Source organism: Novipirellula caenicola, from assembly GCF_039545035.1.
Classification (GTDB): Bacteria; Planctomycetota; Planctomycetia; order Pirellulales; family Pirellulaceae; genus Novipirellula; species Novipirellula caenicola.
Window position 1 is genome coordinate 519,045 of sequence record NZ_BAABRO010000001.1, and the last position, 57,671, is coordinate 576,715.

The following is a 57,671-nucleotide window of genomic DNA, read 5'->3' on the forward strand; positions in this document are numbered from 1 at the left end:
TTCGCTTTCGAGTGTGGATCTCCGTCAGGATCTTTCCAAACGCTCCCGATGTAAAAACAATACCACTTGCGGCATTTCCTTTGTCCAAAGTGATTATCTGCGTTCATCTGTGTTCATCTGCGGTTTCATCTTTCAACAGAAAACGGAGAATCGGCAACCGAACACCTCGTTTTTTTGAACCGCAGATGGACGCAGATGAACGCAGATTGTTGTAGTGACATCCATGACGCCGTTATCGATGTTGGATTTGTGTCGATGGTAGAGAGGAATGGGGATCAGGAATGTTGTTTTACGATGGCGGAAATTTGTCGCGACCGACGAACCTCGATGTGCACGTGACTCGGCAAAAGACAAGACGAATCGAGTTTCATTCGTATTCGATCGAGCATCTCCTCTAGGATCTAATTAAACGCTTCCCTCGCCAAAACAACAGCACTTGCCGACTTTTTTTGTCCAAACTGATGATCTGCGTTCATCTGTGTTCATCTGCGGTTTCATCTTTCAACAGAAAACGGAGAATCGGAAACGGAACACCTCGTTTTGTTGAACCGCAGATGGACGCAGATGAACGCAGATTTTTGCAGTCACATCCACGCCGCCGTTATCGATGTTGGATTCGTGCCTATGGTAGAAAAGAAAGAGGATCAGGAACGTTGTTGTACGATGAGTGAAGTCAGCAGAGAAAGCCTGCGAAGGGGGGCGTGGAAGCCATATTTTGGCGGCCCCATTCTGAACCGTCAACCGTTATCAAAGACTGACTCCGGAGACGATTTCGGAAGCCCGCGGTCGAGGGATTTTTAGCAAAATCCACTACGGGGGTTCTGGTTGGCCGGGGCTAGCGGAGCCACATATCAATGTGCTCGGCGACGAATGCATCGTCGTTTAGGTGGGGATACGCTCGATAGACTCGGTCGATCTCGGCGACTTGTCCGGGACTGAGGGTTTCGTTGGGATTAAGACACCAAGTCCCTTCGAGCAGCCCTTGTCGCCGCAGCACCTCGTGAATCCCGGCGATGCAGCCTCGGAATCCATTGGCGGCGTCAAAAAATGCTGCATTGCAATCGGTAACTTGAGCTGCCGTGGTCATCATTTCGTTGGGAATGGATCCCGAGCGGCGGATCTGTTTGCAACGCTCTAACAGCATGACCGCCGTCTGGGTCCAACATGCCCAATGACCAAGCAACCCGCCAGAGAATCCGATCCGCTTGTCTCCTTGCTGCGTCGGCAACACATATTCGGTCAACAAGTCGCAAACGATGTTGTCATCGTTACCGGTGTACAACGCGATATCGTCGCGTCCGGAATCGATGACCGCGCGGACCACCTCCAGCGTTTGATAACGGTTGAAGGGAGCAATCTTGATTGCAACCACGTTTTCGATTTCAGCGAAGCGTCGCCAGAACGTGTATGGCAAATCGACACCACCGACGGCAGGCTGCAAATAGAACCCCATCAACGGGATGACCTCGGCCACTCGCTGGCAATGCGAAATCAATTCGTCGAGACTGCGACCGGCATGCCCCGCCAAACTGAGCAACCCCACATGGTATCGCAAATCATGCAGCAACTGAGCCTCCGCGATCGCTTGCTCGGTTTGCCCGACGATGCCTCCGATCCGCACGATGTCACGACCGTGACGCTGCTGAGAGTTTTGCAATTCTTCGGCGGTCAATTCGAGCACCGGTCGCAGCAATCCGTGTTGCGAATCGCGAATTTCAAACTGAGTCGTATGCACTGCGACGGCAACGCCGCCCGCTCCCGCGCCGGCGTAGTAGCGGAGCAGTGCTCGTTGACGACGGGGATCAAAACGCCGCTCCGACGTCAACGCCAGCGGACAAGCGGGAATCGCGATGCCATCAAGAAGCAATTGGTGGATCGCAGACGTCAGTGATGCAGCCATCGTTTCGATCGGTGTTGTAGAAGGGGTGGGGCGAGGCGGTCGGATGGGCGTTTGCTTCGCAAATCAGTATCGGCCGTCAAGTACTTGAAAACCTGTCGGTTTGTTATGCGTGGGTTCACCTCTGAATAACCAATCCGCAGTCCACTGGATCAACGTCTGCACTGGCACCTGGGGATATCCAAAAATCTCGTGACAGCGCTGCCCATTGGTGAGCAGACAAACGGAGGACTCGGTCCCCACAAAACGCACTTCTTTGCCAAACAGTCGCCCGAATGACTCGGCGATCCCGCGGACACTCAGCAGTTCGGGGCCGACGACGTTCACCACAAACGGTGGGCTGCTGACATTTGCCAACGATGACAACGCCATCGCGTTGGCGTCACCCTGCCAGATCACATTGCAATGCCCCATGGTCACATCGATCGGCTGTTCAGCCAGCACCATCTTGGCGATATCGACCAGCACGCCATAACGGGGCTCTACCGCATAATTCAGCCGCAAGATCGACGTGGGCGTGCTGTTTGTCCTGCTGTAATACTCGATGATCCGTTCGCGTCCGACACAGCTCATACTGTACTCGTCGGTTGGATTCAGAGGATCGGTTTCGACCGCGCCACCGCGAACCAAATCAGACAGACCGTAAACGCAACCGGTCGAGTAGGCGACGACACGGCTTTCGCGATAACGCTGCATCACGGTTCCTGGCAAATAGCTATTCATCGCCCAGGTGAGTGACGGATTGTCGGTCACTCCGAACTTGTGCCCCGCCAAGTACAGGATGTTTTCTGCGTCCGGTAAACTATTCAACTGATCCGCATCGAGCAAATCTGCCTGGACCGTTTCGACGCCAAATTCTTCCAGTCGTTTGCGGCTCGCTGAATCCGAGAAGCGAGAGACCGCAATGACGCGTCGTGCCGTCTCGGCTTGATCCGAAGCCCGCTTGGCCATGCGGGCCAGCGAGGGTCCGATTTTTCCCCCGGCACCGAGCACGATCAGATCGCCTGACAAATGCAACATCGTCGCAATCACCGGCTCCGTGGGACGGCTGATCAGTTCTTCGAGTTGGTCGATGTCGGTCGGGGGAACATGGTGCTTCGAGCTCATCGCCGATTCCGTTTCGCGTTTGCAAAGATTCTTGAATGAGCAATAGGATAGCCTATTGGCCAGTGCCGATGCGTCATTCGGCAAACTGGTTGTTCGACGGATGCCTACTTCGCACCGCAGAGACACCTTCGCATCATTGAATTCGCCGTGGCAGATAGAAAAGATAGGTGCCTGGCACCAACTTTGGCGGGTACCTGGCTTCCTGATTTTGCTTCCTGATTTTAGAGAGAACAGGAAGCGTTGCCCTACAGAAGGATTTCGCTTGCGGTCGCGAGCATGGCTACGCATCGGCTGCATAAACGTCTCGGGCAAAAACATGCTGCCGTGAAGTTCGCTGGCTTTCACTTGCCGAGCGCCGATTCAAAGGCGAGTCCGCCGAGCGGTGGCATATTCTTGCCGCCACCGCTTGGCGTGCCTCGCGTTAAAAACTATCGATAGCGGTCTTCGTAGTTCTGCTGTTGCTCATTGACCTGCTTTTCGTAGTCCTCGAGCTCTTGTTCGGTCATCGGACCATCTTCGGCGACGACCACGGAATTGCCCGACGAGTCGCAGCCCGCCAGCGATACGACCGAGAACATCAAAAGCAAAGCGAGAGGAATTTGACGTAACAGGTTATTCAAATGTTTCATCATGGTTACCCATTTATAAGAAGTAGAAAAACATAGAAGGATTTCCCAAAAATCGAAGGGCCGCGTTGACTTGTGTTGTGGAGACAAGCCAACCCGCCGATCGCGCCCAAAAGAGATGCGTTTGGTGCGCGATCGGCATCGGCTGATATCGAAAGCGAGTCCAACGGATTAGAAATCCATTTCGACGCTTTCTTTTCCATTTCGAGTGCCCAACGCTCCCCAAAGTCCATAAGGTGATTTTTCACCGGGTTTGTTGTTCGACCAGATCACCTCGGCGTGAGAATCACCGGCTTCGATGCTATCGGTAATGAACTTGACCGAACCGTCTCCCATCACCACATGCACGCCGCCTTGATGGTTGCTGCTTGGGGGAGCGAGAGCCCAGGCCGAGTCGGATCGATTAGGCATCACCATTTCGCGGTTGGGTGGCAGAATCGTATTGAAGGCCGTATAGACCGTTGCGGCGTCTGCCCAGCGGAACCCTCGGCCATAACTTGAACTTAGCACTTGAACAATGGTGTCCGTACCTGAACCCCAGAACATCGGCCGCTCGGGGTCTTTCGCACCCGTGGTATCTGCCCAGCCGGGATCTTCACCCAACGGGCGAAACCCAGGTCCGACGGCCGCGTCGGTCGAAACCCTTTTGGGATCCGTATGCGTGGCGATTTCGCCCAGCATGATGGTGTTGCTTAGACCATCGGTGATATCACGAAACTTCATCGAACCACGAGATCGACCGTCGCCAAGCCCGCGAATTCCGTTGACCGTCCAGCGAAACACAAACGCGCCTCGCAGCGATTGATTCACCTGGTTGGCGCGCCCACCATCTTCGTAATAAAAGCCGCCGGATGAGTTCAAAGGTCCGACATCGGCATAGTGCATCCCGTCGCCATAACAGCAGGCGTAATTGGTGCGTCCCATCGCTGGCGCCCCGGTGCCAGGGTCACTCGGACAACGATACGAACCCACGTTTGTCATCCATGGAGTGTAGTTCCGGTCCCAAGCACGCGGTCCCATCGCAGGGTAATTGATCGTGCCGTCGCCATCCGAATCCATTGGATTCGAGATCTGTTCCCACAGCGACTGCTGTTCAATGTAAGGCAGAATCGGAATCAACCAGCTAATCCGGCGACCATTTCCCGCATTGCCGTTCTGGGTCGGGCTGCTGCCCGCCGTGTTGTCCGTCCCGCCACCATTGACTGGCAACCCATTGAACGCACTGTGGTAATTGTGGATGGCCAAACCAAGCTGTTTCATGTTGTTGCTACAACTCATGCGACGCGCCGCCTCGCGAGCCGCTTGCACGGCGGGCAACAACAGCCCCACCAATACACCAATAATCGCAATGACAACGAGCAGCTCGACGAGCGTAAAACCGCGTCGCCGCACAACTCCTTCTGCTTCCAAACGCTTCATACGAAGTCTCCAACAAAAAACGAAAAGGGAAAAAGCGAGTGTGACAAGGAAAGACAAAAATCCTTAACCCTGAGCACGACAAACTATATATAGTCCATCAAAACGGGGGGCCACAACACCATTGCATGCCTGCAACGTGAAAGTTTCCCCCTTCCGAAACGCAAATCGCCAATCAGCAGCAGACAGCGGAGACTCGCAACAACCCATCACGCTGGTCTGGCCAATTTGTATTGGCAAGTCACTTTTGCGGCTCCGCGTGCAACGTGTGACGCTCAGGCCGAATTCGTTTCTATAGACTGATCACATTGGGGGTCGATCATCCCAGCCAAATGAACGTGAAACTCACTGTTTGGTGGATTTGCCCGAAATGCGGACGGCGACAAAATCCACGGCAAAACACGCATTTTTCGCGCAAAACAAGACGTCCTTTGGGCATCAGTCGCATCCGCTTGCCAAGCAACTTTGTTGACTGCACCCCTTAGAACCGATAACCCCTTTGCGCCTACTGATACACTCATTGCCTGCCACCCCCACCGCCAGCAGAGTCGGGTGCAATCACGTGCGACGATTCAGTCGGCAAAAAAAAAGATGCGGTTCGTCGAGTCATGAGCCACAGCACCGCCGCTCGCAGTGACATGCCAAGGTCTATTGAGTTCCGTATTTGGACCCGACGCATGGCCGGATTGCGCGGTTGCGGCAAACCCGCCAAAACGCACCGCAAATAATCTCATCTTTCGTTCGCAATTACCGACGCCCGCTCGGTGACAGCATGCAGGGCCAGGCAGCTGCCTGCCGCCACATCAGCCCCCCGATCTAGCGAGAACGGAGGCCGATGCAGGCACGCTGCGATTTTCTTTCCCCCCTATGTCTCGGTCTAAATCGAGGACGGGAATCAATTGGCTGAGAATTTAGGTGGATGAGAATTAGATGGCTGGCACCTAATTGAGATGAGCCTTGAACGATCGCTGCGAGAAGAGACCAGCGGCGAGGGAGGCACTAGTGGGCTTGATCAGATCGGACGCCACGCTGCCACCCTGATGCGACGCGGCCAATGCCATCTACTTTGGGTTGCGCTCGCGGCGCGGGGTCTCGCACGGTTGCGGCGAGTAAAGTTCGATTTTGACCGGGCGGCTTGCGCCGCTCCGCTACAAGAACCACCTGTAGATGGCGCTGGACACACGCCTCTGTGCTGTCAGTGCGAGACGGCCAGTTGCGCTAGCGCTGCGGGGTGGGGATTCGCTCCCAACATTCCGCGTCACTTCGCAGTGCGACCAATTGCGGCAACCCCGCTTGGATCGTCGATGCAATCTCGGCAGGAAATTCGCCGGCAATCACTTCGATCTCCTTTGCGTCGTTGACGTCAAAGTTTTTCGGGACACGGAGGTACACCACTGGCGGATTCATCATCCACTGGACAAAGTGCTCGGCCAGCCGCGGCGTCACGCTTTCGTCGGCTTCGGGAAAGTCACCGTCGGCGATCAAAACAAAATAGCTCGCCTTCATTTGTCGTGGAAACAACCGATCGCATCCACGTTGCAGCACTCCGGCGATGCGATGTCGTAAAAACGAGACCTGTTCGTCCAGCGGTTGCCCCAGGTACGAATCCAAATTTCCTTCGTCACTACGCAGCAACGCAATGGAACTGTTCGAAGCGTCAAAGGCGCCCACATGCCAACAACATGAAGCCGTATCAATCAACACGACCAACGGAACAGCTTGCCGATCACTCATCGCCAACCTTTGCACGTTGCAGGGATTGACGCAACTGCGTCGTTTGCTCCTTGAAACGCTGGAGCGTGCCGTCGTCACATTTCGCGTTATCAACAGCATTAGCGACGGTTTCGGCATCGTCAAAGTAGCTGCTCAAGCGGTGCATCAACTCCACTTGGGCATCGATGACATCGTACCGCTCGGCGGCTTCTTTGAGCATGTCGAGCAAATCGTCGGGGTCCCACGGTTTGGTGATGTAGCGATACAGTTCACCTTGATTGATCGCATCGACCACGGCTCGAGTATCCGCATACCCTGTAAAGATGATGCGAACAGCTTCGGGGTGTGTGTTGCGAACTTTCTGCATCAGCTCGCTGCCCGTCATCGACGGCATCCGTTGGTCGGTCATGATCACGTGCACCGGGTGCTCTTCCATGATCTGCAGCGCCTCGCTGCCGCTGGTGGCCGTATACACCGTGAAATCACGACGCAGTAACCCCGTCAATGAAAACAGGACATCGGGTTCATCGTCGACGATCAATATCGAATGCGACTTCGTCATGAGTTGCTCCGCCTAGTTCTACGTTGGTCGTTAACCGGTACCTTGATCCGCTCGCGGCAATTTGATGTGGACCGTCGTCCCTTGCCCTAATTCACTCTCAATCGTGATCGATCCGCCGTGGTCGCGAACGACCGCGTAGCTGACCGCCATCCCCAGTCCTGTGCCTGTCCCCACAGGTTTGGTTGTAAAGAACGGCTCGAATACCGAATTTTTGGTTTGCGTATCCATGCCGCATCCGTAATCTTGCACCTCGATATAGATCCAATCGGGTTGACGGGTCAGGCGGACGTTTACCACCGCTCCCTGCTCGCTGGCCTGAATCGCATTGAGGACAATATTGTAAATGACTTGATGAATCTTATCAGGTCGACACTGCAGCGTGGCATCCGAATCGAGCTGCGTGTGAATCTGAATCTGCTTTTCTTGGATCGGCAAATTCAGTACTTGCAGCGTCGATTCGATGGCCGCGCGAAGATTCAATTGGTCTTCTGACGCCTGATCCAACCTCGCGAAATCACGCAAATTCATGATGATATCGCGAACGCGAGACAAACCTTCGGTAGAGGATTGTAGCAGCTGCGGCAAATGCTCTCTCAACCACGCGATGTCACAGTCCTGTTGCAGTTCCCCCAGCTGTTGAATTAATTCAGGGGGCGCCCCCTGAATGAACGGGCGAATCTCTTCGTACTTGTCAACCAGCCGCACCATGTCACTGAGATCGCGACGAAGCACCGCCAAGTTGTTCGTGACAAAGGCGATCGGATTGTTGATTTCGTGAGCCATTCCGGCAGCAAGCTGACCAAGGCTGGCTAATTTTTCGCTCTCGACCAACGCCGCTTGAGTCTCTCGCAATTGACGGTTCTGCTCGGCCAACTCTTGTTCCAAGCGGATGATCCGCTCGCCTTCGCGAAGCCGAACTCGCAACTCTTCCTGATCGCAAGGCTTGACCAGAAAATCATCCGCTCCCGACTCCATCGCGGTGACCAGGTCCTCTTTTTCCGACTTGGACGTTAACAGGATCAGGTAGCAGTACCCCGCGTGTTTCGAACTGCGGATACGACGAATCAGATCAAGCCCGTCCATGTTTGGCATGATCCAATCGGTCAACACCAATGAAAAGGATTGCTCTTGGAACAGATGCCATGCCTGCTCGCCGTCCACGGCCTCGACGACCGTGTAGTCCCATCGCCGCAGGTGATTGACCAACAGCATCCGGGATACCGAACTGTCTTCCGCAACAAGAACCTTCATGCTGAAATTGATCCCATCGACCGAACGCCACGCAATAGCAATGCTGCTAAACTCGATTCCGCCAAACTCGACTTCCATTTTTCACGCGTCGGTTCCTCCGCATTATAGTTGATCGCCAGGCAGCCGTTGGGGCGAGGGAACGGGATTCATCAAGGGAAAAACGCATCGGCGGCCCGTGTCTCCCCAGGTCGCCAATTCGTCCAAGGATGAGTGGTAGCCGACGGCCAATGCTGTCGCTAGCGGCCGACGAGAAAAGCTTCTTGTGGTTTCCGATTTCCGTCATCAGGAACGTGATTTGCACCATCTAGATCCTCTGCGGTTGTTGCAAACTCAATCCTTCATTACGGATTTCCAAACGATGAAAACCTACCACAAATCAACACTGGCGTGGTTGATCGCCGGTGCAGTGACAGTCCCGCTGTCCGGCTTGCTGTCGGGAACGGTTGCGTTTTCGCAAGAGACGGCGGAAACTCAATCCAACCCCACCTCGGGAACCACCGATGCGGCGTCACAAACCGATACGGCGGCATCTGCACAAGCAGCATCACCAGCTGATACGTCGACTCCAGCTGATACAGCGATACCTAACAAAACGGCGTCGCAAACGGATACAACGCAGTCCAGCGAATCGGCGTCGCAGCCGGATACGGCATCGCAGCCGCAGACCGGCGGGGACGAGCACCTTGACCGCGACTCGCCAGCACTGGGCGTGTTTGTCGGATCGTGCCCGGGCCAGGGAGTGTGTGTTCACGATGTTGTCATGGGCAGTCCTGCCCAGCGAGTCGGGATCGAGCGAGGCGATTACATCTTGGCCATCAATGACAAAACGGTATCGACCCCGAAAGAATTAAAAGAGGTCATCGAGGGATTGACGTCGGTCGACACCGTCAATGTCAGCGTATGGCGGCGCGGTCAAAAAATGACCAAGCAGGTCACGTTAGCAGCGGAGGCGAAGACGTTACCCAACAGTCGCCAAGCATGGTTAGGCGTGGCGTTGGCCGATCGCGACAACGGTGAACCTGGGGTGGTGATCGACCAAGTTCATCCCAACAGCCCCGCTGAAAAATCGGGTTTGAATTCGGGGGACGTGGTAGTCCAAATTGGGAACGAAGAAGTCACGTCGATTGACAAATTTGTTGAAACGGTTCGTGACCTCGAGCCCGGTGCCCAGGTCAATCTGACGGTTCAACGCGACGACGAAGAGCAGCAAATCACCGTGACGTTGGGCCAAGTCGGCAATGCCCCGCTGCGTTGGTTCCGCCGCCCCTTCGGCGGGCCAATTCCCGCGTCACCCTTCAATGCACCGCCGTTTGACCGCCAATCGCTCGATCAAAGCATGCGTCCTCTGATGCCTCAAGCTGCTCCGGACGTGATGGAAGAAATGATCGACGACATGCGGGCGCAAATTCGTTCGCTGCAGAACGAAGTGGACCAGCTGAAACGGCAGCTGCCATCGAATTCCAGCAGTGTTCCCAATTCCAATAACGTCCCCAGTTCCGACAATCCCTCGTCGCAAAACAGCGATCTGCCTGAGGCCGATCAACCCAGCGCCGATTTGTCAAGCAACGAGTTCAATCCGGCGGACTATGTGCAATTGGTGGTTCAGCGAGATGGGCGTGGACGAGGTAACCACGGCGACCATGATCATGGTGGCCACAATCACGGCGACCATGGACGCGGAAACCAAGGCAACTTTCAACGTCCTTACAACTTGCCGCACTTGAGCAACGATTGGACGGGCGAACGCTATCGCTATCAAGACAACCGCACCTATCGTTACCGAGTGCCCTACGGCCCGGTGTATCGTTACCCCACTTATTATCCCTATCAATACTACCAATACCGTGGCCGTCCCTACTACTACGGCGGAGCCTATCCCTACGGCTACCGAGGTGGAGTCCAGATCGGCCCGAACTTTGGTATTTATTGGTAAGGCAATCGGCTGCCGTCGTCAAAAGCCGACATCTATGATTTGGAACGACGCTCGCGTTCGAGCGTCGTTGGCTGCTAAATTTGGCGTTTTAGCGTAGCGGAAGTCGTTGACGGCTTGTTGATTTAGCGAAGGTTCCTGCGGCAGGGGGTGTAGGATGGACTTCCTAGTCCGTCAATGGTGGATTCGACGGACTAGGAAGTCCATCGTACGACTAAAACAACAAGCCGTTGACGAGTTCCGCTACGTGACGCTTTACAGCGTTCGACGTCATACCAGGTCGGGCTTGCCGTGCCCTGTTTTTATCGCTCTTTCAGCTTTAGTGGAATGTAGCGTCCGACGACCTGACGCATTTGATCGGTGGCCACTGGTTTGGCGACGAAATCGTCTGCTCCCGGCTGCATCTGCTGGCACCGGATATCGTGCGTGTCAGACTCGCTCGAGGCGACAATCACGGGGATCGAACGCAGCGCCGCATTGTCTTGCAACCACTGGACAAGATTCTGGCCGTCGCCATACAGCGTTTGTGTGTCGCTGATGATCAAGTCGGGTTTTTCCGTCGCAATCCGCCAAGAAGCCTGTTTGCTGTTAAAGGCGGCTAGAAAATCGACGTCGTAGGGACGAAAGACTCGCCGCTGCGACTCGACAAAATTCACATCGAGATCAACGACCATCAAACGCGGCGTCTTCGTTTTATTCCGATCAACCGTTGCTAACGGAACCGGACTTAAAACAGCAAAAGAATGCCCCATCAAACCGAACCCCATATCGCGAGAAAATACTGACGTCATGTTCGTTGCGTCAGCCGGATCCGCTGCGACGAAATCGAATTGAGCATGGCCTAGCCATCCAAACGATCCAGTCGCGGACCATTGCAAACATAGGTCACATAACGAGCGGGGGGAGCGAAATCGCCAAAGTCATGGCAAAATCGGCTCCGAAAATGCCGCCAGCTGCCGCGCTGACGATGTCAGCTTGCATCACCCGTCACGACGATTCAGCCTGACGTCTCGCGATCAGGTCACCCCAGCCATATTGGCCATTACCCCATCCAGTAGTGGCGGCTCACCGAGGCCACGACGATGACGGTGACGACAACACCCACCGCCACCCAATTTCGACGGACACGGGGTTGTGGCAATTCGAGTTCCCGCGAAACAGGGGCCTGACCCGATTCGGGTGACGATGTGATCGGTGGTATCGAATCGGCAAGGGGTTCCAAATGCTCGAACCCTTGCCGTCTTAAATCGATTCTCAATTCGACGGCAGACTCATAACGGTCTGTCTCATCTCGAGAAACCAGCCGTCTAAAAATGGGATTCGCGGCCCCCAAATCTGCGGTATCGCGATTGGCAACCGACTCCGCCTCGGCCTCGATAGGATCGGCTGAAGCAGTGGGATCATCTCCGCTCAGCATGTAATGAAGCGTCCAGCCGAGCCCACGAAGGTCGCGACCGACATCAGCGACGAGATCAAATTCTTGAGCTGCAGTGACTGGTTCGACATCGCCGCCCCCAATCCGAGCGAATCCATCGTCGGTCAAGACAATGCTGGACGGCGAAATCGCCCGGTGAACTTTTCCACCGCGATGCAAACGGTCCAATTCGGCGGCGATTTGATCGACGACGATGATTGCGTCGTCGATTGCCAAAGTGCCTGCATTGGCGATGCAGTCTCGCAAACTCTCTGGTTCCGAATTTTGGGCGGTAGTGGGCGGCGGGCGGTTATCGTGGGACTCGTGCTCTGAATCCAGATCACGCCGTCGCAGTGCCGCCGAGGGCAGGTCCCCCGTCTGCACGGCATCACAGTCGTCATTCATGCGTGATTCCTTTGTCGATCCGAATCGGGGGCAGGGAATTTCATTGTCATTGTCAATCGTGTGACCACGCCGATGTAACCGCGATTTTGCTCGACCCGCTCGCGAGAAACCGCTGAAAAAACGAACTCAGCAATCCGCAACTTGTCTTTATCATGCTTTCGATCGTCTGGAAAAGCGAGCGATCGGCCCCACGTTCATGATTTCCTGGCAAACCCGCCCTTTTCGAGGACGCTGCATCGCACTATAAAACTGCAAATCGGAAGTGAATTTTTCCGGAAACTTTGGTGAGAAACAAGGATCCGCTGCGAACTAAGAGATCTAGTCCGCATCACCCGCCCCACGGCGTTTCAGCGCGATCCTAAATGCGAAAAAAGGTGTCATGACATCGGCTTTTTCAACCGAAGCAAATCCGGTACACTTTTGACCCACACGGCGATGTAGCTCAGTCGGTTAGAGCGGAGTCTTCATAAGGCTTAGGTCAGCGGTTCGAGTCCGCTCATCGCTATTTTCTATTTTTCCCCGATCGCGTTAGCGAACTCTGCTGGGGGAAATGCAACTGGGGCAACGCGAACGGCGATTTTGCCCCCACGCTTGCGCAGCCCTATTTCGCTGGTTCGCGACGTGCTCGTGCAATCAGCTCTTGGACCGTTTTTCCTAGATCGGAAACGGCAATCGGTTTGGTCAGAAACCCGTCTGCTCCGGCGGCCGTCGCGGCGGCGCGTTCGGAATCATTGCCACTCATGATGGCGACGGGAACATCGCAATTCGGCCCCTCGAGTTGACGGATTTTTGCAAGCGCATCGATGCCGTTGATGCCGGGCATCTGCACATCCATCAGCACGAAACGGTAGGGCGTCTGCTGCAGCATTGCGAGTGCTTGCTCGCCATCGGACGCAAACTTTGCCGGAAACCCGATGACCTCCAATGCATGCACCAGCGACTGCTGGACCAGCACATTGTCTTCGACAAGCAAACCAGGTTCGCTCGCGTAGGCGTCGACGGACGTCGCCGCGGACTGCTCACATGAAGAATGAGACGCCATAACCAAAGAGGCTCCTGTCCTGCAAAAAAAAGGCATTGCAAACTTAAATCAAAAAGGGAACTCCGCTACGCACTCGGTTCCCCACAAACCGTTTTTGCGATTAGGCGAACTGTACCGTATCGCACTTTAAAGTCTAGCAGACGCGATCATGTCACGTGGTCACGTCGTGAGACTTGTCAAAACACCAGCAAACTCTTTGCCGACCGCGGTCGATAAGTGGTGGACACAACCTGTACGTTCGCCCTCGATCGACGAGGGATTCCCTCAATTGATAACGGGATCGTCTATGCCATTCCTCGGCGGCAGCCTTGCATTCGAGAGATTTAGTGTCAGTGGTTTCGAAGTTACCGAGTTCGGTGACGAACAAATCGAACTTCTTGCCCAAAACGTTGCTGGCAATAACCAGACTGCGTCGGCAGAAAACGTTCATATCGGTTTTCTCGGCGGCGCCCACCTGTTTGACCAAGAGTTCGAGCTCAGCAAAAACGTGCTCGACGAAGCGGTCCATTTCAGCATCCGCATCGATACCAACCAAATTCCCTCGGCCATCCGCAAAGCATGGCTACAGATGGAATTATTAGCACTGGCCAAAGATAGTCCAAGCGGTGTGGTGTCCAAGGCCGGCCGCAAGGAAGCCAAAGAAGCGGTCGAACAACGCTGCGAAGTCGAAGCGGCATCGGGCAAGTATCGCAAAATGCAGCAGTTCCCATTGCTTTGGGACCACACCCGCGAAACGCTGTACTTTGGCGGCACCGCCGGTACCGCCAGCGGTCACTGTGCGGACCTGCTTGAACGCGTCTTTAACGTCGAACTGCGTCATATCAGTGCGGGTTCGATCGCGCAGGCGTGGGCAATCGAAAATGATTTGTATGGCGAAGTCGACGATCTCGTCCCAGCGAACTTCGTTCCGGCGGTCCCCCACGGCGATCTCGCCTGGACCAACCAACACTCCAAGGCCCCGGACTTTCTCGGCAACGAATTTTTGTTGTGGTTGTGGTGGAAGCTTGAAAATGATTCGGACACTTTCACGCTGCCCGACAATTCCGAAGTCACGGTGATGCTGACCAAGACACTGTCGCTGGAATGCCCGCTGGGCGAATCAGGAAAAGAAACGATCTCGCACGAGAGTCCGATCAAGCTGCCCGAAGCGATGCACGCGATTCGCTCAGGAAAATTGCCTCGGAAATCGGGCATGACCGTGATTCGCGATGGCCAGCAATTTGATCTTGTCTTGCAAGCCGAAACGTTTGGCATCAGCGGTGCAAAAATTCACGTCGACGAGGACGCCGATTTCGAAGTCGACGAGCGAATTGATGCCATCCGGACGCTCAGCGAAACCATCGATCTGATGTTCCACAGCTTCTGTGCCAAACGTGTCAGCGACACGTGGAACAAGGACCTGAAGAGCATCATTCACTGGCTCGAGAACGCCGGCGCCAAGGCGGAACGCTCCGCCGCGTAAGCGATCCGAATCCGATTCGCTAACCCCGCCGGGATGAGCCCGTAGCGGAAGCGGGGACATCCTTCCGTCGGGCTTGCCCCGGCGGAACAGACAAGCGGCAGCTACATTTGTTAAATTGAACGTGTTCTCCTGCTGGTGCTTCCCGATCCATGGGGAGCTGACACGAATCAAGTGGTCGCTGAGAGTGACTGAGTTGCCGAATCCCTACCAGCCTCCTCCGTCGGTCGATGAAGCGCCGCCATCGTGGTGGCAGCGGATTCGCAATTGGTTCCAGCCTGGCACGGCGGCTCGTTACGAAGTCGGATACGAAGCCAGCCTGCTCGAATTCCTGCGTGGCCGATGTCTGTTTTTCGAAGGCGTCGTCTTTTTCGTCGACCGCGAGGACCGCAGCATCTTGCATGCAGCGATCGCACTTCGCGTCGATGATCCCGGCTTGGTTGACCGCAGCTGCGATGAAGTCATTCGTGTCCTCGAGATCTTTTTTCGCTACTATCCCGATATTGAAAAAGGGGTCGCGGGGCGTCAGCTGTGCATTCGATTCCTGCGTCTGTACACCGATTTTGACGATGAGGTCCGCGAACGAACGATCATCGGCACCCTTCCGCTGGCCCGTGCAACGCATGCTGTCCACGATTCAGCGAACGCGGTAGCCGATTGATTTGAGTTTCTCTTGCACACGGGCAAGATGATCGCCTTGGATTTCAATTTGATTTTCTTGTAGCGATCCGCCCGCACCGATGGCCGATTTCAGTTCGGACAACAACTTTGGCAAGTCGGTTTCGTCCGGCTTCAAATCCTTGACGATCGTCATCACGCGTTTGTTCTTGCGTCGCTCCGTGAACACCTTGGCCGTCTGCTTTTCCGCCGGCAGATACTCGTGAGCCGGCGGCGGACATTTACATGCTTCTTCGAGCTCACCGCAACGATCACAGGTCGGCGGAATGTCAAACGGAGTGCCTGCGAATAGTCGGGTCATCGTTACAAGAGAATGGGGGTATTGAAACTGTCGAGTGCGTTGCGAGTGAAGCATCGCCCGAACCATCTTAACCGACTTGGCTCGCTAGGAACCAGGCGACGCCGGGTGCCATGTTCGCCCCGGTGGTCTTGCGGCAACTCGGCTCGCGCGACCAATCCAATCAACAGCTCGCTTACGACGTCTCGCTGCCGATGATCACGCGGCGATCCGGCCTTCGTCCTCATCGTCCGTGCTAGCCTCATCGACTCGGTTCGCTTCGTCAATGCGGGGCAGTTTTTCTTCGAACAACGGGCGTTTCGGTCGTCGCTCGGATTCCATTCGATCGAACAGGCTGCCGAGCAGTTTGGGGTGAAAGCAAACGTAACCCCAGATCAAACCGAACGCAGCGCCGCCAAACACGTCGCTGATAAAGTGGGCTCCCGAGTACATTCGCTGCAGCATCGTGCCAATCAGCATCATCGCGAACACCCACCGGCCTCGCGGCAGGACCGCAGCCAGCCCGATCGCAAACGCGGCAGCGACTGCCATGTTCGAACTGGGAAAGGCTCGTGTGCCCGCATCAAACGTGGCAACTTGATCCAACGACCAATCAAACACCCAATGCCATGCTTTGTCATAGGTTGCGATGTCCAGATTGATACGACTGGGGCGTTCTCGCAGGACAAACATTTTCGCGAGCGTCGAAACGGCTCCGGCCCCCATCGCCAGCACGGCTAACCGCGGGACATAGCGGCGGCGACGCGGTGCCATCAGCAAGATACACAGCAGGATCAAGAACACGCCGGTGGCATGCGAAAAATATCCGGCCAATTCAAACACGCTGGCGATCTCTTTCGAGGGCCGATTGACTGCCAACCAACGACCGACCGGCACGTCGATCAACGTCAACATGGGGACGATCAACAGCGAGATGCCCGACATCCACATCAAGCTGGTGGTGCGGAACGGAGCGAGTTCGTCTGCGTCGGCGCCGCCAAACATCGACAACTTGGACCGAGATTTCGCGTAGTCACGATGGGACATAAGTACCACTTTCGATGTGAAACATTGTCCGTGCAACACAAGGGGGGTACCTCGCCCGCACCGGAAAGAACATCAAGAGGGACCGTAGCTAAATTCGCTCGACTCGCGAAAGAGCAGCCGCGCGAGAATTCAAAAAGAAACCGATCCGATAGCAAGCATTTTGCGGGGTTTTCTTAACAAAACGTTCACCACAGCCCCCGAAATGGATCGCCGTTTTTGCGATCCATTGCAGGGTTTCGGACGTGCAAAACGCGTGTCTCGCGCCCTAGAATCGGGGACGACGCTGCAGGCAATCTTTGCTGCTAGAAACGATTTTCGCCGTGGAACCGCCTACCGTTCGCGGAACAACTCGCTGATCGATTGGTCGTGGTGGATTCGCTTGATCGCTTCGGCCAACAGCGGTGCGACGCTCAATTGAACCATGTTGGGCAATTGCTTTTCCGCGGGCAACGGAATCGAATCGGTCACGATGATCGAATCGATCGGGGCCTCGCGAAGCCGTTCAATCGCCGGTCCACACAAAATTCCGTGCGTGCAAGCAATGTGAATTTCTTTGGCGCCCGCCTGGTGAACCAACCGTGCGGCCCCACAGATGGACCCTGCGGTGCTGATCATGTCGTCAAACAACAAGGCGACTTTGCCTTCGACCGGGCCACCGATGATCGTACTTTGGCGAACTTCGGTCGCACTGGTTCGCCGTTTATCGACGATCGCCAGCGAACCACCGAGTCGTTTGCCGTGGCCGACGGCGCGTTTGATGCTGCCCTCATCGGGGCTGACCACGACGATCTCTTCGTCCTTCAACCCGCGAGCGAGAAAGTGGTCATTCAAAACGGGCGCGGCGTACAAGTGGTCGACCGGTACGTCAAAGAAACCTTGGATCTGCGCCGCATGCAAATCCATCGTCAACACGCGATCGGCGCCGGCTCGCGCGATCACGTTAGCGACCAATTTTGCGGTGATCGGCACTCGCCCTTCGTCTTTGCGGTCTTGCCGTGCGTAGCCAAAGTAGGGGATCACTGCGGTGATCCGTTCGGCGCTGGCTCGTTTGCAGCAATCGATCATCACCAACAATTCGAACAAATTGTCGTTGACCGGTGGCGATGTCGGCTGGACCAAAAACACGTCGCGACCGCGGACGTCTTCGTCGAGTTTGCAGTAGTTCTCGCCGTCAGGAAACTTGCCTAACGTGATTTTTGCCGGTTCGAGATGCAGATGCTTGCAGATCTTGGTGGTGAGATCGCGATTGGCTCGGCCGCTGAAGATTTTCAATTCACGCATGTCAGCTTATGCATACCCCATCGATCGCATCGTTTCGTCGACTAGTTTCAATTCATCTGGGTTATTGATCGAAAGCGATTCGCAAGGTTTTAGAACCGCGATCGCTTCGACAGGTCGTCCGGCTTCGCGAAGCAGTTTGGCGGTATCGGTCAGATAGTACTCGCCTTGAGCGTTATCATTGCTCAATTTTGACAACGCATCCAACAAGTCGGGCGTATTGAACAAATACGTGCTCATGTTGACTTCGGTAATTTTCCGCTGTTCTTCCGTGGCGTCTTTGTGTTCGATGATCCCGATGAACTCGCCCGCGGCGTCACGCACGATTCGCCCCAAGCCTTCGGGGTTCTCTTTTTCGAGCGTTCCCAGCAACAAGGCGGGTTGGGTTTCACGGAAATGATCGAGGCATTTTTTTAAGCTGGTTGATTGGATCAGCGGCGAATCGCCTGCGACGACAATCGTGGGCCCTGTCTGTTTTTCGAGTGCGGGGCGGCAAATTTGGACGGCATGTCCCGTGCCTAGCTGCTCATCTTGGTAGGCGAATTCGATCTTGCCACTGCGGCTAGCGAGCTCTTTTTTGACCGCGTCGGCCTCGTAGCCAACGACGATGATTTGTCGCTTGATGCCTGCGGCTTCGAGGGCGTCGAGCACAAAGTGGATCATCGCGCGGCCGACCACCGGGCAAAGAACTTTTGGCAGGTCACTCTTCATTCGAGTTCCCTTGCCCGCGGCCAACACGATGGCACAAGGCTCATCAAAAGCGTCGTTCGCGTGAGCGTTTGTCGATTCAGACATGGGTAAAATAGGAGTTTTAGATGGGTTTTAAGGAGTTTTCGATAGCTGAAGCTACTGCCCCACCGCGGGGCCGCGAAAATGCCAAATGCCTTTCTCGACCCGCCGCCGGCACACATGGTCGCAAGTCGTCGCGAATCAAACAAGCCGGTGGGCAAATGTTCGTGGTCGATCCGGATGCTCAGTGCCCGATCGACGGCATCCCATGGACGGCCACGTCGCTGCGATTTCCCAAACATTTCTGGTAAACTGAGCGACGATATGAACGAAAATCGAAAATCCCATCCCATGTTGCTGATCGCAATCGTCACCACCTTGGTGGTTTGTGCCGCCACCGGAATCGTTTTGCTGCAGATGCTTCAGCCAAACCACGATTCCTGGTTCCCAAAGTGCCAATTTTACCAGTCGACGGGATTGCACTGTCCCGGATGCGGCGCAACGCGAGCGGTTTTGGCGCTGCTGCACGGCGACGTCTTCCTGGCGGTGCGAAATAACGCGTTGCTGATTCTTGGGGGCCCGTTGCTGGTGATCTACATCATCCGCCAAAACCGACGTCCGGATTTCGATCCACGATCCACGCTGCGGATCATTTCGATCATGGTAACCGTGCTGGTCATCTTCAGCGTCGCCCGAAATATCCCCTCCCCCACAAGTAGCCCGTTCGCACCGGTGCCAGTGGCAAAGTAAGTCGCTGGCAACTGGTCACCGCCCCCAAGTCAGTTCGTGTATAACTAGGCTCACAAAATCGCTCTTCACCGCTCACGATGATCATCCATGCCAGCGACCGCAACGGATCCACTGCTAAGCCCTGAATTGCTCGGGCGACTCGAACGTTTGGAACTTGTTTCTCGCAAAGTTTTTCGAGGAAGAATGAAAGGCGAACGTCGCAGCCGACGCAAAGGAGAAAGCGTCGAGTTCGCCGATTTTCGTCACTACGTCGCCGGCGACGATTTGCGGCTGATCGATTGGAATCTATACGCTCGATTGGACCAGCTATTTTTAAAGCTGTTTCTCGAGGAAGAGGACCTGCATTTTTTCTCGCTGATTGACGCCAGCGAATCGATGAACTTTGGCGACCCCACCAAACTTCGCGTGGCCAAACAGATGGCCGCCGCGCTTGGTTACGTCGGGCTATGCCGAGCCGACCGCGTCAGCGTGTCGGTGCTAGGTCCCGAAGGCCGTCGTGCCCCGGTGCTCCGCGGCCGAGCCAGTCTGTGGAAAATGTTGGCGTATCTCGATTCGGTGCAAAGCGGCCACAACGTTTCGCTACACGACGGGGTGAAAGAGTTTGCCCTGAGGACATCGGGTACCGGGGTCGCGGTGCTGTTGACCGATTTGATGGACAAAGAGGGTTACGAATCGGCGCTGCGGATGTTGATCGGACGCCGAATGGATGTGTTTGTGATGCACATCTTGTCGCCCGAAGAAATCGATCCACCGCTGCGAGGCGACCGCAAACTAATCGATATTGAGGATCGAGATGAGGCCGAGATCACGATCAACGCTCATGTGCTGAACAAATACAAAGAAACCGTTCAAGCGTTTATGAATTCAGCCAAACATTTTTGTTCGAAGCGATCCATCATCTACATTCCTGTTCGCACGGACACGCCAGTCGAGACGATTGTGACTCGATATTTACGTGAACGAGGGGTGGTGCGATGAGTTGGATTTCAACGCTGACGCCGCTTCACTGGGCACTGTTTTCGCTGATCCCGATCGGCATCATCCTGCTGTATTTCTTGAAACTTCGGCGGGAACCCGTCGAGGTTCCGAGTACGTTTTTGTGGAAAAAAACGATCGAGGACCTCCACGTCAACAGTTTGCTGCAACGACTACGCCGCAGCATCCTACTGTTTTTACAACTGTTGATCATCACGTTGGCGGCATTGGCGATGTTGCGTCCCGGGGTTCGCGGTGAAACTTCCAGCCGCGGTCGTCTGGTGTTCTTGATCGACACATCGGCTAGCATGCAGACGACCGACGTCGATGATGACGCCAATCGTTTTGAAAGGGCCAAGCGGTTGGTGTCCGAGCGAATCGAGGCGATGTCCGATAGCGAAACTGCAATGCTGGTGTCGTTCAGCGATCGCGCCGAGGTATTGCAATCGTTCACATCAGACCGCAACCGATTGCGTGACGCACTGTCGCGTGCCGAGGTGACCAACCGCCCCACCGATGTGCTCGGTGCGCTCAAGGCCGCCGATGGACTGGCCAATCCGCGACGTACCAGCGAAGCAGGCGATGTGAACGACGTGCAGGTTGCCGACGCGTTGCCCGCCGATTTGCTGTTGTACAGCGATGGCGGGTTTCAAACGGTAACCGAATTTGATCTTGGCAACTTGGCTCCGACCTACATTCCAATCGGGTCAGCCGAAGTCACCAATTTGGCGATCACCGCGTTTTCGGCAGAGCGTAACGTTGAAAAACCCGAGCAAGTCCAGATCTTTGCCACGGTCATCAATTTAGGTACCCGCCCCGCAGCAGCGACCGCGACATTGACGTTGGACGACGAACTGCTTGATGCATCGAGCGTCGATTTGCCTGTGGGCGAACAAGCGGGATTGTCGTTTTCGATTGAAAGCGAAGAAGCGATCTCGCTGAAATTGGCGTTGGATATCAAAGACGACCTCGCGATTGACAATGTCGCTTACGCAGCGTTGACGCCAATGCGAAACGTTTCGGTCCTGGTCGTCACGCCAGGAAACTCGCCGCTTGAAATCGCACTTTCGACTTCCAAGGCTGGCAAGATATGCCAATCCGAATTCGTGCCGCCTGAATACATGAGTACGGAATCTTACCAACAGCGAGCCGAATCGGGCAACGACGACTTGATCATCTACGACCGATGTTCGCCCGAGACGATGCCGCGGACGAATACCTTTTTTATTGGCGCGCTTCCGAGCAACAAGGTATCCAACACCGATGGTACGACCACTGAAGCATGGAAATGGAATAGTGAACCCTCCGGTGTGGCACTGATCGACATGGACCGGACTCATCCGTTGATGCGGTACTTGGAACTGTTTTCGCTACTGATTTTCCAGGGCCGTTCGGTCGAAGGCCCAGCGGGCAGCACCGAACTGCTCGGTGCGGACATCGGACCGATGCTGATGATCGCGCCGCGAGATGGATACCAAGACCTGGTCCTAGGATTCGAATTGATCAGCACGGGTGCCGATGGTGCAACACAAACCAACACGAATTGGTACGCAGAACGATCGTGGCCCGTGTTCGTGTTGAACGTGCTGCGTTATTTAGCAGGCGCCGCCGAAGTCAGTGGCGCGCCGTCGTACACTCCCGGCGACACCGTGCGACTGCGAGTCGAGAGCGCCATCCGCGATGTCGACGTCGAACGTTTGAGGGACAAAGCGGCCAAGGTCCCTGTGGGTCCATCGGGAGTGACTGAAATTGTCGAAACGGACATGCCCGGCAATTATCGCGTGAAATCCGGCGAGCGAATTGTTGATATGTTTTCGATCAACTTATTCAACCGCAGCGAAAGCACGGTCGCCGCAGCCGAAAGCATCGAGCTTGGGTACGAATCGGTCGAAGGCGAAGTCGGCGGCGTGGAAAAACGCCAAGAGTATTGGCGGTGGCTATTGATCGGCATGTTGGCGATCCTGGCAACCGAATGGTGGGTGTTCGGCCGCCGCGTCGCGTAGTCGTCGCCTATGCCATTAGTGGTAGCGGAACTCGTCAAGAGTTTCGATCTATTCGGCGATCCACGAAAGTCTTGACGGGCTGTTGATTTAGTGAGCCGCGACGCGTCAGCGGCCGGGTTCCGCGCACGCCCGGGTGCCTTACGGCGCATGGCCCACTGTCGCGATTTGCAATTCGATTAAATCAACAAGCCGTCAACGGCTTGCTGATTTAGTGAAGTTTCCTGCGGCAAGGGGGGCATGATGGACTTCCTAGTCCGTCAATAGCGCATTCGACGGACTAGGAAGTCCATCGTACGACTAAATCAACATGCCCGTGAAGAGTTTCGGGCTGTTCGGCGATTCACGAAAGTCTTGACGACTTCCGCTACGTGTCAACCCGCCGCTTGATGCTCCAACATCCGTCAATAACGATAATCGGCGCCATCACGGCTACGCTGACAACTCGCTTCGATTTCCGCCAACCGCTGACTCAGCGCCGACAATCGTTCGGGCGACGTGGCGGCGAGATCATTTTCTTCGTATGGATCTTGGCTTAGATCGTACAGACGAAGCTTGCCGTCCTTCTTGGCCTCTTGCAACAGCTTCCAATTTCCGGAAATGATTGCCTTGCCATCAATCCCACCTTGCAAGCGGCGATAACCAAAAAACAGCTCTCGCTCTTGTGACTCGACTTTTTCGGTCAATAGCGGCATCAGATTGACTCCGTCGATCGGCAACGAGGACTTGATTGCCGATTCAACCTGACACGCATGGGCGATGGTTGGCAAAAAATCAACCGTCGAACAACGCACGTCGGTTGCCGTGCCTGCGGGGATCACGCCGGGCCATTCGGCACAAGCCGGAACCAACAACCCGCCTTCATACATCGTGTGTTTGTGACCTTGGAACGGGCCCGCCGAAGCCACTCCTTTTTTGGACAAACTATCCGCAGGTCCGTTGTCACTACAAAACAGAACGAGGGTCCGTTTTTCAATACCAAGTTCACGCAGTTTGGCACGCAAGCGACCAATCTGCTCGTCCATCGCCGTGATACAGCCATAGTAGTTTTGCCGAGCCTTGCCGAATTTCTTATAGCGTTTTTTGTATTCCTCACCCGCCACCACGGGTTCGTGCGGAGCATGAAACCAAACCGTGGCGAGGAACGGTTGATCTTGATTGGATTCGATAAATGGGATCACACGGTCCATGATGATACAGCTATCATCGCCCGCCATATTCTCGGACACATCCTTTCCATCTTGGACATAAGGCATTCCGCCTTTCCATGGTTTGCCTGGTTCGTTCCCCCAGCTGTCCCATCCCTCGGGTGTCACCGTTGGGTTCCAAGTGGGCACCGCGCTTGTGGTGGCAAAGTATTGATCGTACCCATGGTGTGACGGCGGCGAGTAGAAGCCACGCGATCCGACGTCGTCGGGTTTGACCCAGCCGACATGCCATTTTCCAAAAAACCCGCTTCGGTAGCCTTTCTTTTTCAGCAGTTCGGGGATCGTCGTTTCACCCACTCGCATCCCACCGGTGTGTGCAGCGAGAATTCCAAAGCGAAAGGGATATCGGCCAGTTAAACAACTGCCGCGCGTCGGCGAGCACAGCGGCGCGGCGGCATAAAAGCGGTCCAACCGCATCCCCCCGGCTGCCATCGCGTCGAGGTTCGGCGTGTGTATGTCATCGTTGCCGTTGAATCCAACGTCTCCCCATCCTTGGTCATCGCTCATCAGCATGATCACGTTGGGAGCCGCCGCATCGCGACGTGGCTCGGTATCGGCTTTCGCCGAACCGGTCACGGCCAAGCACAACAGCCCTATCCCCAGCGACAACAGACGATGAATTGGGCGAATTAATTTACGATTGATCATTGGATAACTTCACCTTCGGTTAATGTGTCGATCCATCGAGCATGCTGTTTTTTGACTTCGTTCAATTCAGGGTGACCCGCCAAGTTGCTCCACTCATTGGGATCTTTGCTGTGATCATAAAGTTCTTCCGAACCGTCGCGATAGCGAATGTAACGCCATCGTTCGGAGCGAACGGTATGGTTGCCTGCGGTCGTCGATGTCAACGCAGGCCGATCCCATTCGTCATTAGGGTTCACCAACAATCGTCGAAAACTTTGCCCTTCCAATTGAGCCGGCGGCTCCAATTGGCAAAGCTCGGCGAGCGTCGGATAGATGTCGATCAATCCAACCGTGCGATCGCACGCGTTTCCATCGGCGGACACTCCCGGCACATGCACGGCCAGAAAGCTACGCGTGGATTCTTCCCATGGCATCCATTTCCGCCAGTGCTGTTTTTCACCTAGATGCCAACCGTGATCGGACCAAAGCACGACGATCGTGTTGTTGGCATAGCGGCTATCTCGCAAATGTGACAGCACTTGCCCGATGCAATCGTCGGTCAACGCGACGCAAGCGTGATAGGCATGCACTAATTCGCGTCGATAAGTGGGGCTGTACTGATCCACGGCGTCATCGGCGATCAAATCATCGCGGCCGAGTACCCAACGCCGAGCGATCTCGGGAACATCATCCAAGTCGTTCTCCAGCACGGCTGGCATTGTCAATTTTTCACGATCGAATTGGTCGAAATAGCGTTTCGGCGCGGTCATCGGGGTATGAGGTTTGTAGAACCCGATCGCAAGAAAGAAGGGTTTCTCGTGTTTTTGGTCCAATTGCGTTTTCGCCCAAGTAGCCACTTGCTCGTCGGGCATTTCGCCCGGTTCGATATCGAGTGCCGCCCACGCCAACGTGTCCTTGGCTCGATCGCCAAATCGTTTTGCAAACTGTCTTCCGTCCGGAGGCTCCGGCCCCCATCGCAGCGTCTTTGGCCCCACCGCGTCCCAATAGGCCTTTTTGCCATGGTCGTTGTGATAGATTTTGCCCATACACATCGTGTGGTAACCATTGTCGCGAAACCAAGCCGGCATCTGCGTTGCCGAACGATAGACCGAACCAGCACGCTTCAGACTGTTTCCATAGATCCCGGTCGTCGATGCATACATCCCGGTCAGCACCGAGGTACGTGACGCGTTACAAAGTGCGACTTGGCAATGCGAATTACGAAACAACACACTGTTTTTGGCAAACTCGTCGATGTTGGGCGTTTGGGCATCTGGATTCCCACCGAGACATCCCACCCAATCGTTGAGGTCGTCCACAGCGATGAACAAAACATTGGGAGGTTGATTGGCAGCGACCGCGGATTTCTTCCGTTTCGATTCTGGTTCCTCGGCGTGTAAGCAAGCCGAGTCCCACCCCGAAACGCCACTTGCCACCGCAAGTGCCATCACCAGAAAGCGTGACACGAAGAATCGAACTCGGTCGGGTTCGCCTCGGCGTAGGTCGTCGTTAATAAGTGTCATGGGTTCACATGGACGAGTGAAGATTTGGTGCAGAAGATTGAAGCGGCGGCGAGATTGCCGATCGATAGTATGAACGAAACATTTGACAAGTGCATCTACCACCTTTTATTTTCCATTTCCCAGCTACGATTGCGTTAGTCATCACACAGCGACTCGCAGTCTTGCGTCGAGTTGGCTGCGGACTACCTTGATTGCTGTCTGCAGCCCGGTTGGTTCTCACATATCCTTCCCCCGGTTTGCGATTGTTTTTTCATTTAATGTCCAGGGTCAACCTTTTTCGATGACTTCATTCCGAACTGTGCTCGTAGCCGCTTGGTTGGTTTTATTGACGCCTCTGCTTTCTGGCGAGGAAACGATCATCGTCAAAGCAAAAGCCAAATTACAACACCGGTGGAAAGATCGCCCCACACGGACGATCGCTACGCTGGAAAACTACCAATCGTTTGAGCCTCCACTCAACAAGTACGGCAGTCGCATGGACCAGCGAGAACCGAGCACCGGTTTTTTCTATACCCTGCAAAAAGACGGACGATGGTGGATCGTTGATCCCGAAGGGTACCTTCACATCAACCGCGGGATCGTCTCGGTCAGCATCGGAACCGGACCGGCTCAGCGGAAAGCCTTTGCTTCGAAATTCCAAAGTAAAGCCGATTGGTCGACACAAACGGCCAAGCTACTTCGCGATCATCATTTCACGGGAACCGGAGCTTGGACGGACGACGACCTGATCCAACGCCATAACGACGGCGTTTCGCACTGCATCAACTGGAATTTCATGACCACGTTTAGCAAGGGGCGAACTCGTCGTGGCTCGGGACACGCCAACTATCCCGGAGACTGCATCTTGGTCTTTCATCCAGGATGGGAAGCGTTTTGCAGCAAACATGCACGCGAACAAATCACTCAACACCGCGAAGACCCGAATCTGCTCGGCCATTTTTTTGACAACGAACTTCCGCTGAAACCCGATATGATCGATCGCTATCTTCGATTGGACAAAGACGACCCGGGCTACCTTGCCGCGACCGCCTTTCTAAAAACTCAACATGGCGACGATGCGACGGTCGAGGATCTGACATCATCGGACCGAGCGAAATTTGACGATCTGGTGATGGAAAAGTACGTCGGCACGGTGGCAAGGGCGATCAAGCAAGTCGATCCCAACCACATGTTGCTCGGACCAAGGCTGTATTCGCGCAACGCGTCGCTGGATGTCATCGGCAAGTATGTGGATGCGTTCTGTTACAACCTTTACGGACAGTGGTCCCCCGCCAGCAAAGCCAGTGCACTGGCCGCCGAAGTGGGCAAACCGCTGATCGTCACGGAATACTATGCCAAAGGCATGGACGCCAATGGTCTGAGCAACCAGAGCGGTGCAGGGTGGTGCGTCCCAACCCAGGCCGACCGCGGGCTGTTCTATCAAAACTTTTGCCTTGATTTGATGGAATCGAAGATCTGCGTCGGATGGCATTGGTTCAAATACCAAGACAATGACCCCACCGACACGACCAAAGACCCCTCGAATCTGAATTCGAACAAAGGAATCCTGGACAATCACTATCAACCGTATAGGCCGCTGTTGGATCGAATGAAGGAACTGAACCGCGAGGTGTACGGTTTGATTGACTACTTCGACCAGCGATCGACGACATTGCCGAGCAGCCGGTAAACGGCTTGGTGTCGGCTTGCGGCCCGTGCCATCTGCTTTGGGTAGCGGTGCTACGAAAAACCACTCGGTTAGGGGCAATGTGGATGGCAATGGCCGGTGAACGACGGCCTCGGTCTTCGCAAAACCTTCTGCTACAATACAGAGACGTCACTAATGGTCGTTTCTCAATCGAGTGAACCTCATCCATGCTCGCTGCACTGCATTTTCGCATCACGCTGCTAACCGCCATCGTTTTGTCGCTATTCATCTTGTCATCACCGGCGGTGACCTACGGGCAAGAGCGTCGGGCACCGAAACCGACGTTTAGCGAAGGCGATACCCGCGGCGTTTTCTTTGATTCGCTTGACGAGGCGTTCCGCGACAGCCGTCCGACGCTCGCAACGATTCGCAAGGCATCCTCGGCTGCTGCGATGGCAGCGGTGGCGTCAACCGATACGGATGCGAAAGACGACAACAGCGGCGGTGATGGCGGCTGGGCCAAGCTGATCGCTCCGACGTCGCTGGAGGATGAAATCAAACGGCTAAAGCTGCACTATGACGAAGTCGTTTCCACGCCCGGATCGTTCAAGGGAGGCGGTTACCAAGACGCCCGCTTGGATCTATCGATTTTGGCGACATTGTTTGCGATCATCAACGACTACTCGGGCGATGTACGCTGGAAAGACCAAGCGGCAGCGGCTCGCGACTTGATTGCACGAACCGCGTTCAACTGCAAAGCCGGATCGGCGCAGGTCTACAACGAAGCAAAATTGCGTAAGGCTGACTTGCAAGACCTTGTTGCCGGTAGCGGATTGGCCAATCGCGACGCCGAACCCGAAAACGATTGGTCCATGATCGTCGATCGATCGCCGTTAATGGAATACGCACAGTTGCTGCAAGACAAATTGAAGCAAGCGAGTCGCGACAAGAAATCAACCGAAGAAAACGCCGAGCAAATCCGGCGTGACGCGCAACTGTTGGCGATGGTGGGCAAGGTATTGACGCTGGAAGGGTTGGACGACGCCGAGGACGACGAATACGTCATGCTCAGCAACAACATGTCCAAGGCGGCCAGCGCGGTTGCCACCGCGATGGAATCCAATACCTACGAGATCGGGCCGCTCGTCGGTGCCGTCACCCAAAGCTGTGATGCGTGCCACGAACAGTACCGGTAAGACGCATCCCTAATTGCGGGCTCTTCACTAGCGAGTCACCGCAACTTTGTGGCGGGAACACCCCACTCACTTGATGTCTTTGTCAGAGACCGGTTTGCAGAGGTAGGCTTTTTCGGCTGCGGTTCTGCCGCATTTCTTGCACACAAATTTCGCCGAATGCGCTTCGGCCAGCAGCAGCGGAAGCAAATCCTCGATTTCGCTACGATCCCATTTGCAGATCGCTTTCTTCTTTTTGGGCTTCATTGCGGTCAATCCTGGTGAGTGACGTCGGTCCGTAACCGACCTATTGTAATCTCCCCCACCGCCGCCCGAACGGATTATTCGAGGCGGTCAACCGTGCGATGCCCCCCGAACTAGGTTGCCGCGGGTCCGGCGTTACGGATCGCTTCGCTTGCACCCGATTCGAACTTTTTGAAATTGTCGTGGAACAGGTCCGCCAGCCGTCGTGCACTGCTTTGATACGCGTCGGCGTCGGCCCAAGCGTCCGCGGGCCACAACACTTCGCTTGGCAAATCGCCGCAGGTTTCTGGCACCTCGAAGCGAAAGACCGGGTCCGTTCGCGTGCTGGCGTTCGCCAATGAACCGTCGTGGATCGCGTCAATGATCCCGCGAGTGTGCTTGATACTCATTCGTTTACCGACCCCGTAGGGGCCACCGCCCCAACCGGTGTTGACCAACCACACGTTGCTGCCGTGTTGGCGAATGCGGTCGGCCAACAACTCGGCATACTTTGCCGGATGCCAGACCAGAAACGCGGCTCCGAAACAGGCACTGAAGGTTGCCGTCGGTTCATTGACGTTCATTTCGGTGCCCGCGACTTTGGCGGTATAACCGCTGATGAAATGATACATCGCTTGTTCGGGCGTTAATTTCGCGACCGGTGGCAAGACGCCAAAGGCGTCACAGGTCAAGAAGATGATGTTGTCGGGATGGCCTCCGACGCAGGGAATTTTTGCGTTTTCGATGTATTCGATCGGGTAGGCGACGCGAGTATTTTCGGTAATCGATGCATCGTCGTAATTGACCACGTGCGTTGTTTCGTCGAACACGACGTTCTCGAGCACGCTGCCGTAGCGGATCGCTTGATAGATCTCTGGCTCGCTCTCTGCGCTGAGGTGGATGACTTTTGCGTAACAGCCACCTTCGATATTGAAAATGCCGGTGGACGTCCAACAATGCTCGTCATCACCGATCAGCCGACGGTGGGGATCGGTCGAAAGCGTGGTTTTGCCGGTTCCCGAGAGTCCAAAGAACAGCGACACGCTGCCTTCGGCCGATTCGTTCGCACTGCAGTGCATGCTGAGCACACCCTTCTTGGGCATTAGATAGTTCATCACGGTGAACACGCCCTTCTTCATTTCACCAGCGTACTGGGTGCCCAAAATCACGAACTCGCCGTGCTTGAACGACAAGTCCACACTTGTCGTGCTGGTCATTTGCGCGGTGTAGGGGTTGGCGGGAAACGAACCGGCATTAAAAATGGTGATGTCGGGTTCGCCAAACGTTTGCAGTTGTTCGGCGGTGGGGCGGATCAGCATGTTGTGCATAAACAGCGCATGGTACGCACTTTCGGCAATCACACGTATCTTTAATTGGTGGTCTGGGTCCCAGCCTGCAAATCCATCAAACACAAAAATCCGCGAGCGTGTATTGAGGTAGTCGATGGCGCGTTGGCGATTGATCGCAAACGAGCGGTCGGTCAGCCGGATATTGACATCACCCCACCATATATCGTTACTGCTTTCGGGTTCGTCGACAATTCGTTTGTCTTTCGGGCTTCGCCCGGTCTTGTCACCGCTACGAGTCGCGAGGGCTCCGGAGGCCGAGATCGCGGCGTGTTCATCGATAATTGCGTACTCGTACAACCGAGCCGGCGTCGCGTTGCGAATCACGTCTGAAACACGGATTCCGTACTCTTGCAAATCGATTGGATTAACACTCATCAGTAGCTCTCGCAAATACAGGGTAATCGTCAGGCAACATCGTACGGGGTACGCGAGCATTCGCCAACTCGGTACAAATTTGACGGCTGATAACACGCACCTAGCGATGATTAAGGGCGCATCGTTTGCAACGGCATCCCCTGTCCACTGGCGGTCTGAATCTGAACGACCGCAGCCCGCCCGCACTTCCAACGGAAAAACAACTTGAGCAAGGACTTTATCTCCGTTCGCGGTTGCCGCGTTCACAATTTGCAAAACGTCGACGTCGATATTCCTCGAGGAAAATTGGTTGCGTTTTGTGGTGTTTCGGGCAGCGGCAAAACCTCGCTGGCGATCGACACGTTGTACGCCGAGGGGCAACGTTGCTACATCGAGAGCTTCTCGGCCTACACGCGTCAATTCTTGGCGCGGCTGGATAAACCCGATTGCGATTTGATCGATGGCATCCCTCCGGCGATCGCCGTGACACGTGCTGGCGGATCCAAAACCAATCGCAGCACCGTCGGCACCACCACCGAGATCGCGGACCATTTGCGATTGCTGTTCGCCAAAGCCGCAACGTTGATCTGTCACCAATGTGGTAATCCCGTTCGCAGCGATGACCCAGCCGTCGTTGCCGAAGAGATGTTGCAGTCGGCCGATCGCTCGCGGGCGATGATCACGTTTCCGGTTTGGCTGCCGGATCGACAAGCGGCGAGCGAGATATTGCACGGTTTGCAGCAAGACGGCTATTTGCGATTGATCGTCGGCGAACAAACATTTCATCTGTCGGATTCCGATCGATTGACGCTTGCCAAGAAGGTCGGCCGAAAAGGCATCGAGTGTTTTGTGATCGTCGATCGTGTTTCGAGCGACGCTGAATTGACTCGATTGACCGAGTCGCTGGAAAATGCGATGGGCGAAGGTCACGGCCGCGCGGTCATCTTTTCTGAAGCCGGTGACGGCTCGGCATCCGATACCAATGGATCCGTCAACGTCGTCGAGATTGATTCACGACGATGGCTGCGGCGAACGATCAGCCGTGATCGCCGCTGCGATGCCTGTGACATCGATTACCCCGATCCCGTGCCTCGGTTATTCAATTTCAACAATCCGTTGGGCGCGTGTCCGACCTGCGAAGGGTTTGGTGACGTCGTCGATGTCGACATGGACTTGGTCGTCCCCGACAAATCGCTTTCGCTTGCTGAAGGCGCGATCGCGCCGTGGAACACGCCGTCGTATCAACACGAGTTGCATGAACTGCTTGAACTCGCCCCCGATTATGACATCCCAGTGGACGTTCCCTTTTCGAAGCTAAAGAAAAAGCATTTGAAGTGGATCATCGGTGGCGTGCCCGAGCGAAACTTTGGCGGACTCGATGGCTTCTTTGCCTGGTTGGACCGCAAGAAATACAAGATGCATGTTCGCATTTTTGCATCACGGTATCGCAGCTACCATCCGTGCCCCAGTTGTGACGGAAAACGATTCAACCCGCTGGCGTTGTCTTACTACGTTGGCGACAAAAACGTGGCCGACGTGTTGTCGATGCAAGCCGACGAAGCGGACGCGTTCTTCAAGGATGTCAAGCTGGATAAACGTGAAGCCAAAATCGCGTCCGAGCCGTTGACGCAGATCCGCGACCGCATCGGCTATTTGCAAACCGTCGGGCTTGGCTACCTGCAGCTCGACCGAACACTGCGAACGCTTTCGGGTGGCGAGACTCAGCGGGTCGCATTGACCGCGGCGTTGGGCAGCAGTTTGGTCAATATGCTGTACGTGTTGGACGAACCAACTGCGGGACTGCACCCGGCGGATGTTGAAACGTTAGTCGGAGCAATCTTAGGACTGCGTGATCGCGGCAATACCGTGATTGTCGTTGAACATGACGAGACGATGATTCGCACGGCCGACGAGGTGCTCGAAATCGGGCCGACCGCAGGCAAATCCGGCGGCAAGGTCATGTTTCAAGGAAGCACAGCACAGCTATTGGCGGCAAAAGACAGTTTGACGGGCCAATTCTTGACGGGCGAACGAGGATGGACGCTGCGAGATCGCGAAGTTCGCATCCCCAAAGGCACCATCTCGCTCAAGGGAGCCAGCGGCCACAATCTGCAAAATGTCGACGTCGATTTTCCACTTGGCGTACTGTGTCTGGTGACCGGAGTGTCAGGCAGCGGCAAAAGCTCGCTCGTCCAAGACACGCTCTACGGTGCGATTCGAACTCGAAAAGCATCCGACTTGACGCCGGCATTGCCGTTTGAATCGATCACCGGGCTTGGCCAGATTGATGAGTGTATGCTGATCGACCAATCACCGATCAGCAAGAGTGCTCGCAGTTGTCCGGTGACGTATGTCAAAGCGTTCGACGCGATTCGCAAAGTGTTTGCCGACACGGTCGATGCAAGAACGCGAAACCTTGTTGCGGGTCACTTTAGTTTCAACAGCGACAAAGGACAGTGCCCCGAGTGCGAGGGTGCCGGCGTCCTGCAAATCGACATGCAGTTCTTGGCAGACGTCACGATGCGATGCCCAAGTTGTCAAGGATCACGGTATCGCGACGACATTTTAAAAGTGCGTTATCGCGATCGCACGATTGCCGATGTGTTAGAAATGAGTGTCCGTGAAGCGGTTTCGTTCTTTCGTGGCGAAGAGAAGGCACAAACAAGGCTGCAGCGGCTGATCGATGTCGGGCTCGACTACATCAAACTCGGCCAACCGGGTCCAACACTGTCCAGCGGCGAAGGTCAGCGGTTGAAATTGGCTGCGTTTCTCGCTTCGGCCTCGCGGCGTCGAACGCTGTTCATTTTGGATGAACCGACTACCGGATTGCACTTTGCCGATATCGTTCGACTGGTCGATTGCTTTGACGCCTTGATCGCTGATGGTCATTCGCTGGTGGTCGTCGAGCACAACGCGATGTTGATGCAAGCGGCGGACTACATCATCGATCTCGGCCCGGGCGCCGCCAGTGCTGGTGGACGCGTCGTCGCCACAGGAACGCCCGCAGAGTTGATGAAAAGCAAACAGAGCGTGACCGGCGCGGTATTAAAAGCCGCGCATCACGCATCGTCCTAGACACATTCTGCTCAACTTCTGCTAGCGGCGCGGGTCCCGTCCGGTTGCAGCGAATGAACCGTTCGAATTGGACGGGGCGGGCCCCGCGCCGCTAAAGGACGCACGCGGTTGGCGCTAAGTTCTGTCTGAAAACCGTAGCGGAAGTCGCGGGCGGCTTGTTGATTAAGTGAAGTTTCGTGCGGCAAGGGCCGTACGATGGACTTCCTAGTCCGTCAATGGTGTATTCGACGGACTAGGAAGTCCGTCGTACGATTAAATCAACGAGCCGTCGAGACTTTCGGCAGCTTGGCATCACCCATTGGGAAATCGAAATTCTTCACGAATTCCGCTACCAGGCTTCCGCCTCGGATGCGTTCTCAGACAGTACCTAGGAGGCTTGCGCGGCTGCAGCCGCGATTTCCTTGGCCGAGCGTCGTGTTCGACGCCGCGGTTTGGCACTAGCCCATTCCTTCGTCATCGCTTCGAAGACGTCCGGCGTCTCATAGCGCACGATCGTCTTGCCTTCGGGCATCGGGCCGATCAGCCCGCGAAACACCGGCATGCCGCGTAGTTCCAAATCGGTACTGCAGTCATCGGTGCCGATTTGCACGTGCATCTTCAGAAGCGGGTCACTCGTTGGATAATCATGGATCAACAACGAACCGTCGCGACCGCGTGCGACGACGCGGAAAGTGTCTTTTTTGGCCATGGTGCCTCCGGGAAGGGTTGGATGCTTGGCGCATGGAAATGGGGGATACAAGGTAGCTTGGCCATCAGAACGCCGACGCGGACCAAGAAACTCGCTGCGATAAAGGGAGGGCACCGCATTGAGTTTCACTTCAGGACTGGTACGCGTCGACGTTCGTTGTCTCGCCGACATTTTTTTCGCTGTCTTACACAACGAACCGAGGAGGGTGGTCTCGGGATGCTGCAAGAAGACCCGAGGAGGTCTGCCATGCTAGTGGTATTCATCGTCGCGTGATGCGAGAAAGTCGAAGAAAGAATGCGGCGTCCGCGCACCAGGACAAACGCGTGCAACTTGCACAACGTGCTCTAGACGTTGCCACTGCACCAAGACCATACGAACCCAACAACCGCGCACGGCTGCGAAGCAATCTTTGACCGTTTGCAAGAAATCGCTTGACATGCACCGTCGCCGATCTTGCTAGTTTGTTTTGCGATTGCCGCGATCGATAACGCAACCCTCACGAGCCATGGATGCTGTTAGTTTACTGTTGGATGACAGGCTGGAAGCCTATCCCACACAATGACAGGCTAGAGGTCAATTCGACAAGTTGACATGCTGGAAGCCTATCCCACAGGCTGGCAGCCTGTGCTACGTGTGTTTATGGAATCACTTCGGTTTGGACGCTGTCGACGCCACCAGGGCCGCGACGGCTGACCGATTCCACATTCAACTCGAACGTTTGCGGTTGATTGCTACTCATCACGATATCGTATTCAACTGTCTCGTTTGGACGCATTGATCGGATATCGGCCAAGTAAATCGCACCGGCCTTGACATCGAATTCACCTCCAGTCGGACTGCGACGTTGTGTAATCCGTTCGACCGCCACACCCGGTGGCAAATTGAACCGCACACTGACTTCGCCGTCGACTTGATCGGAATCATTGGTGACACGCAAGGTGTAGCGAATCGGCTGTCCCACGCGGACCGGATTATCACGCCCAAAGATCTCGACTTGAACGCGATCCGATTTCGCCGGACCTGATGGTAATGCCGGAGCCACGGGCCCCGTATCAGGTGTTGCCGGCAATTCGCCTGGACCACCTGGAATCCGTGGCGGCGTGGTCGCCGGTGGCAATAACGGTGGCGCGGTTCCTGAGGGTGGCAACGCCGGAGGTGCACCGGCGACGATTGCGAAAACATGTTCGCCACTGGCGGATGTTCCGTCTCGCGCCACCGCCTCGACACGTACGATCGACTGCGGATTGGTCGCCATCGCTCGGAATTGGCCTTCCAAGACGACACGATCATTAGGGTTCACAATTGGGCCTGGATTCACGACGGGCACGTCCCACTGAATCACCGTTTGTCCCGCACGTGGTTCGGACGCTCCTTCGGTGGCCTGTAGCAATTGTAGTTGTGGATCGTACTGCAACATCACGCGTACATCGCGAATCGGGGTTTGTCCCGAATTGTTAATGTAGGTGCGAACCACAAATATATCGCCGGTCTCGACCCGATCGCGGCTTTCAATCGAAAGCGTCAATGCGGGTGCCTCGGGGATCGGATTGATCACGGTCACGCATGCTTCGCTGACCGCACGTTGTCCGCCGTCGGCAGTCGCTTCGAAATTGACGCAGCGACGTCCTGATGCGGTCGGGATGAATGTGATGGTCGTAGGCCATGTCTCGCCCGGTTGCAGCGGGCCATCGGTCAATTGGTTGCCCAGTTCACGAGTGTTTCGTTCGGGATGCAGCATGTTTGGATCGCCAAACGCCTTCAAGTTAACGTTCGTCAATGGACGATCACCGGTGTTTTTCACATCGATATTGAACGTGACTTCTTCGCCCGCCTCGTATCGTTCTTTCTCAGCTTGCGCGGTAAGCGAAAGCGAAGGCCGGAACACATCGACACGCACGGTGTCTTCGTCAAACAGTCCTCCGTCGCCACGAGCTTGGATGGTCAGCTGAACAGGCGACTGTGATGTCACGTTCATGAACAAGTCCAATTCCATCATGGCTGGGATCGTACCGATTTCCCAAAGCACGCCATTGGGTAAAACTTGGGCGAATGAGTCCGCGCTGACGGCGCGAGTCCCCGGAGGAAACTCGACCGAGACGCGGACATTATTCACAGGCTGGTCGCCTGGGTTCGAGACTTTCGCGACGACTTCGTAAGGAACGTCAAAACTGGCCAGCGATGGAGCGCCCGCGCGGACAGCCAACTGGGGTGAACTCCAGGTGACAAAGGTTTGTCCGCGGCCGAGCGTCATCGTTGGCATATTATCCGAATCGCCTCCCGGTCGAATGACTTGCATATCGACCGTGACAGTGCCGCTGGTACCCGCAATCGGCAGTAATTCTACCGTTGCGTTGCCGTTTTCATCGACGACCGCCTCGGCGACCGACGAACCGTTGGTACCCGCAAACGTTGCGGTTTCGGGTTGTTGTACTTCGTAACGCACTTTCCATCCACGTGCAGGCAAGCTGCCCTCGGCACGTGTCACTCGAGTGGTCAAGGTAACCGGGGTTCCCGCAGGCACGATTTGTGACCCGGGGAATTGCCAGCGTGCGTCGATCCAGTAGATCGTCGCGGTGGCTTTGCGTTGATCCCAGCACTCGCTTTCGGGTGCCAGTACCGTCACACGACTGGTGCCTTCACTTGGACTGCTAATCGAAATCCAAGTTTGGCCTTTTTCTAGCTGTACATCGTCACTGCGATCTAGGTTGCCACGCGTGATCAGCATTCGCTTGGTGCTGGTCAAACCGTGAGCGTACGAGGGATCATGTTTTTCAGGACGTTGTTTCTTTACTGTCATCCGGTGCAAAAGCCCCGGATCGTCGTCACCGACTTGAATGAACGTACCCACGCTGTCGGGAGTCAACATCCACTCGAGCGGTTGGTTCATCTGCAAATACCCATCAGCACCACAGATTCCGGATAACAAAATGACTTCGCCGCCGACGGGAGCGACAATTTTCTGTGGCGTCAACAAGATACAGCCGCGTTCGCCACGATCGGGCAAACAGCGTGGATTGGTATTGGTGATTTCGTCACCATACAGAATCGACGGCGGTCCGCTTTGGCACGAACCGTTACACGGTGCACTTGGCACGCAAGCTTCGTTGTCCTTGCAGTGCTTACCCAGCAAAGAACATTTCGGTCCCGCAGCCGTCCCTAACGCACCGGTGTTCGGTGTCGCACACGCAGGCGGCTCGACCGGTTCAGGAAACGCAGGGGTGGGGAAGGCAAAGGAAGGATTGGTCAGGCAGGAACCGAAGCCTCGCAAGCAGTTGAAGCACAGGCAGCTTTCACCTGCGGATCCAGGCAGTGCGAGTTCGGTGGTGGTCGGTAGCGGAGCGAACAGGCAGGATCCGGTCGGATCGATCGCAGGCAAACGCAATCGGCTGCAACCGCTGGCAACGGCGAAGATCAGCAAAACGGCAACGATCAGAACTTGCCGCAAAGGCAAATTCTGGTTGCGATTCGGCTCGCTTCGTGCTGCGTGGTGGTTCATCGGCCTGCGTCGTGTTTGGATTCGTTCCGGACACACTTTGTCCAAGGAAACGTAGCACGCAAGATGGGGGCATGATGCAAGAAAACAACGTACTTTGTTGCCTAAACGCTACATTTTGACGCCGAGTTTGACGGTAGTGCGGGTTTTGCAGCGAGGTTTGGGTAGTGAGGAGAGGGGAGAGGGGGAGACACGGAGACACGGAGACACGGAGACTGGATGTTGACGGGGGCGAAGACGCTTTGAAGCGGTGAGAGTTGATGCGAACTGCGTTAGCCCATGACTGGCGGACCGTAGATTCGACGACCAAACCGACATTGGCGCGCCCTTACAGTGCAGCTTTCCCTGCCTATTCCTTTTGTCAGTCTGTCGCAAAAGGGTGCGAGTTTGAGGGGACCGTGAATCCTCAGACTCAAAACGCACGTTACATCACGCTAGCCATCGTCCAGGAACCGCGTCCATGTCGTCACCAATGAATCCAAACCACACATCGGGCGATCTTCCAGCTCATCCCGAGAAACTGCTGCGTCCCAGTCCGGGTTGGTTCGCTTTATTTGCCTGTCTGGGGTTGATCCTCTTTGGCGGATTCACCTTGATTGCCGCCGCGGCGGCCGAAAATGGATTCTTTGCGGTCCTCGGGGTGATGATGATTCCGTCAGGGATTGTAGGGATGTTCGGATTGATGGCGATCGCGCCGAATGATTCCCGCGTTTTGCTGCTGTTTGGGGATTATCGCGGAACCGTCAAAGAATCAGGCTTTTTCTGGGTCAACCCATTTTTCTCCAAACGCAAAGTGAGCTTGCGAATTCGCAACTTTGAAACGGGATCATCATCGACGCCAGAAAAGAAGGATGCTGCAGGCACCGTAGTGCAAGCGAAGAGCCGCTCGGCGAGTCGTCCGTCTAAGGTCAACGACCGAGATGGAAACCCAATTGAAATCTCCGCCGTGGTGGTCTGGAAAGTCACCGATACGGCCGAGGCGTTGTTCGAGGTCGATGACTACGAACATTTTGTCGAGGTACAAAGCGAAGCCGCCTTGCGGAGCCTGGCGACACGCTACCCGTACGACAGCGAAGACCACGAACAATCGCTTCGCGGCAACACCGAAGAGATTTGCAGCAAACTTCGCGAAGACATCCAAGAGCGACTCGAAAAGGCGGGGGTAAACGTGATCGAGGCTCGCATTAGTCACTTGGCCTACGCGCCGGAAATCGCCTCCGCGATGTTACAGCGTCAACAAGCCGGCGCCGTGGTCGCCGCACGCACCAAGATTGTCGACGGTGCCGTGGGAATGGTCGAGATGGCACTGGAGCATCTCAAACGAGACGAGATCGTCGAATTGGATGCGGCACAGCGAGCCTCATTAGTTTCAAATCTGTTGGTCGTCCTGTGCAGCGACCGTCACGCTCAACCCGTCGTGCAAACGGGAGCATGAGCATTAGACGGGTCAATCAATGGAACTGTCGTGGTTTGGCAGTTTCGCAACATATCTGCCACCTCTTCCCAAACTCCGTTTTGGAGAGGCACCACAACGCAAGTCACCTCTCCCGAGCGAAGCTTGGGAGAGGTCGAACGAGCCCTTAGGCCTCGTTCGGGTGAGGGCCGACCGCGCAACAGAGCTTGCAGCAAACCGCTGAATTGCTCGGACAGCCCTCACCCGAGTATCGCTGAAGGCTCTGCTCGACCTCTCCCAAACGGAGTTTAGGAGAGGTAACACGACGCAAGCCACCTCTCCCGAGCGCCAGCTCGGGAGAGGTCGAACGGGCCCTTAAGGCCTCGTTCGGGTGAGGGCCGACCGCGCAACAGAGCTTGCAGCAAACCGCAGGATTGCTCGGACGCCCTCACCCGAGCAATCGCTGAACGCTCTGCTCGACCTCTCCCAAACTTCGTTTGCAAGAGGCACCACAACGCAAGTCACCTCTCCCGAGCGAAGCTTGGGAGAGGTCGAACGGGCCCTTAGGCTTCGTTCGGGTGAGGGCCGACCGCGCAACGGAGCTTGCAGCAAACCGCTGAATTGCTCGGACAGCCCTCACCCGAGCAATCGCTGAAGGCTCTGCTCGACCTCTCCCAAACTACGTTTGGGAGAGGTAACACAATGCAAGTCACCTCTCCCGAGCGAAGCCTGGGAGAGGTCGAACGGGCCCTTAGGCCTCGTTCGGGTGAGGGCCCTTAGGCCTCGTTCGGGTGAGGGCCCTTAGGCCTCGTTCGGGTGAGGGCCGACCGCGCAACGGAGCTTGCAGCCGACCGCAGGATTGCTCGGACGCCCTCACCCGAGCAATCGCTGAAGGCTCTGCTCGACCTCTCCCAAACTTCGTTTGCGAGAGGCACCACAACGCAAGCCACCTCTCCCGAGCTTCAGCTCGGGAGAGGTCGAACGGGCCCTTTAGGCCTCGTTCGGGTGAGGCCCGACCGCGCAACGGAGCATGCAGACGACCGCTAGATTGCTCGGACGGCCCTCACCCGAGTAATCGCTAAACGCTCTACTCGACCTCTCCCAAACTTCGTTTGGGAGAGGTAACACGGCGCAAGCCACCTCTCCCGAGCTTCAGCTCGGGAGAGGTCGAACGGGCCCCTAGGCCTCGTTCGGGTGAGGGCCGACCGCGCAACAGAGCTTGCAGCCAGCCGCTAGATTGCTCGGACGGCCCTCACCCGAGCAATCGCTGAATGCTCTACTCGACCTCTCCCAAACTTCGTTTGGGAGAGGTGACATGACGCAACTGGCGGAAGTTCACGGCGGATCGTCTATTGCCGCTGCATGAATTGCCAATAGGTCATTGCGATTGCGATCACCAGAATGCCCAGAATGATCTGCTTTAGCGTGATCTGAAACTGCCGAGCTGGATGATTGCGGTCGCAAAAGTCATGCTCGATCCAACACGGCCATGTCCATGACGCAACCATCACGGCGGCCGCCGCGATCATTGACAACACGCCACCATAAAGCATCTGTTTGATCGGCAGAATCCAGAACCAACGCAGCGAAAAGATCGCCAGTATGCATAGATAGCTCTGCGCCCACATCGCCGCGGCAATTTTCCGATCATCGATCCACAACCATGTCATGCGGATGGCGACAAGCGTTGCCGAGGGGACAATGAACGTGGCAATCACCAACGCGATCCGACTTTCACTCGAACTGCTAAACAGCAACAAGCACCAGATCGCGGTTAGGTACAACATGAACCCCAGCGGCAGCGACAACAACATCCGCTCGATTCGCGGGGGCCGCACGATCACTAGTACGACGAAGAACACAAACGTGCAAAGGCCAAAGAGGTACGGCCAGAAGAATGTCAACGTGACCAACGGCGGTCCTTTGCTCAACTCGTCGCCAATCACATCGACTGGACGCACGATCTTGTCGTCGCAGCCAATCGAATGCGGCAACAAAACGCACGACACGAGTGCCAAGGCAGCCACGAGGTTGGAAATCGCAGAAGACGAAGATAAAGCCGATTTCAGCGACGGCTTCTCGCGATCCGATTGTGGTATCGGGGACATTCCCAACCAGCCTCATCAGAGCAGAGGGCCTATGGCGACGGAGCGTCCCTGAGGTCCTCTATTTTCGGTTCAACGCCTTCGTCAGCAAGCGATCGAAGGTCGCGGCAAACGCCTTCTTGTCCGTCTCTCCGTACGGCGAAGACCGGCCGACAACCATCCCTTCGCCTCGTAAATCGTCCATGAAATTTCGCATCGACAATCGCGATGCGATCGTATCAGGCGAGTACTCATCGCCGCGTGGATCGATCACGTACACGCCTTTTTCCACCAAATCGCCTGCCAATGGCAAATCGGCGGTGATCGCAATGTCCTTGGATTCGCTGTGGTTGACGATGTAACGGTCGGCTTGATCGGCACCTTCACGAACGACCACCGAACGAACCATCGTCAGCGCCGGGGGCACCGACAGCGGCCGGTTGGCGACCAAAATCGTTTCGACATCCAATCGCTTGGCGGCACGAAAGACGATCTGCTTGACGTCTTGAGGTGCCGCATCGGCGTCGACCCAAATTTTCACGCTGCTTACCGTCCCGAGTTCCGCGTCATCTCACCGATCGTTCGAGCAACCGAGTCGGTCAATTGGCCTGGCAACAACCGCCAAGCCCAATTCCCATCGGCCAATCCCGGCATATTCATTCTCGCCTCATTCCCCAGTCCAAGCAAATCTTGCACCGGAATGATGGCGGTATCGGACGCCGAATTGAGCACGGCCCAAATCAATTGTAGGTGAATATCAATATCGCTGGTGACCACCCCGGCCAATAAATCTTCTTCGCCCTCGGCAACCTGACGCTCCTTGTACCATCCCATCACGGTGTCATTGTCGTGGGTTCCGGTGTAGGCCACCGAATGCTCGGGAAACGCACTGGGGCGATGAAAATCGTCTTCGGCGACATAGAAGCCAAACTGCAATACTCGCATTCCGGGGAACCCAAGTTTGTCGCGCAGTTCGTGCACTTCTTCGGTGATCATGCCGAGATCTTCTGCGATCAACGCCAACTCGCCAAGTTTTTCGCGAGCGGCATCGAAAACCTTCTCTTTGGGGCCTTCGACCCATTTCCCGCTAACCGCCGTCTTGGCTGTCGCAGGAATCTCCCAATAGGCTTCGAAACCACGGAAGTGGTCGATTCGCATCAAATCGAATTGCTTAAACGCATATCCAAATCGTTGCACCCACCAGCGGTAATTCGTTTTCTCGAGCGCGTCCCAGCGATATTGTGGATTGCCCCACAATTGGCCCGTCTTGCTGAAGTAGTCCGGCGGCACACCGGCAACAAACGTCGGACGTCCATCTTCGGCCAAACAGAACACCGATTGATTTGCCCAAACATCAGCACTTTCATGCGCGACAAAGATCGGCATATCGCCATACATTCGCACGTTGCGATCGTTTGCGTATTGCTTCAGTTTTCGCCACTGGACATCAAAGATGTATTGTTGAAATTCAGCAAATTGAATTTCGGTACTCAGCTTGGCTTCCCATTGCTCGATCGCTTGATCGAATTCAGGGTGGGCAGCGTGACGCACCAATTCGGCAGGCCACTTTGTCCAATCTGCGCTACCGAAATGACGCATCAGCGCTTCGAAGCGACCGAAGTCATCCAACCACCATGCATTGAGTTCGACGAACCGGTCAAAGTCGGCACGCTGCTCTTCGCTGGCGTCTTCATTGAATTTTTCGAACGCCTGGCGAAGCACCGGCAACTTGAATTGGCCGACCAAGTGGTAATCGACGTTGGACGTGGTCGCCCCTAGCCCCGAAGGCATGACGAAATCGTCCTCGTCCAACAAGCCGTCTTCGACCAGCATCGAAAGGCTGATCAGCAGCGGGTTGCCCGCGAACGCCGAATAACAACTGTAGGGCGAATTGCCGGCCGCGGGGGGGCCCAATGGCAAAACCTGCCAAATGGTTTGCCCTGCAGCTTGTAAAAAATCGACGAACGCATACGACGCCTTACCAAGGTCACCTATCCCAAATTCGCGATCTCCGACCGCGGTTGGCAAACTGGTGATGTGACAAAGAATCCCCGATGATCTCGGAAAACGCATTAAGCATCCTCTAACGGTTTGACGTCCCAAATTTCATTTGCGTACTGGGCGATCGTTCGATCACTCGAGAACCAGCCGCTGTGCGCCGAGTTCAGGATACTCATTCGAGTCCATTTCTCTTGGTCCAAATAGACCTTACCTGCCTCTGCTTGGGCATCAATGTAACTGCGCAGATCCGCGATCGTCAGCCAAGGGTCGTACGGATTTCGCAATCCTTTGGTCAACAGATCGAAAATTCCTGGCTCGTGGTGATTAAACACCCCGCCCTCGACCATTTCCATCACCCTCCGAATGTCTTCGTCGGCAGCGATGATCGCGTTTGGATCGTAGTCCTTTTTCGTTTCCTGAACGCCGTTTTCGTCCAAGCCGAACAAGAAGAAGTTCTCTGCGCCGGCTTTGTCGCGAATCTCGATATTGGCCCCGTCGAGCGTCCCGATCGTCAAAGCCCCGTTCATCATGAATTTCATGTTACCGGTACCCGACGCTTCTTTGCCGGCAGTCGAAATCTGCTCGGACAACTCGGTGCCCGGGCAAATGATCTCCATCGACGAAACGCGATAGTTCGGGAAGAACACCATTCGCAGCAAGTCCTGCGTTTTTGGATCGGCATTGATAACCGACGCGACGTTGTTGATCATCTTCACGATCAGCTTGGCAACGTGGTATCCCGGTGCCGCTTTACCGCCGATCAACACACAGCGTGGCACCATGTCTTTGGTATCGCCACGAAGAATGCGGTCGTACAGATGAACGACGTGAAGCACGTTCAGCAGTTGTCGTTTGTATTCATGAATCCGTTTGACCTGCACGTCAAAAATTGCCTCGGTGTTGAATTCAACGCCCGTGTGTGTCTTGACGTATTTGGCCAATCGCTGCTTGTTTTCCAGCTTCACGCTGCGCCATTTCTTGCGGAACTCAGCATCCTCGGCATAGGGAACCAACTTTTCGATCTGGCTGAGATCGGATTCCCACCCCTTGCCAATCGTTTCGTTCAACAAGTCCCGCAAACCGGGATTGCAGTGCGACAACCACCGACGCTGGGTCACCCCGTTGGTCTTGTTGTTGAATTTCTCAGGCCACAGTTTGTAGAAGTCCGAGAACAAACCGCTCTTCAGCAATTCGGTGTGCAGGTGTGCCACACCGTTGACCGAGAAACTGCCCACGATGCTCAGATAAGCCATGCGAATGTGCGGCTGGTCGCCTTCTTCGACAAGCGACATCCGACGCAGAACCGCCACATCGCCGGGGAATTTTTGCTTGACCTCGGCCAAGAAGCGTTCGTTGATTTCGTAAATGATTTCCAACAATCGCGGCAGCAAGCGGCTGAACAGCGCCACGCTCCAACGCTCGAGTGCTTCGGGAAGCAACGTGTGGTTGGTGTACGCCATGCACTGGGTCGTGATCTTCCAAGCCGAATCCCAATCCAAGTGATAAACATCCAACAGCAACCGCATCAACTCGGGAACCGAGCAGGCCGGGTGGGTGTCATTCAGCTGGAAGCAATTCTTGCGACCGAAATCGGTGAAGTCATGTCCATGCTTGGCAACCCATCGCTCCAACACGTCTTGCAGGCTGGCCGAACTGAGGAAGTATTGCTGTTTCAACCGCAGTTCTTTGCCGTTTTCGCTGGCGTCGTTGGGATACAACACCATCGAAATTTGCTCGGCGTTATTCTTTTGCACCACTGCATCGGGATAGTTTCCCGAGTTGAACTCTTCCAAATCGAACACGTCGGTGGCTTCGGCTTTCCACAACCGTAGCGTGTTGACGGTTTCGTTCTTGAAACCAGGAATCGGCATGTCGTAAGGAATGGCCAACAAGTCGTTGGTCCCAACCCAACGAATCGACATGTTGCCGGTTTCGTCAAGATAGCGTTCGGTGTGGCCGTAGAAGCGGATTGTCTTTGCGTCTTCGTGCCGCTCGATCTCCCAAGGGTTGCCATCACGCAACCAGTGGTCAGGCCCCTCGACTTGACGACCGTTTTCGATCGTTTGATGGAACATTCCAAATTCATAACGGATGCCGTAACCGGTCACGGGCAATCGCAAATTGGCGCAACTGTCCAAGAAGCAAGCTGCCAATCGTCCGAGACCTCCATTGCCTAGCCCCGCATCGGGCTCTTGTTCGGCAATCTCTTCCAACTCAACGCCATATTGATGCAGCGCTTCGCGAGTGGCATTGTCAAGTTCCAAGTTCTGAACCGCGTTGTTCAGCGACCGGCCCAACAGGAATTCGAGCGAGAAGTAGTGCACGCACCGCTGGTCGGTGTTTTCAAATCGCTGTTGCGTCGTTTGCCAATGTTCGGTAACGCGGTCACGTACGGCGTTGGCGAGGGCACGATAATAATAATGCGGATTACTCTCGTCGCTGTAGTGGCCGAGTGTGTAGTGAAGATGGCGGCGCAGTTCTTCGGGAAGCGGCGCCAGGATACTGCTCATCTTTTCATTGGATACTTCGAGTGTTTGTTCCGGCATCGTTTTTGCTAAATTTGGAGGATAATTGAGCGATCGACCGAAGCTCGTTTATTCGGGTCTGCCGCCAAAAAGTGCGAACAAGATGGTTGTTCATTAGCACTGTCGGAGAGCCGTGACAACATGAGTCCAATTTGAAGTCCCCGTCTCTACCCACAAGCCTACATCTTGTTGGGGATTTTTCCCATAACTTTCAAATAGTTTGCAAATTTTCGCTAATCAGACGATCCGCCTGTAATGCTTATCTGCTAACCGAAAAAGCAAAATTCGGACGGTTCCCCCCAAGAAAGATTCAAGCTGGACTTAACCGTCACGTTGGTAACGGTTTACATCATTGCGATTGCCCCGGTGTCGGCCCTCGCCGAAGTCGGTTCGCAAGGGCATGCTGGAGCACTGAATTCATCTTGAGCCGAGACTTCGAATCTGGCTAACGTGGACCGCTTGGAACGTGTGATGTGGCGGCGCACGCGAGCCAATCTCTTTTCGGTGCCGCTGCCGTCCACGATCTCCGCTCCTTTGAAATCACACCCCATCATGCCAATCACCTCATCGATTCGTCGTCCTGCTTACGCTTCGCTTACGGACGACCGCACCAACAAAGCCGTATCCTCTGGCAATCTGTCAGAAGAAGAGAAAACGCTCGGTCAATACATCCCGCTATTGTACCACTACAACATGCTGCAGGACGAGGATCGCGTCGGAGCGTTCCGGGATGCGATCGAGTTGAATGTTCGTCCGGGCATGCATGTAGTCGAACTCGGTGGCGGCACTGGCATCCTATCGTCATTAGCGGCTCGCTGTGGCGCCACGGTCAGCTGTGTCGAACGGAATCCCGAACTTGTTGAAACGGCGCGTCGATTTGTTCGGCTGAATGGACTCGAAGACAAAATCACGGTGATCCACGCCGACGCCTCGCGCTATGTCCCCGACGCGGCGGTCGATGTTGTCGTTTGCGAAATGCTGCACGTCGGACTACTGCGAGAGAAACAAGCCCAAGTCATCGCGGCATTTAAACGTCACTACAAACAAGCCCACGACGGACCGCTGCCGCGTTTTTTGCCGGAAGCATCAATCTTGATGGCTCAACCGGTCGAGCAGTCGTTTGAATTTGCCGGCTACCAGGCTCCGGTGCCGATGTTCCAAGCACCACAGTTGGATCAACCGCGAACCAACGAATTCGCGAACCTGTCGCCATACGCCAGCATCGCCTACGACGAATCCATTCCCATGCAATTTGCGGTCAAGGAAAACGTGGTTGCACTACGTGACGGGCGAGTCAACGCCCTTCGCTTTGTCACTCAAAACGTGATTTCGATCGACATGCAAGCGGAAAAGGCGATCACGTGGCCCAATCAATGCTTGGTGCTTCCAATCGAATCCCCGTTTGAAATTGCTAGCGGCGAATCCATGTCGGTAGAATTTAGCTACGCCGCAGGCGGATCGATTGATCACCTGATGAATACGGTCCGCGTCGCACGCGTGTAGTGCGTGACGACAACGAAGTGGAATCCGCTGCCTGCGACGGCGGACGGAATGGGCTATGATCGATGTTTGCATTTAACCATGGCAAACTCGATCCCGCCCGCCTTCGAAAGTCAGCGCAATGAGACCATGCAGCCCACTGCGACGTATCGCAGCGATCTATTGGAATGTTCTGATTCTGGCCGGCCTCAGCTTCGCCAGCATTTCCGCTGACGATTACAAAGAGGTGACCGTAAACCTTTCCGGAAAGGTTTTGACGGTCGACGGTGCTCCGGCTTCCGGCGCCACCGTTCACGCGAGTTTGCCGTTTGGCAACCTCGACAAACGCGTCACAACCAATGCGGACGGCATGTTCGATTTACAAATCGATATTAAGCAGATTGCACTTGGCGGCGTCCTTCTGCGTGTCAGTAGTTCCGATGGCAAGCAGCTTTCAATCGAGCGTTTGAAGTCCGAAAACGACGAGGTCCAGACCAAGAATCTCATCATCCAGCTTTCGGAAACAAACGTGGGCTCGGTTCGCGTCGTCGATGCCGAAGGCAAACCGCTCAACGATGCCGCGGTCGCGGTCCAACTGAATTTCCCAAACAACATCACCGGTTTGTCGACCGACGAATCTGGCTCAGTCACATTTCGCTATCCAAAATCGGATCGCATCGAAGCGATCGTGGCTTGGAAAGGCAACCACGGGCTGGACTACCGAGTCTATTCGCTGCCACACCATCAACGCTCGGACACCTTGGCGCAAGTGCCGGAGTTTCCGGCCCAGAACGGGGAAACTTTGCGACTCGAAGGTGCGAAGCCACTTCGAGTTCGCATCACGGACGACAACGGACAACCGATTCCCGCGATCCGAACCTACGTTTGGCTGCTAAAAAAAGACAGCCAAGAGAATCAATTGAACCTCAGTTACTTCTCGGAACCGCTTTCGGAGTCCACGGATGAACATGGCGAACTAACTTTTGACTGGATACCGTCCTGGCAAACCACGAAGATTCAAATCTGGCCCTCGTCCGACGAATTCGTTCGCTCGCGTGGAGTCTATGATCCAGAAACGGGTGACGGTACGTTTGAAATGCAATTGGACCGCTTGGTACCGATTCGTGGAAAGGTCACCGCTGCCGATGGCACTCCCGTACCCGAGATTACCGTTTCGGCTCGCGGGGCCGGCTACAGCATGGACGACAGTTCGGGAACCGCTATGACGGACGAACAGGGCAATTACGAGATTCACGTTGCCCCCGAGCAGATTTATCTGGTCACGGTCCGAGATTCGCGATGGGCCGCAGCGCCGCAAACAGGATTTGCCGTTCCCGCGAACGAACCGGTCATCGGGAAAGATTTTGTTCTTCGCGAGGCGACGCGAGTGTTTGGAACGCTAACCGATGAAAGCGATGGTAAACCGATCCTGAACCAACGTGTGATCGTTTATCAATATGGCAGTGATCTCGATTCGATGGAGGGAGTGACGCTAAAAAACCCCGATCAATCTCGCAAATGGGTCCGTCCAATGACCTTTTACCACGCGATCAGCGACGAGAACGGTCAGTTCGAGTTTGCACTGGGCGACGGCCACTATGACATCCGTCCGCCAGAACAAGAGAAGGCAGACAAATTTGAAATTGCCGGCCAAACGGAACTGGAACTAAACGTCACGACGGTCCTTCGTAAAGAAGTCGAACTGACAGGCAAGGTTGTCGCCGCAGCGGATGGCGAACCGGTCGCATCCGCCGTGCTCCAAGGCGTCCCCCAAAACTTTCGTGGACGTGACTGGATTGCCAAAAGTGCCGACGACGGAACGTTTCGCGTCAAGCGTTACAAGGAACCAACCTATGTCCATGTCGAGAATCCAACTAAGTCACTTGCTGCGGTGGTCATTCTCGATCCCGAGCAAACGACGCTCGAGGTCGCCCTTGAACCGACCGGTTCGGTCACCGGACGGTTGCTGAAGGATGACAGCGAACAACCCTGGCCGAATCAGGAGATCAATTACGGCATCAATGTCCCCGCAGTAACAGGTGAGACTTGGAGCACTCGGTTTGGCGACAGCGTCGTCACCGACGCCGAAGGACGATTTTCTATCGATGGACTGGTGGGTGGATTTGAGTATTCAGTCAATCTTGGCGTCACCAAAGAAGGGATGTATCACTCGCTACCCCAATGGAAAGTGGACTCGGGTGAATCGCGGAAACTGGGCGACGTGCAAACTCCGCCGCCTCCGAAACCCTACGTTCCTCCCACGTTAGAAGAGCGAATTGCCAGTGCATTTGCGGTGAAGGGGACGCCGATCGAGCGTTACGAGCGGGCACTGAAATCGATCAAACTCGTCAATCAACATCTGCTTGTTGTGTTTGGACACGTCGAAGCCCCGCGTATCCACCAATTGATGCAAATTCGCTACGAGGACAAAGACTTTCGCAAAATACGGGACGATTACTTGTTCATGGCCATTCCGACTGACCAAGAAAAGCGAGAAGCGGCGACGGCATTAGCGAAAGAACTCGATGAATCGATCGCAGGAAAACGCAGCGAGTTCTTGCTCGTCATTCTCGATTCCGATGGCCAAAAGGTAGCGACGGTCAACTCGGACGCAGTAAGTGAAAACGACGAATTGTCCAAAGAAAAACTGATTCACGTTTTGAGCAATCATCTCAGCGAAAGGCACGACGCCCAAGAACTGCTCGATGCGGCATTGGCCAAAGCGAAGACAGAAAACAAACGCGTGATCGTGCAAGAAACCGCAACTTGGTGCGGTCCGTGTCATCGGTTGTCGGGTTTCTTGGCGGAAAACCGCGAGTGGGAAGAGGATTACATCCTGGTAAAGATGGATCACCGCTGGAACGGTGCCTACGAACTGATGAAGGAAATGCGAGATGGCGCCAAGGGAGGCATTCCGTGGTATGCGATCCTCGATGCGTCCGGAAAAATGTTGGTGACATCCAACGACACGCAGACGGGCGAAAACATTGGCTTTCCATCAAGCCAACAAGGACAATCCCATTTCGCATCGATGTTAAACCAGACGCGTCAACGGATGAGCGAAGAGGATATCGCCACGTTCGTCAACAAACTCGCCCCCTCAAACGAGGACGAGTGATCTTCCAAAGCAAATCGACAACGGGTCGAACGTCGTAGCCGACGGCACGGGATTGCCGACGGTAGGAGGCGTCAGCCTTGCGGTGTTCCCGCTACAAACCGCTGGACACCTGCTCGTTACCGTCTTTGGTCACCAAGGCTGTTCGCACCGTTTGATCCGCGGAATCGCTCACGAACTTCACCGCACCGTCGGCCATCAACACGTTGGATCCTCCGAGATGACCGCCCTGGTCACGCGCCGATCCCGCTGCTAAAAACGCTTGCAGGTCGCTGTCATCGGGGCTCATCCAATTGACGGCGTTGCCGGAATCCGCTTCGAACACCAATACGGTATTGGCCAATCCGTCGGTGACTTGCCGGAAGGTGGTCGGAGTAGATCCCGACATAATTCCCTGAGGATGCACCACCGCGAGGTAGTTGGTCATCGTCGGATCGAACGTCGTCGACGGGCAACTATAGGAGTAGACGACCGTTTGCGAGACGGCCAAATTCTCAGGTGCGTCCCACGGCTTGGAAAAGTCGATCTGTTCATACAGGGCTTGGTGTTCCATGAACGGCAGGATCAATGCTCGCCAACTGTGCAACCGGCGACCGTTCGCATCAACGGTATAGGCCGGCGGCAGTGTGTTATACGCTGCGTGATAATTGTGCAGTGCCAAACCAATCTGTTTCATGTTGTTGGAACACGACATCCGCCGAGCCGCTTCGCGTGCTGATTGCACGGCGGGCAAAAGCAATGCGACGAGGATGCCACCACAGAACAACATCACAACGAAGGCTACCGCCAATACGATCCCGACGATCGCCGCCGTCGACATTCCACCGGATTTCGCAGGCGGTTGATGGAAGGGTGGCTGGGGTTGCTGCGGCTGCGAATAGGGATTGTCGTTGCTCATGGTTTGACTTTGCTATACAAGAATGGAGAGTAGTGATCGCCTCATTTTACGCATCGACGCGTCTTCACGCAGCTAATTTTCACGCATTCACGACAAGGCTGCGATAGAAATCGACACTCATTTCCAACCCCTGATCGATCGTGACTTGGGGTTCAAAACCGAGTCGATTACGTGCGACATTGATATCCGCAAGCGAATCACGGACGTCACCGGCCCGCGGTGGCTCGTGGATTGGATCGATGCCTTGGCCTAAAATGTCACGCAGCGAGTTCAGCAGCATCAGCAGCGACGTTCGTTCACCGCGGCCGATGTTAAAGGTTCCACCAGGCGCGTCGGACGAGGTTGCAGCCAACATGTTCGCTCGAGCCACATCGCGAACGTAAACGAAGTCTCGCGATTGTTTGCCATCGCCGTAGATGATCGGTCGATCACCCGAAAGGATCATCGAAACAAAACGAGGGATCACCGCGCTGTACTCGCTCTTGGGATCTTGCCGTGGACCGAACACGTTGAAGTAGCGGAGCACCACGGTTTCTAATCCAAACCCACGATAGAACGCTTGGCAATAGGATTCGGCGGCCAATTTTGCGGCCGCGTAGGGTGATAGCGGTGCGACCGGATCGGATTCACGCTTGGAAACAAACGGTGAATCGCCGTACGCCGCACTGGTGGACGCCAACACCAAACGCTTGACGCCATTGTCGGCAGCACTTTTCAGCAACTCCACCGTGCTGGTGGCGCACCACGCGTGGCACAATGCCGGCTCTCGCATGCTGCGTGGCACGCTGGCCATCGCGGCATGATGGAAAATATAGTCGATGTCTTTGGTGGCACTGCGGACACAATCGGCGTCGGACGCATCGCCGTTAATGATTTCCACCTCGTCGTCGGACGTGGTGTGATCGAGGTTGTGTTGAAATCCCGTGCTGAAGTTATCTAACACACGAACCGTCGCTCCGGCACCACGCAGCGCGTCGACGAGGTGCGATCCAATGAACCCAGCACCGCCGGTGACAAGACATCGGGCTCCGCGAAGACGCTCAAACTGACTCGACATATCTTTAAAACTCTCTGAGGTAATATCCAAAGCAAACAGGACGGATTGAGTGTACCACCACCGAGGCGGGTTTTATAGCTGTGACGCACACGGGGCGGCACGGGATCAAAGGAAATTTATGGTGCGGTGACTATTCGGCCAAAAGAGCTTCGATCGTCGTCCGCATTTGCTGCTCGCCCGGCGTGCCCTGCCAATTCATTTCGCCCTGCCACCAACGGCGAATGAATCCTTCTTTGTCGATCAAATAAACCGTGGGCCACATCGTCGTGTTGTATGATCGCCAATTCGCCGATTCGGCATCGAGCATGACCGGGTATTCGATCCCTTCGGCCTTGGCGGCGGCACGGACTTTGTCGAATTTTCGCTCCGCCGATGTCTCAGGCGTTTGGATGCCGATCACCACCAATCCCTTGTCGGCATAATCGTTGTGCCAAGCGGTGTAGTGCGGCAGATTGCGTTTGCAATTGATGCACTGGAACGCGTAAAAGTGCACCGCCACCACTTTGCCACGTTGCTGCTGCAGCGTCGTCGCAGTGCCATCAATCCACTGAGCCCCTTCGCTTCGCAATTCGGGCGCCAGCGGGTAGGTGCGTTTGACACTGGCGAAATCAAACGGCGTGCCCGTCAACACGCCGATCTTGGACCGCTGGGTGTTGGTCAAAATTTTCAGCAAGCTTTCTCGCTCGGCCGCTTTGAGTTCATTGATCTCTTTATTGACATCGTCTGCCGACGTTTCACCCGCGACGATCGCTTGTTGCAACTCAGCCGATCGCGTGTCGGTGTGAGCAAACGTTTCGACGAGCGATTGCATTTGAGGCTCGTCGATCTGCAGCTCGGCTTGCACGTTCTCTCGAAGCACCATTCGTGTGCCAAGTGCTTGAGACACGAGTTGATCCAGTCGCGATTTTTGAGCTGGCTCGAGAATTGAGTCCAGCCGCACGGTGAGCGTTTGCGATAACTGATCGACAATTGGCCGCTGCTCTTTGGGCGGCAAATTACGAGAGCGAAACCAGGGCCCATCGACTTCGACCAAGGCGTCGCGCAATGAGCCAAGCTGATTTTCGCTGAGTTTCAGTTCCGCCTGGATCGCGGAATCGCGAATCATCTGCAACAGCACCGGCGGTACGTTGATGGAATCACGTGTCGTTTCGGCTGCGAGTGGTTTGCTACACGCGACAGCAACACTGATGCAGAGGAACGAGAACAGCAGAACGAGTTTTGACATCACCGCACCGGGATTCGCGAGTACAGAAGAGGATCGTTGAGGTCACTGGGGCGTGACACCATTCATTGGAATCGTTTGCTCGCGGCAAATCATCCCCCTCGATTGCCTGCGGAACGAGTACAACCTCGCCGATCTTTAGCTCGTAGCTGGCTTCGCCCGAACTCGTAGCCGTCTTCGCCCAAAGGTGATCACGGAGTGACCAACGACATTGCACTTGATCACGACGCGATCAACGACGATCAATTCGGCTGGGTGATCCACTGTTTCGCACGCTCGGCCGGTCGCTGCGCGGGCGGAGGCAGCGTTGGCTCGAGTTCGCGCCGCGGGCTGCTTGCCAGCGTCGCGTTTTGTCGTGGCGTTGGAACCGTGGTTGTGGCGACGGCAGATGCCTGTGATGAAGGCTGCCCCCCGCTGGCTGCCTTGTTTCGCAGCGCATCGATTTGGGCGAACCGCTGGCTGCCCTTGAATCGATCTTCATCGCTGGCCACCTTCCCCGCGGCCGGTTCGTAGGCGTCATCGACGGGGGTCTGCCGCGGCCACGGTTCGTTGGACACTCCGGCTTGCATTGGCTGCATGTTGGCGACGACTTTATCAGCGTCCCGCGATTGCTGTTGGGCCTGCTGTACCGCCGACGCGGTGGCACTGAAGCGATCATTGATGACATCCGGCCGCGAAATCGGCACCGCCAAATCTTCGTACGTCAACGGTTTGTACGCCTGATGACGTCGACTCGCCCATGATTCGGTGACACTCGGTTTGTTCCACGAAAACGAATCGAACGATTGGGTGTCCATCGCATCGATCGTGGTTGTTTCGAGCACCAAGTCTTCGGTCAGATCGGTCCGCAGACTCGGCGGCACCGGCGATCCGTAGGACCGAGCGGCCTCCGGTGACAAGCGATTTTGGCCAGCCGCCACGGACGTTTGCGTGTTCAACAACGATCCGGGCATTTGATCGATGGTGTCGGGAGCGACAATTTCAGGGGCACGTCGAAACGGTAATGCGGCTAACGTGCCGCCCGAGACGATCAAAACGCCAAGAGTAAGGTTTCGCAATGGAATTGCTCGCAGCTGGATGGAAAGCAAACGGAAACCGCTTACGCACCAACGAACAATCCGCTGGTGAAAAGCGACGACCAGCTTCGTCCTTGAAACCTAAAGAGGGCTGCATCTTGCAAGAATAAGGTATCGGCCAGCAGGACCGGTTTTCTGAAGCCAATTTCGGAAAAACTTCTCAGGATTCTGAAAAAGCCTCGCCGGGAACTGAATTTGGCCAGCGTCCACCGTTAGCGCAAACCGCTTTCGCTGATACGATTTCGCCTTCAGCCCGATGGGTGCAGCTGTCACCGCGTTGCCGCGATTCGCACGTCATTTCCGGGTTAACATCACGTTGTTCACATAGAAATCATTGCCATGGAAGCCGGAATTGTTGGTCTGCCGAACGTCGGTAAAAGTACGCTGTTTAACGCTTTGACAGCATCAAAAGCGGCCCAAAGCGAAAATTATCCGTTTTGCACCATCGAACCAAACGAAGGCATCGTCAGCGTCCCCGATGTTCGTTTGACCCGAATCACCCAGTACATCACCCCTCAAAAGACCATTCCGGCGGTCCTGAAATTGGTGGACATCGCGGGCATCGTCAAAGGAGCCAGCGAGGGGGAAGGGCTTGGAAACAAATTCCTCAGCCATATCCGTCAAGTCGACGCGATCGTGCAAGTCGTCCGCTGTTTTGACGATCCCGACGTGATCCACGTTTCGGGAACCGTCGATCCGATTGCTGACATGGATACGATCGAAACCGAATTGATGCTGGCGGACATCCAAACGCTCGAAAATGCGCTCAGCAAAGCGGAACGGACCGCCCGCAGCGGTGACAAGGAAGCGAAATTGCGAGTCGCGGTGATCCAAAAATGCAACGAACACCTCAGCAAGGACGAACCGCTGCGGACGCTTGAGCTGAACAATGTCGAAGCGTCGGCGATCTCGAGCTACGGGTTGATGTCGGCCAAACCGGTTCTGTACGTCGCCAATGTCAGCGAAACCGACCTCGAAGGCAACGATCCGCTTGTGCAGAAGGTCCGCGAACAAGCCGCCAAGGTTGGCGCGACGGTGGTTTGCGTGTGTGCCAAATTGGAAGCCGAATTGGCTGAACTCGAAGAACCGGATCGCAGCGAAATGTTGTCCGAAGTCGGACTCGAAGAGCCCGCGCTGAACCAAATTGCCCGAGCGACCTACAGCACGCTGGGGCTGGAAAGCTACTTCACCGCCGGCGAAAAAGAAGTCCGTGCGTGGACGATCCCCAAGGGGGCGACTGCTCCCCAAGCCGCGGGCGTGATCCATAGCGATTTTGAACGTGGCTTTATCCGCTGCGAGGTCTACACGCTGGAAGACCTGGAAACCTATAAAACCGAAAAAGAAATTCGACAAGCCGGTAAACTACGCGTCGAAGGCAAGAGCTATGTGATGAAAGATGGCGACATCTGTCACTTCCTGTTCAACGTCTAACTGCGTTGATCGGCTACGATAGGAAACCGGTCAGCCCCCAAACCTGATCTGACGTTTCTCGTATCGACCGCCGATTCGCCTCACACTGACTGCATCGTCCCCCTCCTACTGAGCCCTTCATGAACAAAATGTTGATCCCAATCCTATTTGCCCTCGGCACTGCTATTTTCTGGGGCTGCTACGGCCCTACGATCGGGAACGCTCAAGCTCCGAAGGTGAACGGAGCTCCGATGTGGTCTCCCTTCAAACCGTACGTCTTCATCGGGATCGCTTATTTGGTGATCGCAATTTGCGGCGGTTTGCTGATGATGAAAGTTAAAGGCGACACGTTCAGTTATTCGGGCGTCTATTTCCCGACGATGAAGTGGGGATTCTTGGCAGGCACGCTGGGTGCCTTTGGCGCGGTCTGCTTGACCACTGCGATGATGACCAGCCGAGGAAACGCATTGTTAGTGATGCCGATCGTGTTCGGAGGTGCGGTGACCGTATCGGCGATCGTTTCGATTTTGAAATTGCACGGTGACGTCACCGTCAATCCGCTGTTGTGGGTCGGGATGGTGTTGACGGTTGTGGGCGTGGTGATCGTGGCGATGAACACGCCGCATGGTCACGCGGCCGCTCCGAAACCCGCCGCCGTGGAGGCTCCGGTCGCTGAGGAAACCGCCGTGACGAACGAGGCGGTCGAAACGCCCAACGAAGCGTCCAGCTAAGTGCAGCCAACGGGGCGACCTCTGTCGCATTCATTTCAACACCCCGCGTCTTTTCACGGTGACGAAACGGTTATGGAACCAGCGACCGACCCGATGTCGCGTGTTCGCAGCATTGATACCGAAATCACGCATGTATGGATGGTGCGAACCTTCTTGAAACATTGCGATGAAGCTGAGGATGACGAAGATCTTCGTGATATTGTCCGTGATCTTTACGATTTTATCTTGGCGGTTGGACCGCTTGATGAAGTCGATGATGCTGCGATCTATTTGAAAATGGCAAAGAAGAAACTCGGCAAACTTCGCAAAGCGACCGAACTGTACGAAGCGATTCAGCCCGAGGTCAGCGGGCACACCAATTTTGTGATGGCGGCGAGATCGCTTCGCGCTGCCGTGGACCGCATCGCCGACGCTGTTGCAAAGCCATCCCCCACGTAAATCTAAAACGCCACGGACTGAACTGATGTTTCAACTCGTTGTCGGTACGAACAACGCCAAAAAACTGATCGAATTGCGATTACTGTTGCCGCAAGACAAGGTCAAGCTAGTGGCGTTGGCCGAGATTGAAGATTCGATCGACGTCGATGAGACGGGAACGACGTTCGCTGAAAACGCCGCTCTAAAAGCGACCGTTCAGGCGAAGCATCTCGGACAATGGGTGTTAGCCGAAGACAGCGGATTGACCGTCGATGCGCTGGGTGGTGAACCCGGCGTTCACTCGGCTCGCTACGCTGGCAAGCATGGCGACGACGAAGCCAACAATGA

At 55.3% G+C, this 57,671-nt stretch carries 44 protein-coding genes and 1 tRNA gene (1 of these 45 only partly in view); 17 read left to right on the top strand and 28 right to left on the bottom strand.

Annotated features, from left to right (window positions below; translation table 11 throughout):
* Nucleotides 1–835 precede the first annotated feature (835 nt).
* The 7 genes from ABEA92_RS01845 to ABEA92_RS01875 form a co-directional block, all read right to left on the bottom strand.
* A complete protein-coding gene (locus ABEA92_RS01845) occupies nucleotides 836–1,900 on the bottom strand; it encodes a dihydrodipicolinate synthase family protein (protein ID WP_345682089.1) in 1,065 nt (354 codons plus the stop codon).
* Nucleotides 1,901–1,963: 63 nt separating this feature from the next.
* Nucleotides 1,964–3,004 carry an NAD-dependent epimerase/dehydratase family protein gene (locus ABEA92_RS01850; RefSeq protein WP_345682090.1) on the bottom strand — a complete coding sequence of 347 codons (1,041 nt, stop codon included), beginning with the start codon at nucleotides 3,002–3,004 and terminating at the stop codon, nucleotides 1,964–1,966.
* Between the two features lie 428 nt (nucleotides 3,005–3,432).
* The gene (locus ABEA92_RS01855) at nucleotides 3,433–3,636 is read right to left on the bottom strand and encodes a hypothetical protein (protein WP_345682091.1); all 204 of its coding nucleotides are present in this window, start codon (nucleotides 3,634–3,636) and stop codon (nucleotides 3,433–3,435) included.
* A 165-nt stretch (nucleotides 3,637–3,801) separates the two neighbouring features.
* Nucleotides 3,802–5,049 carry a DUF1559 family PulG-like putative transporter gene (locus ABEA92_RS01860; RefSeq protein ID WP_345682092.1) on the bottom strand — a complete coding sequence of 416 codons (1,248 nt, stop codon included), beginning with the start codon at nucleotides 5,047–5,049 and terminating at the stop codon, nucleotides 3,802–3,804.
* A gap of 1,215 nt (nucleotides 5,050–6,264) precedes the next feature.
* Entirely contained in the window at nucleotides 6,265–6,780 is a 516-nt protein-coding gene (locus ABEA92_RS01865; protein WP_345682093.1) for a hypothetical protein, read from the bottom strand.
* Nucleotides 6,773–7,321: a response regulator gene (locus ABEA92_RS01870; RefSeq protein ID WP_345682094.1), complete on the bottom strand. Its 549-nt coding sequence runs from the start codon at nucleotides 7,319–7,321 to the stop codon at nucleotides 6,773–6,775. Before ABEA92_RS01870 ends, ABEA92_RS01865 begins: the two co-directional genes overlap by 8 nt.
* Before the next feature lie 30 nt (nucleotides 7,322–7,351).
* On the bottom strand, nucleotides 7,352–8,650 hold the full coding sequence (locus ABEA92_RS01875) for a response regulator (RefSeq protein ID WP_345682095.1): 1,299 nt from the start codon (nucleotides 8,648–8,650) through the stop codon (nucleotides 7,352–7,354).
* A gap of 280 nt (nucleotides 8,651–8,930) precedes the next feature.
* Here ABEA92_RS01875 and ABEA92_RS01880 point away from each other — a divergent pair, with 280 nt between their 5' ends.
* On the top strand, nucleotides 8,931–10,505 hold the full coding sequence (locus tag ABEA92_RS01880; protein ID WP_345682096.1) for a PDZ domain-containing protein: 1,575 nt from the start codon (nucleotides 8,931–8,933) through the stop codon (nucleotides 10,503–10,505).
* 299 nt (nucleotides 10,506–10,804) lie between these two features.
* Here ABEA92_RS01880 and ABEA92_RS01885 read toward each other — a convergent pair whose 3' ends face one another.
* Nucleotides 10,805–11,293 carry a response regulator gene (locus ABEA92_RS01885; protein WP_345682097.1) on the bottom strand — a complete coding sequence of 163 codons (489 nt, stop codon included), beginning with the start codon at nucleotides 11,291–11,293 and terminating at the stop codon, nucleotides 10,805–10,807.
* Nucleotides 11,294–11,544: 251 nt separating this feature from the next.
* Nucleotides 11,545–12,321, bottom strand: a complete 777-nt coding sequence (locus tag ABEA92_RS01890; RefSeq protein WP_345682098.1) for a protein kinase family protein — start codon at nucleotides 12,319–12,321, stop codon at nucleotides 11,545–11,547.
* 431 nt (nucleotides 12,322–12,752) lie between these two features.
* Between ABEA92_RS01890 and ABEA92_RS01895 the strand changes: the two genes are divergently transcribed.
* Nucleotides 12,753–12,826: transfer RNA gene (locus tag ABEA92_RS01895), tRNA-Met, on the top strand.
* 96 nt (nucleotides 12,827–12,922) lie between these two features.
* Here ABEA92_RS01895 and ABEA92_RS01900 read toward each other — a convergent pair.
* On the bottom strand, nucleotides 12,923–13,363 hold the full coding sequence (locus ABEA92_RS01900) for a response regulator (RefSeq protein ID WP_345682099.1): 441 nt from the start codon (nucleotides 13,361–13,363) through the stop codon (nucleotides 12,923–12,925).
* A 286-nt stretch (nucleotides 13,364–13,649) separates the two neighbouring features.
* On the opposite strand from ABEA92_RS01900, the gene ABEA92_RS01905 reads away from it, so the two are divergent.
* Both ABEA92_RS01905 and ABEA92_RS01910 read left to right on the top strand, forming a co-directional pair.
* Nucleotides 13,650–14,825 (top strand): hypothetical protein, encoded by a 1,176-nt coding sequence (locus ABEA92_RS01905; protein WP_345682100.1) that lies wholly within the window; start codon nucleotides 13,650–13,652, stop codon nucleotides 14,823–14,825.
* A 193-nt stretch (nucleotides 14,826–15,018) separates the two neighbouring features.
* A complete protein-coding gene (locus ABEA92_RS01910) occupies nucleotides 15,019–15,483 on the top strand; it encodes a hypothetical protein (protein WP_345682101.1) in 465 nt (154 codons plus the stop codon).
* On the opposite strand, the gene ABEA92_RS01915 is transcribed toward ABEA92_RS01910, so the two are convergent.
* From ABEA92_RS01915 to ABEA92_RS01930, 4 genes are all read right to left on the bottom strand, one after another.
* Nucleotides 15,460–15,801, bottom strand: coding sequence for a translation initiation factor (locus ABEA92_RS01915; protein ID WP_345682102.1), 342 nt, complete (start codon nucleotides 15,799–15,801; stop codon nucleotides 15,460–15,462). The genes ABEA92_RS01910 and ABEA92_RS01915 overlap by 24 nt on opposite strands.
* Nucleotides 15,802–15,996: 195 nt before the next feature.
* Nucleotides 15,997–16,824, bottom strand: a complete 828-nt coding sequence (locus tag ABEA92_RS01920; protein ID WP_345682103.1) for a phosphatase PAP2 family protein — start codon at nucleotides 16,822–16,824, stop codon at nucleotides 15,997–15,999.
* Between the two features lie 330 nt (nucleotides 16,825–17,154).
* On the bottom strand, nucleotides 17,155–18,105 hold the full coding sequence (locus ABEA92_RS01925) for a ribose-phosphate diphosphokinase (protein ID WP_345682104.1): 951 nt from the start codon (nucleotides 18,103–18,105) through the stop codon (nucleotides 17,155–17,157).
* A gap of 6 nt (nucleotides 18,106–18,111) precedes the next feature.
* The gene (locus tag ABEA92_RS01930) at nucleotides 18,112–18,897 is read right to left on the bottom strand and encodes a sugar phosphate nucleotidyltransferase (RefSeq protein WP_345682105.1); all 786 of its coding nucleotides are present in this window, start codon (nucleotides 18,895–18,897) and stop codon (nucleotides 18,112–18,114) included.
* 258 nt (nucleotides 18,898–19,155) lie between these two features.
* On the opposite strand from ABEA92_RS01930, the gene ABEA92_RS01935 reads away from it, so the two are divergent.
* The 3 genes from ABEA92_RS01935 (at nucleotide 19,156) to ABEA92_RS01945 (ending at nucleotide 22,559) form a co-directional block, all read left to right on the top strand.
* The gene (locus tag ABEA92_RS01935; protein WP_345682106.1) at nucleotides 19,156–19,581 is read left to right on the top strand and encodes a DUF2752 domain-containing protein; all 426 of its coding nucleotides are present in this window, start codon (nucleotides 19,156–19,158) and stop codon (nucleotides 19,579–19,581) included.
* A gap of 87 nt (nucleotides 19,582–19,668) precedes the next feature.
* A complete protein-coding gene (locus tag ABEA92_RS01940) occupies nucleotides 19,669–20,559 on the top strand; it encodes a DUF58 domain-containing protein (RefSeq protein ID WP_345682107.1) in 891 nt (296 codons plus the stop codon).
* Nucleotides 20,556–22,559 (top strand): VWA domain-containing protein, encoded by a 2,004-nt coding sequence (locus ABEA92_RS01945; RefSeq protein WP_345682108.1) that lies wholly within the window; start codon nucleotides 20,556–20,558, stop codon nucleotides 22,557–22,559. Before ABEA92_RS01940 ends, ABEA92_RS01945 begins: the two co-directional genes overlap by 4 nt.
* A 401-nt stretch (nucleotides 22,560–22,960) precedes the next feature.
* Here the strand turns inward: ABEA92_RS01945 and ABEA92_RS01950 are convergent, their stop codons facing one another.
* Both ABEA92_RS01950 and ABEA92_RS01955 read right to left on the bottom strand, forming a co-directional pair.
* Nucleotides 22,961–24,412 carry a sulfatase-like hydrolase/transferase gene (locus ABEA92_RS01950; protein WP_345682109.1) on the bottom strand — a complete coding sequence of 484 codons (1,452 nt, stop codon included), beginning with the start codon at nucleotides 24,410–24,412 and terminating at the stop codon, nucleotides 22,961–22,963.
* A complete protein-coding gene (locus ABEA92_RS01955; RefSeq protein WP_345682110.1) occupies nucleotides 24,409–25,914 on the bottom strand; it encodes a sulfatase in 1,506 nt (501 codons plus the stop codon). Before ABEA92_RS01955 ends, ABEA92_RS01950 begins: the two co-directional genes overlap by 4 nt.
* A 280-nt stretch (nucleotides 25,915–26,194) precedes the next feature.
* On the opposite strand from ABEA92_RS01955, the gene ABEA92_RS01960 reads away from it, so the two are divergent.
* Entirely contained in the window at nucleotides 26,195–27,583 is a 1,389-nt protein-coding gene (locus ABEA92_RS01960) for a hypothetical protein (protein WP_345682111.1), read from the top strand.
* A gap of 185 nt (nucleotides 27,584–27,768) precedes the next feature.
* Nucleotides 27,769–28,737 carry a hypothetical protein gene (locus ABEA92_RS01965; protein WP_345682112.1) on the top strand — a complete coding sequence of 323 codons (969 nt, stop codon included), beginning with the start codon at nucleotides 27,769–27,771 and terminating at the stop codon, nucleotides 28,735–28,737.
* A 66-nt stretch (nucleotides 28,738–28,803) separates the two neighbouring features.
* Here the strand turns inward: ABEA92_RS01965 and ABEA92_RS01970 are convergent, their stop codons facing one another.
* Together ABEA92_RS01970 and pckA are read right to left on the bottom strand one after the other, a co-directional pair.
* Nucleotides 28,804–28,980, bottom strand: a complete 177-nt coding sequence (locus tag ABEA92_RS01970) for a hypothetical protein (RefSeq protein ID WP_345682113.1) — start codon at nucleotides 28,978–28,980, stop codon at nucleotides 28,804–28,806.
* A 110-nt stretch (nucleotides 28,981–29,090) separates the two neighbouring features.
* Nucleotides 29,091–30,680 (bottom strand): phosphoenolpyruvate carboxykinase (ATP), encoded by a 1,590-nt coding sequence (gene pckA, locus ABEA92_RS01975; RefSeq protein WP_345682114.1) that lies wholly within the window; start codon nucleotides 30,678–30,680, stop codon nucleotides 29,091–29,093.
* 204 nt (nucleotides 30,681–30,884) lie between these two features.
* Here pckA and uvrA point away from each other — a divergent pair, with 204 nt between their 5' ends.
* A complete protein-coding gene (gene uvrA, locus ABEA92_RS01980) occupies nucleotides 30,885–33,734 on the top strand; it encodes an excinuclease ABC subunit UvrA (RefSeq protein WP_345682115.1) in 2,850 nt (949 codons plus the stop codon).
* A gap of 367 nt (nucleotides 33,735–34,101) precedes the next feature.
* Here uvrA and ABEA92_RS01985 read toward each other — a convergent pair whose 3' ends face one another.
* Nucleotides 34,102–34,422 carry a hypothetical protein gene (locus ABEA92_RS01985; RefSeq protein ID WP_345682116.1) on the bottom strand — a complete coding sequence of 107 codons (321 nt, stop codon included), beginning with the start codon at nucleotides 34,420–34,422 and terminating at the stop codon, nucleotides 34,102–34,104.
* 637 nt (nucleotides 34,423–35,059) lie between these two features.
* Nucleotides 35,060–37,918 carry a COG1361 family protein gene (locus tag ABEA92_RS01990; RefSeq protein WP_345682117.1) on the bottom strand — a complete coding sequence of 953 codons (2,859 nt, stop codon included), beginning with the start codon at nucleotides 37,916–37,918 and terminating at the stop codon, nucleotides 35,060–35,062.
* 457 nt (nucleotides 37,919–38,375) lie between these two features.
* Between ABEA92_RS01990 and ABEA92_RS01995 the strand changes: the two genes are divergently transcribed.
* Nucleotides 38,376–39,350: an SPFH domain-containing protein gene (locus tag ABEA92_RS01995; protein WP_345682118.1), complete on the top strand. Its 975-nt coding sequence runs from the start codon at nucleotides 38,376–38,378 to the stop codon at nucleotides 39,348–39,350.
* Between the two features lie 1,307 nt (nucleotides 39,351–40,657).
* On the opposite strand, the gene ABEA92_RS02000 is transcribed toward ABEA92_RS01995, so the two are convergent.
* From ABEA92_RS02000 to ABEA92_RS02015, 4 genes are read right to left on the bottom strand one after another with little or no spacing between them, the layout of a single operon-like run.
* Nucleotides 40,658–41,416 carry a hypothetical protein gene (locus ABEA92_RS02000; RefSeq protein ID WP_345682119.1) on the bottom strand — a complete coding sequence of 253 codons (759 nt, stop codon included), beginning with the start codon at nucleotides 41,414–41,416 and terminating at the stop codon, nucleotides 40,658–40,660.
* A 58-nt stretch (nucleotides 41,417–41,474) separates the two neighbouring features.
* Nucleotides 41,475–41,933 carry a YaiI/YqxD family protein gene (locus tag ABEA92_RS02005; protein ID WP_345682120.1) on the bottom strand — a complete coding sequence of 153 codons (459 nt, stop codon included), beginning with the start codon at nucleotides 41,931–41,933 and terminating at the stop codon, nucleotides 41,475–41,477.
* A gap of 5 nt (nucleotides 41,934–41,938) precedes the next feature.
* Nucleotides 41,939–43,465, bottom strand: a complete 1,527-nt coding sequence (gene malQ, locus ABEA92_RS02010; RefSeq protein ID WP_345682121.1) for a 4-alpha-glucanotransferase — start codon at nucleotides 43,463–43,465, stop codon at nucleotides 41,939–41,941.
* Nucleotides 43,465–45,939, bottom strand: a complete 2,475-nt coding sequence (locus ABEA92_RS02015; RefSeq protein WP_345682122.1) for a glycogen/starch/alpha-glucan phosphorylase — start codon at nucleotides 45,937–45,939, stop codon at nucleotides 43,465–43,467. The genes malQ and ABEA92_RS02015 overlap by 1 nt, the downstream gene beginning before the upstream one ends.
* Before the next feature lie 531 nt (nucleotides 45,940–46,470).
* Here ABEA92_RS02015 and ABEA92_RS02020 point away from each other — a divergent pair.
* Together ABEA92_RS02020 and ABEA92_RS02025 are read left to right on the top strand one after the other, a co-directional pair.
* Entirely contained in the window at nucleotides 46,471–47,421 is a 951-nt protein-coding gene (locus ABEA92_RS02020; protein ID WP_345682123.1) for a methyltransferase domain-containing protein, read from the top strand.
* A 118-nt stretch (nucleotides 47,422–47,539) separates the two neighbouring features.
* On the top strand, nucleotides 47,540–50,515 hold the full coding sequence (locus ABEA92_RS02025; RefSeq protein WP_345682124.1) for a carboxypeptidase regulatory-like domain-containing protein: 2,976 nt from the start codon (nucleotides 47,540–47,542) through the stop codon (nucleotides 50,513–50,515).
* Nucleotides 50,516–50,606: 91 nt separating this feature from the next.
* Here ABEA92_RS02025 and ABEA92_RS02030 read toward each other — a convergent pair whose 3' ends face one another.
* From ABEA92_RS02030 to ABEA92_RS02045, 4 genes are all read right to left on the bottom strand, one after another.
* Nucleotides 50,607–51,410 (bottom strand): DUF1559 domain-containing protein, encoded by an 804-nt coding sequence (locus ABEA92_RS02030; RefSeq protein WP_345682125.1) that lies wholly within the window; start codon nucleotides 51,408–51,410, stop codon nucleotides 50,607–50,609.
* A 79-nt stretch (nucleotides 51,411–51,489) separates the two neighbouring features.
* Nucleotides 51,490–52,467 carry an SDR family oxidoreductase gene (locus tag ABEA92_RS02035; RefSeq protein ID WP_345682126.1) on the bottom strand — a complete coding sequence of 326 codons (978 nt, stop codon included), beginning with the start codon at nucleotides 52,465–52,467 and terminating at the stop codon, nucleotides 51,490–51,492.
* Nucleotides 52,468–52,597: 130 nt separating this feature from the next.
* Nucleotides 52,598–53,692, bottom strand: a complete 1,095-nt coding sequence (locus ABEA92_RS02040) for a redoxin domain-containing protein (protein ID WP_345682127.1) — start codon at nucleotides 53,690–53,692, stop codon at nucleotides 52,598–52,600.
* A 239-nt stretch (nucleotides 53,693–53,931) separates the two neighbouring features.
* Complete coding sequence (locus ABEA92_RS02045; RefSeq protein WP_345682128.1) at nucleotides 53,932–54,747, bottom strand: hypothetical protein; 816 nt, start codon at nucleotides 54,745–54,747, stop codon at nucleotides 53,932–53,934.
* Nucleotides 54,748–55,104: 357 nt separating this feature from the next.
* On the opposite strand from ABEA92_RS02045, the gene ychF reads away from it, so the two are divergent.
* From ychF to rdgB, 4 genes are all read left to right on the top strand, one after another.
* The gene (ychF, locus tag ABEA92_RS02050) at nucleotides 55,105–56,196 is read left to right on the top strand and encodes a redox-regulated ATPase YchF (protein ID WP_345682129.1); all 1,092 of its coding nucleotides are present in this window, start codon (nucleotides 55,105–55,107) and stop codon (nucleotides 56,194–56,196) included.
* 119 nt (nucleotides 56,197–56,315) lie between these two features.
* Complete coding sequence (locus ABEA92_RS02055; protein WP_345682130.1) at nucleotides 56,316–56,906, top strand: hypothetical protein; 591 nt, start codon at nucleotides 56,316–56,318, stop codon at nucleotides 56,904–56,906.
* Nucleotides 56,907–56,978: 72 nt separating this feature from the next.
* Nucleotides 56,979–57,344 (top strand): amidohydrolase, encoded by a 366-nt coding sequence (locus ABEA92_RS02060; protein WP_345682131.1) that lies wholly within the window; start codon nucleotides 56,979–56,981, stop codon nucleotides 57,342–57,344.
* 25 nt (nucleotides 57,345–57,369) lie between these two features.
* Nucleotides 57,370–57,671, top strand: the beginning of a protein-coding gene (gene rdgB, locus ABEA92_RS02065) for an RdgB/HAM1 family non-canonical purine NTP pyrophosphatase (protein WP_345682132.1). 310 nt of this gene lie beyond the right edge of the window; only the first 302 of its 612 coding nucleotides appear in the window; its start codon is at nucleotides 57,370–57,372; the stop codon falls past the right edge of the window.

Bases quoted from the DNA above. Each gene is read 5' to 3' on its own strand.
- ABEA92_RS01905 (WP_345682100.1), top strand. From the start codon at position 13,650: ATGCCATTCCTCGGCGGCAGCCTTGCATTCGAGAGATTTAGTGTCAGT.
- ABEA92_RS01935 (WP_345682106.1), top strand. From the start codon at position 19,156: ATGAACGAAAATCGAAAATCCCATCCCATGTTGCTGATCGCAATCGTC.
- ABEA92_RS01930 (WP_345682105.1), bottom strand. From the start codon at position 18,897: ATGTCTGAATCGACAAACGCTCACGCGAACGACGCTTTTGATGAGCCT.
- ABEA92_RS01925 (WP_345682104.1), bottom strand. From the start codon at position 18,105: ATGCGTGAATTGAAAATCTTCAGCGGCCGAGCCAATCGCGATCTCACC.
- ABEA92_RS01885 (WP_345682097.1), bottom strand. From the start codon at position 11,293: ATGACGTCAGTATTTTCTCGCGATATGGGGTTCGGTTTGATGGGGCAT.
- ABEA92_RS02030 (WP_345682125.1), bottom strand. From the start codon at position 51,410: ATGAGCAACGACAATCCCTATTCGCAGCCGCAGCAACCCCAGCCACCC.
- ABEA92_RS02015 (WP_345682122.1), bottom strand. From the start codon at position 45,939: ATGCCGGAACAAACACTCGAAGTATCCAATGAAAAGATGAGCAGTATC.
- ABEA92_RS02055 (WP_345682130.1), top strand. From the start codon at position 56,316: ATGAACAAAATGTTGATCCCAATCCTATTTGCCCTCGGCACTGCTATT.
- ABEA92_RS01855 (WP_345682091.1), bottom strand. From the start codon at position 3,636: ATGATGAAACATTTGAATAACCTGTTACGTCAAATTCCTCTCGCTTTG.
- ABEA92_RS01990 (WP_345682117.1), bottom strand. From the start codon at position 37,918: ATGAACCACCACGCAGCACGAAGCGAGCCGAATCGCAACCAGAATTTG.
- ABEA92_RS02000 (WP_345682119.1), bottom strand. From the start codon at position 41,416: ATGTCCCCGATACCACAATCGGATCGCGAGAAGCCGTCGCTGAAATCG.
- ABEA92_RS01945 (WP_345682108.1), top strand. From the start codon at position 20,556: ATGAGTTGGATTTCAACGCTGACGCCGCTTCACTGGGCACTGTTTTCG.
- ychF (WP_345682129.1), top strand. From the start codon at position 55,105: ATGGAAGCCGGAATTGTTGGTCTGCCGAACGTCGGTAAAAGTACGCTG.
- ABEA92_RS01900 (WP_345682099.1), bottom strand. From the start codon at position 13,363: ATGGCGTCTCATTCTTCATGTGAGCAGTCCGCGGCGACGTCCGTCGAC.
- ABEA92_RS01875 (WP_345682095.1), bottom strand. From the start codon at position 8,650: ATGGAAGTCGAGTTTGGCGGAATCGAGTTTAGCAGCATTGCTATTGCG.
- ABEA92_RS01920 (WP_345682103.1), bottom strand. From the start codon at position 16,824: ATGTCCCATCGTGACTACGCGAAATCTCGGTCCAAGTTGTCGATGTTT.
- ABEA92_RS01850 (WP_345682090.1), bottom strand. From the start codon at position 3,004: ATGAGCTCGAAGCACCATGTTCCCCCGACCGACATCGACCAACTCGAA.
- ABEA92_RS01970 (WP_345682113.1), bottom strand. From the start codon at position 28,980: ATGAAGCCCAAAAAGAAGAAAGCGATCTGCAAATGGGATCGTAGCGAA.
- ABEA92_RS01940 (WP_345682107.1), top strand. From the start codon at position 19,669: ATGCCAGCGACCGCAACGGATCCACTGCTAAGCCCTGAATTGCTCGGG.
- ABEA92_RS01880 (WP_345682096.1), top strand. From the start codon at position 8,931: ATGAAAACCTACCACAAATCAACACTGGCGTGGTTGATCGCCGGTGCA.
- ABEA92_RS01865 (WP_345682093.1), bottom strand. From the start codon at position 6,780: ATGAGTGATCGGCAAGCTGTTCCGTTGGTCGTGTTGATTGATACGGCT.
- ABEA92_RS01955 (WP_345682110.1), bottom strand. From the start codon at position 25,914: ATGACACTTATTAACGACGACCTACGCCGAGGCGAACCCGACCGAGTT.
- ABEA92_RS01950 (WP_345682109.1), bottom strand. From the start codon at position 24,412: ATGATCAATCGTAAATTAATTCGCCCAATTCATCGTCTGTTGTCGCTG.
- ABEA92_RS01985 (WP_345682116.1), bottom strand. From the start codon at position 34,422: ATGGCCAAAAAAGACACTTTCCGCGTCGTCGCACGCGGTCGCGACGGT.
- ABEA92_RS01870 (WP_345682094.1), bottom strand. From the start codon at position 7,321: ATGACGAAGTCGCATTCGATATTGATCGTCGACGATGAACCCGATGTC.
- ABEA92_RS01960 (WP_345682111.1), top strand. From the start codon at position 26,195: ATGACTTCATTCCGAACTGTGCTCGTAGCCGCTTGGTTGGTTTTATTG.
- ABEA92_RS02035 (WP_345682126.1), bottom strand. From the start codon at position 52,467: ATGTCGAGTCAGTTTGAGCGTCTTCGCGGAGCCCGATGTCTTGTCACC.
- ABEA92_RS01915 (WP_345682102.1), bottom strand. From the start codon at position 15,801: ATGACCCGACTATTCGCAGGCACTCCGTTTGACATTCCGCCGACCTGT.
- ABEA92_RS01845 (WP_345682089.1), bottom strand. From the start codon at position 1,900: ATGGCTGCATCACTGACGTCTGCGATCCACCAATTGCTTCTTGATGGC.
- malQ (WP_345682121.1), bottom strand. From the start codon at position 43,465: ATGCGTTTTCCGAGATCATCGGGGATTCTTTGTCACATCACCAGTTTG.
- ABEA92_RS01860 (WP_345682092.1), bottom strand. From the start codon at position 5,049: ATGAAGCGTTTGGAAGCAGAAGGAGTTGTGCGGCGACGCGGTTTTACG.
- ABEA92_RS01965 (WP_345682112.1), top strand. From the start codon at position 27,769: ATGCTCGCTGCACTGCATTTTCGCATCACGCTGCTAACCGCCATCGTT.
- ABEA92_RS02060 (WP_345682131.1), top strand. From the start codon at position 56,979: ATGGAACCAGCGACCGACCCGATGTCGCGTGTTCGCAGCATTGATACC.
- ABEA92_RS02040 (WP_345682127.1), bottom strand. From the start codon at position 53,692: ATGTCAAAACTCGTTCTGCTGTTCTCGTTCCTCTGCATCAGTGTTGCT.
- ABEA92_RS01995 (WP_345682118.1), top strand. From the start codon at position 38,376: ATGTCGTCACCAATGAATCCAAACCACACATCGGGCGATCTTCCAGCT.
- ABEA92_RS02020 (WP_345682123.1), top strand. From the start codon at position 46,471: ATGCCAATCACCTCATCGATTCGTCGTCCTGCTTACGCTTCGCTTACG.
- ABEA92_RS02025 (WP_345682124.1), top strand. From the start codon at position 47,540: ATGAGACCATGCAGCCCACTGCGACGTATCGCAGCGATCTATTGGAAT.
- pckA (WP_345682114.1), bottom strand. From the start codon at position 30,680: ATGAGTGTTAATCCAATCGATTTGCAAGAGTACGGAATCCGTGTTTCA.
- ABEA92_RS01890 (WP_345682098.1), bottom strand. From the start codon at position 12,321: ATGAATGACGACTGTGATGCCGTGCAGACGGGGGACCTGCCCTCGGCG.